The organism is Paenibacillus chitinolyticus NBRC 15660 (assembly GCF_000739915.1).
In the GTDB taxonomy this organism is placed as follows: domain Bacteria; phylum Bacillota; class Bacilli; order Paenibacillales; family NBRC-103111; genus Paenibacillus_F; species Paenibacillus_F chitinolyticus.
In genome coordinates, this window is sequence record NZ_BBJT01000010.1 from 1 (window position 1) to 55,343 (window position 55,343).

Sequence of the window (55,343 nt, forward strand, 5' to 3'; positions counted from 1 at the left end):
CGCCCATGCGGCGCAGGCAGCCGAACGCCGCGGAAGCGCCGCCGAGGCGGACGCCGCACGTGCGTCCGCTGCGGGCGAACAGCGCCCGGCGGCCGATAGCGGCTGGGTGCGCGAACTGCTGCGGGCGGTGGGCGTCGACCACGAGAGCCGGCTCCTGAGGCAGCCGGGCACCCTCGCGCACGCAGGAGGGGCACACCTGGCCGCCGGTGAAGGGCAGGCTGCGGCGCTCAAGGCGGACAGCGCCGAGACGCTCAAGAGCCTGCTGCTTCAGCTGACGGCGGCCGACGATCTTCCGGCTCCGATCCGGGAGTCGGCCAAGCAGGCTTTGCAGCAGATTACCGGGCAGCAGCTGCTGCTTTCGCCGGACCGCAGCGGGGTGTTTACGCATGTGACGCTGTTTGTCCCGCTTCTCGGCGCGGACGGGCAGCCCACGGCAGCCGTTCACATCCAATCCCGCAAGGGCAGACGCGGAGAACTGGATGCGGAGAACTGCCGTCTTTTGTTCGACCTGCAAATGAAATCGATGGGCCACACACTAGTGGACGTCGGTGTGATGAATAGAATGGTCAGTCTGCAAGTGTTTAATGACGAGCCGATAATCGGCGAGCTGCTGAACGGCTCCAAAGAAGAGATTGCAGCCGCCTTGGATAAACTGGGTTATCAGTTTCTCTCTATGAAAACAGCGGAATATCCGAAGGCGTCGGGAAGTTTCACGGGCGGGGAGTCCGGCTCTTCCCTAAGTGCGGTTATGATGGATACCATCGTGCCGGGAGAAGCCTACCGGGGAGTGGATCTGCGCATATGAATTTTTCTGCCAAGCGAGGTCAGACTCCGTCAAACTCAGGTCCCTCTAAGGAAACGGCTGACGGAGAAGGCGCGGGGACCCATGCGATCCGCAAAGCGGTTGCCCTGAAATACGCGCCCGGAGAGCAGAAAGCGCCTACGGTCATTGCGAAAGGGAAAGGCAAAGTCGCCGAGGCGATTGTCGAGAAGGCAAGGGAAAGCGGAGTTCCCGTACAGGAAGACGCTTCACTTGTGGAAGTACTCTCGAAGCTGGAGCTCGATCAAGAAATACCGGGGGAGCTCTATCAGCTTGTCGCCGAGGTGCTCAGTTACATTTACCGGTCGGACAACCGGATGAAGGAAATGAGAGACAGTCAGCGGAAGGGGCTGTAACATGGCGTTTTCGCCTTTATCCAGAAAAGATCTGGGCCGTTACGGCGAGCAGAGGGCGGAAGAGCATATAGCCGCTTTAGGTTATAAGGTTGTCGCCCGGAATTGGCGCTGCCGATCCGGCGAGATCGATCTCATAGCCGAGACGGAAGGTCAGCTTGTTTTTATCGAAGTGCGTACGCGCAGACTTACGGGACGGTTCGGTACGGCGAAAGAATCCGTAGACGCCAGGAAACAGCTGAAAGTGCGTCAGATCGCACAAATGTACCTGTATGCGGCCAAGCAGAGCGACCGCAGGGCGAGGTTTGATGTGATCACGATCGAGCTGACGCCTGAAGGAGAGTTTAACCGTTTGGAGCATCTGACGGGAGCGTTTTGAATGAACGGTTTGAAGTTCATACGTTCTGTTCGAAATTGCAGTCCGGACAGACAGGATGATCGTGAAAAAAGGCGCCCATCGCTTGAACGGGCGCTTTTTCTTGTTCGTACCGCATGGAATCTCTGCGGGCCGGATGAGACGCCGCATGACGATGATCAATCACAAGTTGTTTGGCATGCGGGCAAGGGAATGCAGCGAATTTTTGTCACGTATCGGGAATTCACTTTGGCAGTATTTTTGCGTGATTTTGAAATGACGGCTGTATCGCGGTAGAGTCTCTAAAAAGCCCCTCCCGTTCCGGGACGATCTCTCGCTCTCCCCGCTAGAGGGAATAAGATTTGTCCAGATTTCTATATTGGATCGCTTCGGCAATGTGTCCGTAAGTAATTCCGTCGCTTGTTTCCAGATCCGCGATCGTCCGGGCGATTTTCAAAATCCGGTCATGTGCCCGGGCGCTTAAGCGGAGCCGGTCGAATGTCTGCCGGAGAAGGTCTTCGGCTTCGGGCGGCAGTACACAGTATTTACGGAGCCATTTGCCGCCGAGCTCCGCGTTAAAGCGCATAAAACTGCCTTCATAACGAAGCTGCTGCCTTCGGTGAGCGGCAAGTACTTGCCGGCGCATGTCTTCAGAGGAAAGCGAAGGGCGCTTGTCAGTCATGGCGGTATAATCCAGCCGGGGAACTTCTACATGCAGATCAATCCGATCAAGGAGAGGTCCCGAAATGCGCGCTTTGTACTGTCTGATTTTAAGCGGGGAACAGATGCAGCTTTGTTCGGCGGTCTCGGTTCCGTAAAATCCGCACTGGCAGGGATTCATGGATGCGGCAAGCAGGAAGCCGGACGGAAAGGTGAAGGAGGCGCGTGCCCGCCCTATGGTTACCTTACGGTCTTCCAACGGCTGGCGCAGCACTTCCAGCACGCTCCGCGAAAACTCGGGAAGCTCATCCAGAAAAAGGACACCTTGGTGAGCCAGGCTTACCTCGCCGGGCTTCGGTATGGAGCCGCCGCCAATGAGACCGGCCGCCGAAACGGTGTGATGAGGCGAACGGTAGGGCCTCTGCCGCATGAACCGGGTGATCGTGCCCAATTTTCCCGACACGCTGTAAATTTTCGTCACCTCAAGCGCTTCTTCGTCGGACAGAGGCGGAAGTATACCGGGAATCCGGCGGGCCAGCATCGTTTTGCCCGTGCCGGGGGGACCGATAAATAAAAGATTGTGCATACCGGCCGCAGCAATCATGATGGCTCTCTTGGCGTGATGCTGCCCGATTACATCGGCATAATCATCGGAGGCTGCCAGGGGGCCGTGCACTTCGGCAGGGACATCGGGACGGGCGGAGAGAACTTCGCGGGCGAAGGATTCTGAAGCGGATTCGGTTTCCGAAAGGGATGCGCCGTCTGCTGTCAGGCCGCGCTTGCAGGGAGTCCCCAGCTCGCTCAGACTGCTTATCCCCTGGACTTCAGTCCCTGAAATCAGGCGGGCTTCATCCACATTGGACAAGGGCAGCAGAACGCGCCGGATTCCTCTCCGGCGGGCGGCATCAACCATGGAAAGCACCCCCGGTACGGGGCGGAGGCCGCCGTCAAGCGCCAGTTCTCCGACCAGCAGACAACCGCCCATGCCGGGAAGCTCAATCTGACCGCTTGTCAGCAGGATGCCGGCCGCAATGGCCAGATCGAAGGAGGCGCCTTCTTTTCTCAGATCGGCAGGGGCCAGATTGACCGTAATACGTTCAAGAGGAAACTGAAACCCGCAGTTTTTGATGGCGGAGCGTACACGGTCGATCGATTCTCTGACAGCGGTGTCGGGAAGTCCGACCACGTTGATTTGCGGGAGCCCGTTTGCGATATCGATTTCTACCTCGATGCAGATTCCGTCGATTCCGTGCAGGCATGCCCCGGTTACTTTACCATACATGTAAAAACACCTTCTCCCTTCGCATTGGACAGGTCAAAGGTGCTTCCTTATGATCCGTTTCGTTGTTATTTCATGGTTATTTGGATAGTATACCAAAAATACCCAAGCATGAAAATGATCTTTTAGCTGCGGATAATTGGTCATACTAACTCCGAGGTGATTGATATGCAGGATAAACCGTATTTCTGTCCGAACTGCCGCTCCAACCGGATCAAGTTCAGTCTAATGACCAGCTATTCGCAGCCTTTTGTGAAAGATGCTCTCACGGGAGTCGTCACGGAATCCAGCGAAGCGAACGCGATTACCCAGAGCGAGCCGACGATACAGTGCCAAGTATGCAGCTTTGTCGGTAACGAGATGCGATTTGTCAAGCAGGCGGAGCGCGAGCCCCGCACTGTGACCCAGGTCAGCCCGACTTACGTATAGGCAGGTATGGATTCAAGCGCTTCCGGAACCGGTCGGGGATGGAAGTGCTTTTTTCATGAAGAGGGTGGAAGAAGAGTTAACGATTTCCTGAGCAATTAGAAAAAACGATTTCTTTTTTAAAAAGAGAGGAAACTGTCGACAAAAAGTGATACAATTATCGATGGCAAATGTTTGTCCGGACCCAAAAAGAGCCGGGCAGGATTTCCCCTGTCAAACGGCGAATACCCTACGTTGATTATGCGGATAGATTCGAAGCTTGAATGAGGTTTCGTGCATACAGGGAGAAACAATACGTTTAGGAGGATTTGCAAATGAATATCCATGAGTATCAAGGCAAAGAAGTCCTGAAGCAGTACGGCGTTGTCGTACCTCAGGGCAAAGTGGCGTTTTCCGTGGATGAAGCGGTCGAAGCAGCTAAAGAGCTGGGCACTCAGGTCGTAGTTGTCAAAGCGCAAATTCACGCAGGCGGCCGCGGTAAAGCGGGCGGCGTGAAAGTAGCTAAAAATCTGGACGAAGTCCGGACTTACGCGGAGCAAATCCTGGGCAAGGTGCTGGTCACTCACCAAACCGGTCCTGAAGGCAAGGAAGTTAAACGCCTGCTTATCGAGCAAGGCTGCGATATCAAGAAAGAGTACTACATAGGCGTAGTTGTCGACCGTGGAACGGGCCGCGTTACTATGATGGCTTCCGAAGAAGGCGGTATGGACATCGAGGAAGTTGCGGCTAACACTCCGGAGAAGATTTTCAAAGAAATCGTAGATCCGGCAATCGGCCTGCAAGCTTTCCAAGCTCGCAAACTGGCTTATGCCATTAAAATTCCTCAAGAACTCGTGAATAAAGCGGTTAAGTTCATGCTTGCCCTTTACACCGCGTTCGTTGAAAAAGATTGCTCCATTGCCGAAATCAATCCGCTCGTCGTAACCGGCGACGGCAACGTAATGGCACTTGACGCGAAACTTAACTTCGATTCCAACGCACTGTTCCGTCACAAAGACATTCTGGAGCTGCGCGACCTCGAAGAAGAAGACGAGAAGGAAATCGAAGCTTCCAAATATGACCTCAGCTACATCGCCCTTGACGGCAATATCGGCTGTATGGTTAACGGCGCAGGACTTGCCATGGCTACGATGGATATCATCAAGCACTACGGCGGAGACCCGGCTAACTTCCTTGACGTAGGGGGCGGTGCTACGAAAGAGAAAGTTACCGAAGCGTTCAAAATCATTCTTTCCGACTCGAAAGTAAAAGGTATTTTCGTCAATATTTTCGGTGGAATCATGAGATGCGACATTATTGCCGAAGGCGTTGTCGCTGCAGCCAAGGAATTGGGTCTGGACCGTCCGCTTGTCGTTCGTCTGGAAGGCACCAACGTGGATCTCGGCAAGAAAATCCTGAATGAATCCGGACTGAACATCGTTTCCGCGGATTCGATGGCTGACGGCGCACAGAAAATCGTTGCGCTTGTTAAGTAATTCCGGTCAGTGAGTACAAGCTTTCTTTTCTTCAAAAAATTCAGGGGATGTGAATAATTACCATGTCTATTTTGATTGATAAAAACACAAAAGTCATTACCCAAAACATGACGGGTAAGACCGGTATGTTCCATACACTCGGCGGTCTTGAATATGGTACGCAAATGGTAGCCGGCGCGGTTCCGGGAAAAGGCGGTACGCAAGTCGATTTCACGCTTGAAAACGGCTCTACCGTTACCCTTCCGGTTTATAACACCGTACAAGAAGCGAAGGACGCGACAGGTGCCACGGCATCCGTTATTTACGTTCCTCCGGCTTTCGCGGCCGATTCCATCATGGAAGCCGTTGACGCGGATCTTGATCTTGTCATCTGTATCACCGAAGGTATTCCGGTTCTTGACATGGTGAAAGTTGCCCGTTATATGGAAGGCAAACGCACCCGTCTAATCGGACCGAACTGTCCGGGCGTTATTACACCGGGCGAATGCAAAATCGGCATTATGCCGGGTTACATTCATACTCCGGGCCACGTGGGCGTAGTATCCCGCTCCGGTACCCTGACGTATGAAGCGGTTCACCAGCTTACAACTCGCGGCATCGGCCAGTCTTCCGCAGTAGGTATCGGCGGCGACCCGGTTAAGGGCTCCGAGTTTATCGACATTCTTCGACTGTTCAACGAAGATCCGGACACCTATGCAGTTATCATGATCGGTGAAATCGGCGGTTCCGCTGAAGAAGAAGCGGCCGAGTGGATTAAAGCGAACATGACGAAGCCGGTTGTCGGCTTCATCGGCGGTAAAACAGCGCCTCCGGGAAAACGTATGGGCCACGCGGGCGCCATCATTTCCGGCGGTAAAGGTACGGCGGCTGAGAAAGTGGCGACACTCGAAGCTTGCGGTATCCGCGTAGCGGCGACTCCTTCCGAAATGGGCTCCACTCTCGTGAGCGTCCTGGAAGAAAAAGGCCTGCTGGAAAAATGCATCACTAAAAAATAATAGAGCTGCCGGTTTCGGCGCTTTTATGGATGGTAAGCAACCTTCCAGTTCCCGTTGGGAATTGGAAGGTTTTTTTGTTTAGGTCTGTAAAATTTGTGAATGACAAGGGAGTGTTTTATACTATGGAGAATCGCTCTGTACTTATCGGGCTTCACGGCATAACCGGAGTGGGATGGAAGACCATTGATCTGCTGGTCCGCTCATGTTCCGATTTGAAGGATTTGCTGCTTTGGTCAGCCGGCGACTACGCTAGGCTTGGCATTCCGGCAGCTAGAATCCAGCGGTTAATAGATGAATTGACTCCATTTAAAATTGAAGCTTCATTAGAAAAGTACGAATCGCTCGGCATCGGAATTCTGACCCGCTTCGATCCCGGTTACCCGCGGCTGCTAGAAGAAACCGCTCAGCCTCCGTGGGTCCTCTACTGCAGAGGCCGGCAGGAGGTTCTGCAAAGACCGACCCTCGGGGTCGTCGGCACGCGGACACCGACCGCCTACGGGCGGAAAGCCGCACGGGAACTCAGTATGGCTTTATCGGCCGCGGGTTTTGTTGTCGTAAGCGGTTTAGCGCGGGGCATTGATGCGGAGGCTCACCACGGGGCCAAAGACGGAGCGGGCGGAACGATTGCCGTGCTCGGCGTGCCGCCGGACCGGATTTATCCGCCGGAGCATACGAGGCTGCATGAAGAAATCATCGCCTCCGGAGGTCTTGTCGTGTCCGAGTACCCGCTCGGTACGGTTCCGCACCCGGGATTATTTCCGCTGCGTAACCGCGTGATTGCCGGTCTCAGTCTCGGCGTAATCGTGGTGGAGGCGGCGGAGAGAAGCGGTTCCCTGATTACGGCGGATCTTGCCCTGGAGGAATCAAGGGATGTGTTTGCCGTCCCGGGTCCCATCCATTCCCCCAAGAGCAGAGGAGCGCTATCGCTTATTAAGCAGGGGGCCAAAATGGTGACGGATCCCCGAGACATTTATGAAGAATATATGCATTTATTGTCCACTCTGAGTGGACAAATGGGAGGTTCCGTTCAACCGGGTACACTGCCTTCACCGGAACAACAGTTGACAGAAGACGAGGTTATCCTTTATCGATTGCTGTCGAGCGTGCCTGTCCCCATTGACGTCCTCCTGGAGCAGACTCAATTTACGTTTGGACATTTGCATTCAGTTCTGCTATCCTTGCTATTGAAAAATAACAGCTCATCGTAAATATCTAAAAAGTGTTGGTATATAAGGCTTTGTGGAATTTATTTTTAGAACGACCACTGATATGACCACGCATTCAAAGTTATCCACAGTTTAATGAGCATATAACTGGTTTAATTTGATAGCGACCTCTTCTTGCATGTTAGGTAAAACGTGGGCGTAGGTATTCATTACCGTTTCCACCGTATCCCCTAAACGCTCTGCCACAACTTTAGCATTGTACCCCCAAGAAAGTAAAATCGATGCATGAGTATGTCTCAAGTCGTGTAACCTAATACGTGGCATTCCCACCTTGGCAGAATCCGAAATAAAATATCTCCATACATTGTTCGTGTAAAAATAGCTTCCCTTATTATCGAAAACGATGCTTACACCAGGCAATTGTTTATTTTTATGTTCAATAAGAACTTGTAAAGTTGAGTGTGGTATATGGATCACTCTTTTAGAGTTTTCAGTCTTAGGACGTTTGACATGCAGCCCCTTTTGTTTCGTATGCTTAAGGCTTTTTGTTATGGAAACCGTTGACTTTTTAAAGTCAATATCATCCCAATCTAACGCAAGAATTTCCCCGATTCGCATACCGCTTGTACCGGCTAAAACGTAAAGAGCATGCCTTTCAAATTCTCTACTTTCTTGAAGGAAATGAGTTAGCTGCTCCTCGGTCCATATGGACATTTCTTTGGGCTTATAAGATGGGGAAGAGGATTCTTTCGCCACATTCTTAATTATATAATTCCATATTGAGGCTTGTTTAAAAGTTTTGGAAATAACTTGGGCAATATTTTTGATGTACCCGCGTGAAACGCCGTCCTTTAACAAATCGCTATAGAATATATCGAGATCCACAGCGGTTATTTTATCAATCTTTTTGTGTCCAAGCTTAGGAATAATGTATTTCTGAACAATGATCCATTGGGAGTTGTATGTCCCTTGTTCAACTTTATTAATAACAATGGTTTCAAAAAAAAGTTTAATGAAGTCATCAAACTTCATTGAGTCTGTTCGTTTTCCAGCCTCTAAATCTCGCTCCATTTTAGAACAAGCCTTGCGTGCTTCCTTTTCGCTCGAAAAACCGGATACAGTCTTTTGTTTTCTTTTCCCCGTGTTTTGATCACGCCCCACATCTAATGTAAAGCTCCATTTATCACCTCGCCGTCTAAAATAGGCCATTAAGCACACTTCCTTTATCCATAAAGTAAATTCACTCGCTGATCGCATATACCCTGTAGTATCCGCCTTCTGATTTGCTGAATACGGGCATAGGCCATTTCAATTGGCACACCAAATTCTGATTTTAATGCTTCGGCAGCTTCGCTGTCTTTATCCGGGAGCGGGAGAGATTCATACATGTAATAAGGTATTGAAGCATACATCACAAAATGAGACGCCTGCCATTCCTGTAGTTCTCTGAATTCTTTAGGCATATCGAACTGTTTACCCCAATGTCTGAGCAAGTGGCAAAGCTCATGAAGAAAGTCCAGCCATTGCTGACTTTGTGGAAGGCGTCTATCTAGGAAAATGGACATCATACCATTTCTCTCGAATGATTCGCTACCCGAGTTCCACCAGTAAACCCACACATTTAATCTGGAAGCAACTTCAATTACATTTAGTTGTTGAGGAATTGTTATTTTTTGGCTTCTATATAAATTTTCAATCCATATCTCTAAATAGGTTTTTTGATAAGCGGAATTTTCCATAAGACAACACCCCCGATGTCGAGTAAATAGAATGTATGTTCGCTTTTTGGTGAAAAAAGAAAAGCCTGTAGGTGAAGCTACTCACCTTGTTTGTCTCCAGGCTTTCTATCCTTCTCTTCATTTTTCAGATACCGCCAATATTTCAACATTTCTTTTGTTCTTTCCTTTGGTGCAGAGGCAAAATCTTTAAAAAATACATTCACTTCAGGATCGTTTAATATTTCTAAAAAATCTTTATCATCTTCTATCGAGGATGATTCACGACCGGTTAAATAATCTACTTTAACTTTAAAAAATTCGCTGAACCTATTTAAAAGTTCTAGTGATGGTTCTCTTTCTCCTCTTTCATACATGCCAACAGAACTTTCACTAATGTTAAATTTTCCTGCTAAATCAGCTTGTGTTAGTCCTGCTTTTTTTCGCAGCTCTCTTAGTCTTAAACCAAATTTGGACATTTCATCACCCAATAATCATAATAACACGTTACGTGTGAAATTAATCGCACGATTCGTGTTGACTTCACACGTTTTGTGGTATATATTGTTATCAAGGAACACGATACGTGGTTATTTGGAGGTGAGAACTTGACTAAAGAAACGATTGCGGAAAAGTTGCTCAAGTTGAGGTCTAAGAAACCTCGTTACGAAGTAGCAAAAGAGGTAGGAATAAGTTTATCGGCCCTGCAAATGTACGAAAATGGACAACGAATTCCCCGAGACGATATCAAGGTAAGAATAGCAAACTATTATAAGGTTTCAGTTGAAGCCATTTTTTTTGACACTAAACCGCACGAATCGTGTGGTTCTAATGAAGAAAGGAGAAAAACATCATGAACAATTATTTCCAAGCTTATCCTTTGTATTTAAAAGCCTCAGACATTATGGATGCTTTGCAGGTTTCGAAGACAAAAGCCTATGAAATTCTTCAAAGACCTGATTGCCCGACAGTTACTCTCGGGAAATCGAAGCGGGTTCATCGGGATAAGTTTTTTGAGTACATCGTTTCGCTGGAAGGCAAAACCTTACCGGCCTGATTTAAAATAATAGCCCGCTAAAAAGCGCGGGCTTGTAAGGGAACGGTTAGCATCAGTTATGTACAACTTCATTGTATCCTAATCCCTTGTCACAAATCGCCGTTTAAATGTGCTGATTTGTTCCGAGCGGAAAGGCAATTGTGTCTTTCAGCAGCACGACGAGGGAGGAGGTGAAAGATTTGAGTATTGGAGACGCCTTTCGTAGTTACCGCAAAGAAAACGATATGACACAGCAGGAATTTAGCGAAATCGTTCCACTCGATAGAACTGGTTTATCAAAAATCGAAGCCGACAAAAAGAAAGCCCCCAAAGACATTATGCGAATCGCGGCGATAGCCCTAGATGATCCTAGAATTGCTTTGGCGGCCCAGGCTGAAGTCACAGGCGGCGCATGTCCGCCTTGGCTCTCCAAAGCAGATTTGCACAAAACGACTGTACATCTAAAAGCGCTGGAGGAAATAGAAGAAGCATTCGAGGCGATGAAGTCCACGCCCATAACCAAGCGAAAAGATCAGCTCGAAATGAAAGACATACATAGGATTAAGAACACCATCATGGAATGTGTCGAGGCAATCACGGCCCTAACTCATTATGTAGCAATTCTTTGCAAGGAATACACGATTAGCTGGATTGGGGTCTGGAAAGAACATCGGCAGGAGCTAAAGGAGAAAAAATATCTGAATTAGGAGGGCTTCTCTTTATGAGCAATGTGAATTTAAAGCTGGCTCGGAAGCGGGTTGGAGAATTAACGCTTCTTTACCGCAAAATTCTATGGATTCGGGAGCCGGACGGAATTTGGGACTGGTTCTTGAAGCGGGAAATTGAGGAATTGGAAAAGGATATTTCAGCGGCAAAAGAAAACATGACCGCCCGGCCAGGCGATCATGTCAATTTGAAAAATATTGTTGTAGTTAGTATACCGACATTTTTAACGCCTGACAAGGGAGCAGCCGGTTATGGGGGCTGAAGATTTCGAAATACTTCTCGGGCGGATATGTGATGGAGATATAGTCGTTCGGTCAGCGCCTACAAGGTATTTGAGAGAAGCGCTGACCGTTGGGGACATGTGGTTAATTTTTCAAGATCATGTCGAGCTGCATTATTTAAAAACGATTTAACGTAGGAACGAAGCCAGCTTGGCTTCGTCGTTGGGACCGCGAGCTTGGCCTACTCCTTGGGCCTTCGGGGGTTCGCGGTCCGAACGATGCGATCAAGCATCAGTAAACATGTGGAGGGGTGAAGCGTGAACACGATCATTTATGAGGGCGTAGTCTTTAATGTCGTCCAAAAAACGGATTATTTTACATTCGCGTACCGGGAATTAGGCTCAGAAAAGATCGAGGTCTATTGGAAGATGGGGGACGAAATCCAACTTCAAATCTGGTTCGTATCGCTTCTTACTTTGTTGCTGGCTATCAGAGAATACTATCAGGCTTTATGCAAGGAGCAAAAGGGGGAGGAACGTGGCAAACCCTCAAGTCGAGAACGGATTTGTATCTGTAGCTAATGAACTTTGGGACGAAATCATACGGCGTAATTTTACGAAAAGACAAAAGGATATTCTGTATTTCGTCCTTCGTTTATCTTATGGCTGCCGAAACAAATCGGCCTTTGTCCCGAAGTTAAAGGACTTTGAATTATGTGGTGTAGGCAAGACACACATCACAAATGAACTGAAATACCTTGTGGAGTGTAGGGTAATCGCTTGGGACAAAGCTGAGTGTGCTTTCGCCATAAACAAGGATTATGAAAAATGGCAGGTCAGTCCGGTAGCAGGGTGGAACCGTGAAGAATTCAACAATTTGATCCACCAAAATCTAGCTAAAAAGTTACCGAAACAGGAACATGAAATACCTGAAAAAGTTACTGAAATAGTAACTAGTGAAAATAACGGTTACCGAAACAGTAACCAACAAGTTACTGAAACAGTAACCGAAGAGTTACCGAAACAGGAACCTTTAAGTGGTTTAAACCCTTGCGGCTCTAAGGCGGAAGGCGTGTCTAAAGACAGTATTAAAGACAGTATTAAAAACAATATTACTACTACTGATATAGAGCCGGCCGAATCCGATCCACTTATCCAAATTCAGGACGCGTATTGTGATTTACATGAAAAGCTACCGTTTAACCTGTCCCAGAAGGATTTGTCTCTTATGAGGGAAGTGGTCGAACTAGAGATTCCAGCACAATTCGTAATTAAAACGATGCAGGACACTTTTGCTCTAAAGAAAAGAAGGGCGACAGAAAACGTTGTCCCTTTTAAAAAACCAAGCAGTTTCACCTATTACGAAAACCCTATTTTGGACGCTTGGCGTAATCATCAAGACAAGATAAAGCCATTCCCGAAGGGAGGACAAAGCAATGTTCAGGTCAATGCGGGAGACGCTTCGACCCGAAGAACTGATAGCCAAAATCCAGCACCTGAAAGCAATAAAACCGGATGGATACGGACAAGCCGAAACGCCGATTTACAAGTGCGCTAAGTGCAAGGACGAGCTTGGGTATTTTGTACAAAGGCCCATCGTGATGTCCCAAAAAGGTGAAGCTAAAGAGTTCATGATCGATTACTGGAAAGATTGTGATTGCATAGTTGATCGGAAGGTCGATAAGGCTTTCGAATCGAGTAAGATTTCTTTCGAATTCCAAAAGAAATCATTCGATAACTTTGATCTTGAAGTCTTGGGTCCGGTTCGAGATGCGTACCAATGTACCCGAACTTATACAGAGCAATACCGCAAAGTAAAGTTAGAGAAGCACAACAGCATAGCTCTACTTGGGGCATCTGGTTGCGGAAAAACTCACCTTCTAATGGCTGCGGCAAACACACTCATTTCGCAAGGCGTAAAGGTTCAGTATTTTCCTTGGGTCGAAGGATTTAACGAATTAAAGGACGATATGGCTTTGGTTAAGGAACGTGTATTTCAACTTCAAAAAGCTGAATTACTGTTCATTGATGACATGTTTAAGCCGCGGAAAGGACCAACTGATTTTGAATTGACACAAGCTTTTGCCATTATCAATTATCGATATCTCGAAAAGCTGCCTATCATGATTTCGTCCGAACGAGACATAAAAACCATGTGCGGCTACGATACGGCACTAGGTAGTCGAATCTACGACATGTGCAAAGATTATCTTGTAAACATCGTGGGCGACTCTTACAAGCTAAACTATCGGTTGAGGGAGGACTGAACTACGATGAATGATTTCGACATAACTCCCGAACAGCTTGCCGAAATGATCCGGCAAGACATGGAATGGGAAATTGAACAAATGCGTAGCGAGGATTCGGAAATATGACAGCCGCGGCCCAAAGTCCATATGCCCGTATGGGAAACACGAACAAGCGAGGGAAGGCCGTTATTGGCGGCAAGAAGCATGATAGGCGGCGGATCGAAAACAAGGTGCCGGTCCAATTGGGTGAGTTTGTCGAATTGATCCAGGAACAGGTTATCGATTTGGATTATACAATTCGGATGCTGTTTGTTGAGTTAATAGCTCAGGGTTTTGCGGATCACGAAGTGATTATGCATAGTCAGGCGATTTTATTAAAGGCAATCCAGAAAGCGTCAAGCGCGGAGGTGATGTTGAATGTTCAAAAAAAAGCGTAAAGAAGTGGCTCCTTGGCGGCAAGGCATAACCGCCCACCACAATCGGCGGCCGTCCAAGGCAGACCGAGCGGAGTTTCCGACGACAGTCATCAAGGAGTTGATTCAGGAAGCCGATGGGCGGTGCCAGTGTTGCGGCCTGCTGCCGGATACCACGACGCACCATGTAATGCCGCGGGGACGGGGTGGCCGTGGCGTCAAGACGAACGGCATGCGGTTGAACGGCGTCTGCCATGACCGGATTCAAACAAACGAAGAAGAATTGCAGTACTGGATATCTGAATGGACACGCCGGTACGGCCCTTATTTTTGGTATGACGCGCAAGACTTCGAGGAGTTGGAGAAACGAAAGGCCAAGGAATTTCAGATGCACGAGCAGGCCGAGCGTCTTCAGCCGGTCATGGAACTGCTGTCCAATGCTACCGGCCGCAAGCTAAAGCCGAGTGAGCGCCGCCTAGTTCACGAGATTGGGGCGAAGCCGGACCGATTGATGGTATTTCAGCAGCTACTGCAAGATACCGTCGGACCCGGGATAACCAACATGGACAAGCAATTCGGATATGGCCGATTTGATGATTAAGGCCGGGACGTTTTGGGTCTGGACGGAGCAGGCGGAAACCGCACGGCCCGAATGGTTTGCAGGTCATCCCGTATGGTCGGATTACTTACACGCGGCACCGGCGGAATGGGTGCAGCAGGGATTTGTCCGGGAAGCGACGACAGAAGGCCAGATCGAAATAAGCGAATTTTTGGACCTGGATGGTCTGAAAAACAAAAATGCCCCGGCCTATTTGGGATAGGAGCCGGGGGCATCGTCAAAACACCTTACGGCAACTATACCACGTTTTAGGGAGTTTATCTACGATCAGCATACCAAAAATAGCTGCCGGTTTGATCGGGGTTATTTGACTTCTGGATGAATAGGAGGGCAATATATGGAACTTGTGATTGCAGACTGTGATCGTTGCGGGAAACAGAAGGAATGCGTTCAATTCGTCGTGCAAGAGTTCGCGGAAAGTCCCGAGGCATACCCGGATTATGAAAATTCGAACATTTGCGCCAGATGCATCGGAAACATGCTGGCGCATGAGGAAACATTTTGATAGGAGCGTGTATTGGAAATGACCAAAAAAATGCTGAAATGCCCATACTGCGGAGCGCATTGGGTGGAACTCGATAAAGACGAGTGCGGAGAAACTTACACGCTGGAATGCGAAGATGGCTGCGGTAAGCAATTCGAAATGTACTTTGACGCAAGTTGAGTAACACAGAAATACATGGGAGGAAATTAGAAATGAGCAGAACGTCATTTAACTCAAGCCGAGAAGCATATGCATACATCCTTGAAGAACATGAAAAAGCAAAGGAATTACTAGAAAGAACAAAGTTTGATATATCGTACTTGTGGATGAACATAACAAAAGGAAATTTTGAAGATGATTCAAAACAAGAACACGCTCTAAAGGAATTGGGGTATCTAGCGAAGTCCTCTTATAGTTTGGCAGATTCTGCAGCTAGACTTTCAAATCTAGCAAAGGCTTTATCTGCTTACTTCGCGGATGAAATCAACGGAAGTGTAGATTGATTATTTGTAACACAGAAATACATGGGAAGGGGAGTTCGGTTTGATAGCTGAAATTCAATATGACGGCCTAGGCCGGATGAAGTATCATCCCGATTTTCCTCCGAAACACGGTCAGCCGTTTTCGGAGGAAGAGCTTTGCTACCTTGCAAAATACTATAAAATTGATGGCCGCTTGTCTGTTTCTCTGGCGCTTGACCGTCCAGAAGGGTCAATTCAAAAGAAATACTTGTCTCTAAAAAGCAATGGAATGTTGGAGCGATACAGCGAACTCGAATACTACAGTTGAGGTGATGACATGCTGCTGCTTGTTAGCGGAGCTACCCAAACCGTAAAGAGAGTATCGGGAGATTCGGACAATATCGGCGGGCTACTCACTCCCCGAGCAGGCAACCTATCATACTATACAACGAGTGGCATTCCGTGGGCGGCGGACAATGATTGCTTCAATGGATTCGATGAGAATCGGTTCATGAGCATGCTAGATCGCATGCGAGGATCGAATCCAACATTTGTTACTGCCCCCGATATTGTTGGTGATGCAATGGGCACGTTGGATATGTTTTTACACTGGGAGCCAGTGATTCATTCATACGGTCTTCCTATAGCCTTCGTCCTCCAGGACGGTCAGGAAAAACTATGTATGCCCTGGGGGAAGCTTGATGCTGTATTCATCGGTGGATCAACGGATTACAAGCTTGGACCGGAAATCAGGTGGTTAGTGCGGGAGGCGAAGTGGCGAGGGAAATGGGTTCACATGGGCAGGGTCAATAGCCTGCAGCGGTTGTCATATGCGAGGGATATTGGCTGCGATAGCGTGGACGGGACGGGTTACAGTCGTTTCCCTGATGCTAACATCCCGGAAGCTCTCAATTTTCTGAAACACGAGCAAATCACGTTGAATATTGACGAGGCCTTATGAACTCGGCTGAACACAGAAATACATGGGATAGTCTAAACATCAACTAAGGGAGGGTTATATGAAAGCTATTCAAGGGTTCCAGATTGAGGATATCGACGGCTGCGAGTTTGTGCAAAGCACGAATATAGGCAAGTTGATGATTTCCCATCACCAAGATTTTGACGGCTATTATACTGGCATGATCCACGTCATTTATCCAGACGCATCACATGAAGCGATCACACGGGAAGAATCACAGAGCATGCTGGACAGCGGGGAATGGCTTGTAGTTCGGTAAACATCAACTAAGGGAGGGTTTATACCGCGTGAAAAAAGAAGAGATATCGGAATTAATGTATAGGTTGTACATCGCCTGCGATCAAGCGCCCTACGATACAGATGTCAAAGAATTAATACAATCCGCGCCCATTAAAATGCAGAAAGAATTCATTTCACGTATGATACAGGAAAAATTATGGGACATACACCCGGACGAAGAAGACCTTGAAGCAGCCCGGAAACTTACGGGTTATGACGGTTAGTTTGAACACAGAAATACATGGGAGGGTTTATAGATGGGAAGAGGAGCCGGAGCAGGGCATGAAAATTACGGGAATAATCGGATGTATTGGATTGCTTCCACCAATGTAAACGGAACGATATACTGCGCCAAGGTAATATGTGTATCTGCTCGATCTGCACTAGTTCAGGGATCGGGCGAACTCGAAAAAATGTTAAAAGAAGACAAAATTAAACTGCCTGATGACTGGACAGTAAGAGTTGTGTCGGAAAAATCAGAACATGCATTTTCCAAACTGGATTCTATCTAGGTAACACAGAAATACATGGGAGGTATATCAGCTATGAAAAAAGCAACGAAACGCTTTAGGAAGAAATATTTGTCCCGTGCTGCCAAGTCCATAACTACGGGGAAAATAAGCAGGTTTCATATTCTGCGGGCAAAGAATGAAATAAATCTAATGTTTGACCGGGGATACTTGAACGTCTTCCGGCCATGGTGGTATGACCAGAGCGACCGTTGGAACGAATTGGACTTCAGGGTTGAATATAAGAAACATGCCCTAGCTACTGCTGCGGAGATCGAGAACAAGACGAGAATAAACCTTAAAAAGCTGCAAGAGGATTATGATCGGTTGCCAAAACATCCACCTCGCATACGAAAGTACCGAGAGCCGAAGCCCCAACCGATCCGCAAGCTGAAGAACCCAGAAGAGTTCAAAATAATAGTTCTTGAAAATGGCGTTAAAAAGGTTCTTTCGGTAATCGGGGAAAAGGTTTTCGTTGTTCGAGGCTATGATTTCTTTATCCGACATGACGGAACTTTTTGGGTCGTGTCAGACGTTAAGACGGGCGCGGCCGTCTCTAAGTCAGTGGGCTACAAGGATGCGGTGGCCGTGGCAAAGAAGCGAATCGAAGAAAATTTCGATCAATATCTAAAGATTTTAGAGAAGTTTGCAGGCTAAACATCAACTAAGGGAGGGTTAAACGATGGGTCCAGGAAGGCCGGCCAAAGAATGTGAAAACGAAGAATTGGTATTTGAGTTTGAGAACGCATGTCGCGGTGGGGATTACGAGTTTGCGCCGGAATACCGCGAAGAACTTTTGCAACGACTCACAGCGACTCCGCGCCCGATAGATGAATGGCATGAAGATGACGGCACTGTGCTGTGGTGGTCATTTCCGATTGAAGAACCGCCATATTGCGGGTCTCCGCTTGACGCAGATTGGCCCGGCTATCACACGCATTGGACTTCGCTTATTGTTCCGGATAATCCGAAAGGGCAAACCTAACACAGAAATACATGGGAGGACGGTGTGCATGGGATGTACCAAGATAAGTGCCCTAAATGCGGAAATGATAATCTGAAAATCTATGAACAAATAGCGATCGGACGGATCGTTTCCGCCAGAACAGGCAAGGTGCTAGAAAACAAAGGCATTATGGAAGTAACCTGCTGGAACTACCTTTGCAAATGTGGCTGGGCAGGGGAGATCCACGCTCAGTAATCTAACACAGAAATACATGGGAGGTTTATACCTATGGCACGGCTGAAATTTGAAATGTGGAAAGACGGGGACGGAAATATCATGTCCAGGTTTACGGACGGAAAGGGCCGCAGCACAGACTCTTACTGGTGCGGCCCACCCGAGTCAATTGACCATGTGGGGCCGGAATATCTACCGCAACGCCATAGGCATCCAAATGTAAGAGGCGGCCGTCATATCGAGTTTATCAAGAGACAGTACAAGATTGAGGTCGCAAAAGTGCGGGTTTAACACAGAAATACATGGGAGGGTTTATAGATGGAAATTGGAACAAAAGTAATCATGGTGAACTGCTACGAAGCAAGAAAGTACCCGGATAAGGTTTGGGTGACGCGGAGTAACCCGTGGGAACTAGGGCATGGAGCGAAGGTCGTGCTGCTTGAAGGAAAGAGCGGGGGATTTTCGGTTGACTGCTTGAAGATCGTTGAAGAATGAATCCAAACATCAACTAAGGGAGGGTTTAAAGAATGGCTGTAAGCGCAATTGCGTTTAAGGCAAGAAATAAGGAAGGCCGTTATCTGTGCGATGGAGTCGAATGCGGCGATTGGGAGGACGAGTATCTTGATACATTGATCCTATCAGACGCCACGTTGATCATCCGGAACGACCTATCCAAACCAGACAATGACGATATCGAAGATTTCTACAAGTTCATAGCAAGCCTCCCGTTAAGTAACGATGTCACTTTTATCAAAGAGCATTACGATCCGGTAGAAGTTACGTTGTCTGAAGAAGATTTGAAAATAGTTCGGGAACGAAACGACTGGTAAGCCAGGAACATCAAATAGGGGAGTGGTTATATATGCGAAAAATCATTTTTAACTGGTATCTCGCACTGGGAAACACGGAGCGAGAAGTAGTGGAATTTAAGGATGATACAACTGAGGAGGAAATCGAAAAAGCTTTTGACGACTGGGTGTGGGACAGAATTGGTTCTGACTTCTGGAGAGAAGAAGAAAAGTAACATCAACTAAGGGAGGGTTATACAGTGAGCATGCAGGACGGTACGGACGACCAAAGCAAAGTCGGAGAAATTGTCCAGCAGATGATAGATTCATCGGATCATGGCGTTCACACTAAAGTTTATGTCCATCGAGACGAAGAAGGTTACTGGTATATAACGCTTGATCATAAATGACCAAACATCAACTAGGGGAGGAAATCCCTCCCCATATAGGAGGAACAGATATGAGCAGACCGATTAAGTATAAATTCCCTCACTTACTGGAGCAAAAGGGAAATATCCAATGCCTAGCGGATTAAGGATGTTAAAGCAAAATGGCGATCATCTTGCAAAGCTACGTTTTAATGCAAAAGTGGGACATGTCATTAGGGTAGGAGGTGTTTTATATGTGATAGATTCCGTGGCAGTAAAGGAAAGGGTTTGTTATGCGAAGCCGGTCATGAAGATAGAGAAATAACAAAAGCCCTCGATATCGTTGGGGAGCGGGTTCCGAGGGCGGCGCTATACTCTCAATTCCAATATATCATATGGAGGGTTGAGAGGGAATGTCAGTTATGTACATGATGGAAGAGCTTTTTCCAAAGGCAACAAAGGCCGATATAGCTCGGGCTAAAGAAGACCTGCGAAAGTATAGAGAAGACAAGCAGAAGGTCCTTCTCTTCGAAAGCGAACCTCCTGAAACGGAGATACAAATTAGAAGGCAAGCGGCTTTGATTAAATCAACTCGTCGTATAGAAAGGGCAATAAGCCAGATTACCTTTGCGGACGTTCGCAGCGTGATGGAGTATCGGTTTCTAAAAGGTAATTCCCGAGCAGCAACAATCCTGTACTTTAGCGGCTGGCACTGCTGCGAAAAAACAATAGACCGTAAAATTACGGAGGGTATTCTTTCAGTAGCAGATACCCTGCTTTACTTAGACTGAAAAATGTCCATTTTCTGTCCAATTGTTGTCCAAACGCTGTCCACAAAATGTCCGTTACCTGGGGTTACAGTAGATTCACGGAGCCGAAACAAGGCTCGGGTGATGTCTACTGTAACCCTTATCAACGTAGGCACTCGGCTAAGCTGTGGGACTTAGGTCCTTAGACGTAAATCGTCAAGGGTTTGGTGTGAGGTAGGGTTTAATGCCCTTTTACAAAAGTCGGGAATAAACGAAAAATCATGACGATCATGCTTTGTCGTTTGCTTCTGTGATTGCGAGGACTCGTTATATGTAACGGGTCTTTTTTCTATTCCAAACAAAGGGGGCGCGTACATGGACGGAATACGGGTAAAAGACCCTCCGCAGCAGCCACTTGTCTGCAAGGGCTGCATATGGGGCCGCTGGGAAGCAGCCAGCCAGTTTTGCAGCAAGCAAGTTTGTATCCGAGGCGGTGCGGTGTATGAAGTCAGTTCAACCAATCCGTGATAAAGCAATTATCGAGGCGATAAAAAGGGATCTTCGTCTACAAAGTGAGCGAAATTACATTTTCTTCTGTCTCGGCATTTATAGCGGCCTGCGCGTGTCGGATTTACTCAATCTTCGGGTGGGTGATGTTCGAAGCAAAAGTCATATTGTCTTGATTGAACAGAAGACCCGGAATACAAAAAAGCTAAGAAAAGAGCGGAAGTTTATTATTCATCCAGATTTAAAGCCTGCGCTAGAATCATACATTGCAGGCAAACGGGATGAAGAGTACTTATTCCCGAGCAGGCAGCGGAAGAAGAAGACCGGCATATCTCAGCAGCCTTTCCATCGGACGATGGCTTACAAGGTTCTGAAGAATGCGGCACAGAAATACGGACTTAAGGAGATCGGCTGTCACACAATGCGAAAAACGTGGGGCTATCACCTGTATGTTCAGAATCCTCGGAACCTAGCGTTACTAATGAACATGTTCAATCACAGCGAACAGAGCATCACTTTGCGCTATTTGGGCCTGACACAAGACGCCATGGATGAAGCAATTTCGGATTTGAGTTATTCATAAAAACACCATTGTTGCACTCATTTTCTGAAAATGGAAATCAGCTAAGAATGACAAGGATTTCGTCGTTTTAACGAGTGCAACAGAATATAGGTTGTGATGCACTCAAATACCAGAAAATAGTGGAATACGGCCCTTCGCGGCCTCGGTTTGAAGAGAGTGAAAAAGCAGCTCAAAACACCTTAATCGAAGAAATTACGAATAAACGTGAATTCCAACTCAATTCGTCATGGAGGTGGGTGTAATGTAATGTCGAGAGAACGAAGTCCGGCGCGGCAAAGCGCCTTGAAAATGTGGCTGGACAGCGGCCGAGAGTTAAAGCCGAAAGAAATCGCGGCGAAGCTCGGGGTCAGCGACGCCATGGTTCGAAAGTGGAAGAGCATCGACAAATGGGAAGAGCAGCCGGACCCGAAACCGCGGCGTCGCGGTGCGCCGGGCGGGAACAAGAACGCGGTCGGTAATCGCGGCGGCCCGGGTGGTCCCCCGGGCAATTCCAAAGCGGTGACACATGGACTGTTTCGAAAGATACTCCCGGATGATCCTTCGTACCTGGAGATATTCGACGCAACCGAAGACATGACCCCGCTGGACATGCTATGGCATCAAATACGTATCGCCTGGACAAACATCATGGATGCCCAGCGCAAAATGTTCGTAAAGAGCAAGGACGAAATGATTAAAGAACTGAAGAAACAGAAGTTCGAAGTTCACAGCACCGGTCGCGGGAAGAATAAAGAGCTTCACCAGATCGTCACCGAGGAAGAATTCGAATTTCAGTTTGCTTGGGACCGGCAGGCGACGGCGCTCAATGCCCAGACTGCCGCGATGGCTCGGCTTGCATCCATGATCCGGCAGTACGAGGACATGCTGAGAAGCCTGCCGCCCGAAGACGTACTGGAAGAGCAGCGCTTGCGGGTAACCAAGCTGAAAGCAGAAGTGGATATGCTGAACAAACCGGGCGAAGGCGCGGAAATGTGGACTTCAGCCATAGAGGAAGTTGCTGCGCGGCGCAAGGGGATGAGAAAAGTTCATGAGTAGCAAGCCTTTTAACGTTGCGGTGGACCTAATCGACCTATATTGGGATGATCCTCCGGCCTTTGCTGAAGACATGCTCGACTTTCACCCTGACCCGTGGCAACGGGCGGTTATGATGGACCTCGCCCAAAATTCACATGTGAGTGTCCGATCCGGGCAAGGTGTAGGAAAGACTGGCTTGGAAGCAGCGATAACGCTTTGGTATCTGAGTTGCCGCCCATATCCAAAGGTAGTTTGTACCGCGCCTACAAAGCAGCAATTACATGATGTCCTTTGGGCTGAGATAGCCAAGTGGCTAAACACGTCCAAGATGAATAACTTCCTGAAATGGACCGCAACCAAGATATACATGGTCGGGCAGAAGGAACGTTGGTTCGCAACGGCGCGTACAGCAACCCGGCCGGAGAACATGCAGGGATTCCACGAAGATTACATGCTGTTCCTTGTGGACGAAGCTTCCGGGGTGGCCGACCCGATATTGGAAGCGATTCTCGGTACACTGTCTGGACTGGAAAACAAGCTCTTGATGTGCGGCAACCCAACGCGAACAAGCGGGATCTTTTACGACTCGCACAACCGGGACCGGGCAGATTACAAAACGCATAAGGTGTCGTGTCTGGACAGCCCGCGGACAAGCAAAGAAAACATTGCCAAGCTGAAGCGTAAATACGGGGAAGGCAGCGACGTGTACCGGGTCCGGGTAGAAGGCGAATTCCCCCGGGGTGAATCGGATTCGTTCATTGCCCTGGAATCGGCCGAGCATGCCAAGAGCGTCCGGTGTCAGCCTTCCGGAACAAAATTGTATGTGGGTGTTGACGTGGCCCGGTTCGGAGACGATGAAACATGCATCTACGGCCGTATTGGCGGGAAGGTGCTGAAGTTCCACCATCACCACAAACAGGACACCATGGTAACAACCGGATGGGTTATCCGGCTCATTAACGAGCTGCGGGCAGAACATCCGGTCATCAGCGAAGTAGAAATACGGATTGATGACAGCGGGGTCGGCGGGGCCGTTACGGACCGGCTGAACGAGATCAACAGCGAGAAGCAGCTCGGATACACAATCATCCCGGTAAATAACGGATCGTCTTCCGATGATGAGTCCTACGCCAATAAAGGGGCGGAGACGTGGGGAACCGTGAAGGATCTGCTAGAACAGAACATGACCAATTTCGTATTGGGCCTGCCGGGTGTACTGGAAGTGCCGGACGACGAAAAGCTAATCGCCCAGCTCACAACAAGGAAGTGGCGTATGAATAGCTCCGGGAAGATCCTGCTGGAGCGTAAAGAGGAAATGAAGAAGCGTGGGCTGCCGTCACCGGACAGAGCCGACGCTTTTGTTCTGGCCTTTGCAGACATCCAAGTTAAATCGGGATTTGCATTTGGTTAAAGGAGGTGAGAATTTTGGGTGTCTGGTCATGGGTGACCAACTTTTTACAGGGTGGCCGGGTAAAGAACGAGCCGGAACGCCAAACCGATAGCTTCCCCTTTCCATTCGGCTTTCTGGGCGGACGGGGAACAAAGCAATCAACGCCGAAGCGTACACCGGCCAACCTACGCCTTTTAAGTGAATCACCAATACCAAGGCGAGCAATCAACATTATTAAGGACGGTATCACAAAGCTGAATTGGTCAGTGACAGCCGTTAACGAGGAAGACCAGGAGAAATATCAGCCCCTTTGTACGCTCATTGAAAACGTACTGAAGAAACCGAACTCTTCCGACTCATTCCGCCTTTGGTTGGAGCAGATCGTGGAGGATATGCTTGTAGCAAGTGCTGGGGTTTCGGAAAAGGCAAAAGCTGGTGATGTTAAACATCCTCTACGCTTATATCCAGTGGATGCGTTCTCCATTGAATTGTATTCAAATTGGGATGGGAAGCCGAACTCATATCGTTATGCTCAAAGATCCGACGGGAAACAAGTAGATTTGAAGGATTCGGAGTTAATGTATATCAGAATGAATCCGCGGTCCAGCACACCATTTGGATTGAGTCCACTTGAAACGGTATGGGAATCAGTCACAAATTTTATAACGGTTCACCGAACTTCAAGTACAAAGGCAAACACAAACGAGCAGATCATTAATTTAGGGAAAGGCGCAACTCCTGATGATGTGAAGGCGTTTAGAGCCTTTTGGGAATATGAAGTCAAGGGGCGTGGTCAAACTCCAATTATCAGCGGAGAAAGTCCGTCTGTCTTGAATCTTGGTACAGCGGACGACAAAGCACTTCATATCGAATGGCAACGATTTTTAATTGAAATCGTCGCGACAGCCTTCGGGGTTTCTCCTAAAAAGCTCGGGCAGACGAAAGATGTCAACCGGAACACGGCAGACAGCGAAAACGACGACACAAACGATACCATCTTCTCAATTGCTGAAAATATCTCAGAACACATCAATAACGAGATCATCGACGGCTTTTTCAAGATGGGCGATGTACTCGAATTCAAGTTCCTTTATGCCACATCGCTGAAGGAACTGAAGCAGAAAGCGGAAATCGATGCAATGTATCTGGATCGTGGCGTAGATACGCCGGATGAAGTCCGAAACGACCGCGGCAAGAAGGCGTTGCCGAACAAACACGGCGAGATTGTTATCCGAAGAGGATACAACGTCCACGGCATCAACAAACCATTGGATGATCCAAGGCCAGGGCCGGAAGTGCCGGAGGATACGGGCAAAGAAGATAAGGGTGTTCCCGATTGATTTCGGTTCGTGTTATGATCGAGGTAGGAGGGGTTTATATGCGAAGATTTAGGGTAACCGTGGTTCCTGATGTCGTAAAGAAGTTAGGCAGACAACAAGCCGAAAACGATGCTGAAGTATACCTCAAAGAAAATATACGAGAAGCAGGCGAAGACGAAAATAAGTATGCAATTAAGTGCCATATTGATGTGCGCACACAACAATTGATTTGTAATGCCACCAAGGTAAATTAAGTCGCTCAAAAGGGCGACTTTTTTATTTACAGATGAAAGGACACTTGAATTAACCGAGTGTTCTTTTTTTTGTGCTCGGAAAGGGGGTGAAAACACTGTTACTGAAAATGAGCAGCGCGATTAAGCCCCAAGGTTTTTACCTGGAGGCATCGGACAAGCTGGAGCATCCCAACAAACTGCCGTTTAAATGTGCGCTCTTTGCCGTGGACAAGCCATCGGATGGACCGCCGGGTGGAGCCGGTGGGAAGCGAATCCGAATATCATCGACGGTCTGTGAAAAGCACATCCACACCTTTGTAGGCATGGCGCTCAATATCGACTATGAGAACGGCATGCAGGACCACAATTCCCGGTTCAAGGTTGCCGTCATCGAAAAAGCGTACCTATCCATGGACGGCTTCGCCATGGTCGAGGGTTACATTTATGCAAAGGATTTCCCGGATGTCGTGGGAACGATCCGGTACTATAACGCGCTGGCAGCCGAAACCGGCTACACCGAGTATCAATTCGGAGCCTCGCTGGAAATGGAAGCTTCCGTCGTGCCGGCCGCCGACGACCCTGAAGGGTTGCTGGATGTCGTGGATTACTGCGGGACCGGCGCGGCTATTTTGTTTGCAGAAAGCGCGGCTTACAAAACGACGCGGTTTGCCGCAAAACATAAACCCAAGGAGGAACAAAAAGTGAACGAAGAAGAACTGAAAGCTATGAAGGAAATGCTGAAGAATGTTGCCGCTGGCATCAGTACGCTGACAGCGAGCGTGCAGAGTGTGGCGTCTGAAGTGGGGACCATCAAAACGGAAGTCGATCAGATTAAAGCGGCCAACGCGGAAGAGAAGACGAAAACGGGCCTCCAGCTTGCACAGGAACGGGCGGAAGCAGCGGAACGCGAGTTGGCCGATTTGAAGGCTGCGGCCAAAGATAAACCAGAAGACGGAGCGCGTAAAACGTTGTCTGCTTCTCAGCTCCTTTCTAAATATGGAGGGAAATACGACCAAGATGAAATGGATGCAAGTACTTTCTGTGCTGCGGTTGATAAGCTTGGACTTCCGACCCATGAATCGCTGAAATTAAAACTCCAAGCAAGAAGAGATCTTTCCGAGAAGGAGACAAACTAATATGAATCGTGTTGGTATCGCAAGAGCAGTAGATATTTCAGCAGCTATGCAGTTCCAAGGACCGGGAACCCTGATTACGGATGATTTTCAGCGAGAAATCACGGATGCTTTGCGTCGAAACTCTATACTTGATGGGCGTCTTAATTACACACCTGCAACGGGAGACATTTCGACCTACTACGAACAAAATACGATCAACGGAGGACAAGCTGTCGATCCAAGAAACCCAACATCTACAGCAACGAGCAACCCGCGTACGCCTCATGGTCTCAAGGTAAAGGCAATTACCAATGAGGTTAATTTCGGACACTATGACTTGAAGCTCGGGCAGCAGCAGAATAATTTCGCAGAACTGAAAGCAAAAGACCTCAACGACATGTTGAACGGAATTGGACTGACGCACGCTCGTATGTTGTGGCGTGGGACGGACACAAATTTGGTATTGCCTAACACATTGGAGTATGTAGGTCTTGCAAAACAAATTACGAACACGTTTACCGTTTCTGTAACAGATTCGATAATCACGGCGATTCGCGCAAAAGTCGCCGCAATGATTGCGAGCGAGAAGTACGAGCTGATGCCAACTGCCATATACATGAACCCAATCGCCCACCACTATTTGGAAGTTGAAGTGGAACAATCGGGAAATAGTCAAACTCAAATTAGTCAACTATCTAAAACGACGGTTGCTGGAATCGAAGTAATTGCCATTATGACCGCAGCAGGTATACTGCCTATTATTCCCGAACCGTTCATGCCCGCCGAGGTTAACGCCACCGACAATAAATTGACGGATTACGGCATTGCCATCGTCACGGAACCCATGATCGAATATCATTATGTCGGCGAAAAAAACATGTACCTATTCCAAATGGGAACGACAACAAATCTACGTGAGGATTATGTGGGAATCAAGTACGGCGCACCAGTCGCAAAAGGGCCTTCCTACGCGCATGCGTACGGTAAAGTGACGCGTCCGACAATTGCGGCAGTAGGCTAACCATAAACACATCACCAGACGGCCAAAATGGGCCGTCTGAGTCATTTATAAGCGAAGGGAGAATGTGAACATGACCAAGGCTAAAAATGCGAAGGAACAAGAAGAGGGGATTGAACCAAAGCAGGATGACGGAGTAGCTCTCCAAGGCGTGGATTCCTCACAAAATCTCGATCAAGAGAAGGCTGGCCCAGATCCAGCAGCAAACGAGCCGGATAATAAGCAGCCATCGAACGAAACGGTCCAGCTTATCGGCACAGACAGCGAGAGAACAGGCTCCCACACCCTGTTCTATGAGGGCGCGGCCCTGAACTTTATCAATGGGGAAATTGAAGTGAAGGCCGAGCTTGCGGCCAAGCTGCGGGAAGCGGGTTTTGTAGAATGAGCGCCTATCTAACGCTGGCGGATACCGATTATGTCAGCCCGAGCGTTACCCTGAACCAATCCTTGATCGTGCAGGCATCCTCCATCATTGACGGCCTGTGCCGCCGTAGCTTGGAGGTTACCAGTTACACGGAGCGGATACCACTTGTCGATTCCCTGCCGGGCGGTTCGGGCTATCAGCGGGGGCATTTGACCTATTTCCCCGTGGTGGCCATCATATCGGCAAAGGGGCGGCCGCAATACAACGCCCTGAGCGGCAATTTCTTTGGTCCTCCTGGTTTTGAAGATATCGCGGACCTGAGCGTTATCGATGTGGACAAGCAAACCGGGAGTGTGGCGTGCGGGTTCAACCCGTTCGGCTCCCCGTACAGCGAATTGGAAGTGACGTATACGAGCGGATGGGAAGTGATTCCCGATGCCATCAAAGCGGCGTGCGGCCTGTTCATCAACCAACTGGCGGCCAACCCGAACGCAAACGTGAAATCTAAAAAGGATTTCGATTTCTCGATTGAGTACTTCGGAAACAGCTATGTAACGCCGGACATCGCGGACCTGCTGCGTCCGTTCATCCTTCACTCGTTCAGGTAGGTGAGGCTATGTTCTACGACTTCTCACACCGACATGCCTCTTGCCTGCTGGATGGGCAGCCATCCAAGGTGATTCTATCTCGTGAAAATAGGGGTGGTTCACTGGCATCCAAAGAGCTTGCCTATAACGGCGTATTCGCGCCGGATTCCCCGGTGAAGACCGGTTCACATATAAGCGCCGATGAAGCCTATTTTGTTCTGAGCGTGCGGCCGACAGCCGAGGCGGACAAGTACTGTTCGTTGCTCAAAATCAATACCAAGGTGGAGGTGCAGCGGTGGGCGGCCCTATTTGATGCGGAAGAGCGTCACATGGGGTCGGACTTCCTTCCGGTTGTGGCAGACGTCCCGGCCGTCGCGCAATTTGTGACGGCGCGGCTACGGCAAGATGATGCCGGATTACTCCCCACAACCGCCTATGTTTTGTATGTTCAAAATTCGGTCGATGTAAGGCGACCGCAGGACAAGGACCTCACATCACCAGACCGGGTCCTGCTGAACGGCCGGGGTTATCAGGTGGACGCGGTGGACGACATCAAGGTTCCCGGCCTGCTGCATGTCCAGTTATCGGAGGACGTGCGATGACAGACGGGTACAAGGGATTCAACGCAGAAAAGGCCAGCCGAGACATGGAAACCGCGTTATCAGTGCAAATCGCCGGACTGTGCGGGCTTGTCCTTCAAACGGCGAAATCGAATGTCCGGTATTATCCCGAGGTGCGGAATCACCTGGAGCGGCAAATATTCGTCCTGGCCCATGAAATGATAGCCGGGGAAGTGACGGTGGATTACTGGCAGGCATGGTTGGAGCAGTTCGGGAAGGGGTCCAAAATGGCCGGGTCATCCGAGAACCCGGGATTAACGAGCTACATGAACTCGGACCTATGGAACCGGCTCCGGCCGAGCGGAAGCCGGGTAGTGGTCGGCCGGAAGAAGGGGAATTACCGAAGCATTGACGGAACTGTTCGGTTATCCGGCGGTTCATACGCCGGGGTTGACCTGGAGGAGTTGGCGGCGCGGGGCGACATCGATTCATCTTACGGGCCGACACCGCCGAGTTACTTCCTCCGCGCCGCCTTGCAAGCAAACCGAAACCGGATTCTGCAAGGGCTGCAAGAAGTCATTGAAGGCTTCCCCTATCACAAGTATTTCGAAATGGGGTGAGTCTATGAGCGTTGAACTGACGGATGCCATAACCGGCACGCTGAAGAGCGACGACGAATTGAAGGGCCTTCTCGGGGTCATGCCAAACGCAACACCGGCGCAATGGCTACCCAAATTGACCGTTGGGATGGAGCCGGAAATTACGATCAGCAAAGATACCGTGCCGCATTTGTGCGTGTTCGATAAGCCGGGCCGGTTCTCAATGAATCCCCTGGTGTATGAAGGGAAATTTTGCGTGGACATCTATGCAAAGACGGCCGCACAGGCCAGACAGATCGGGTCCCGATTGTTTCATCTGCTGCATGATCGGCAGATCATGAAATCGGGATTTCGGTCTTTTCTTTGTGTCCTTGCATACGAGATCGACTTTGCGACCGGCATTACAGGCGTTAAGGGATATCAAGTCATTTATGACGTCGATTACATCCGAATGAACTGAAAGGAGGGGGCCTATGGCACGAGCCGGGCAAAAAGAAACCGAATGGGACATTCTAGTCGCGGAGAAACAGCGGCTTTGGAACGAAGTGAAGGCCCTGCCGGATTTTGTGCAATCCGAGCAGTACCGGCGAATTGAAGAAATCGACGCCGACCTATGGCGGATCAAAAATAGCACGAAAAATTAAGGAGGAAAATCGATGCAACCATTAGTTTTTGACGGCGTAGGGACGATTCAAACCTATGGCCTGGACGGAAAGCTGAAATACGTCGAAGGTAAAATCAGCAAGGTGACCATGCAATTTCAAACCGATTGGGACCGGGTGATGGGCGGCGACTCCGGTTATGCGTTTCACTACACCGCGAAGGATTTGCAGGACAAGGTGAGCTTCGAAGTCCCACGCTATTCGACCATCCTGGCGGAAATCTCCCAAGGCGCGGATACGATCACCGGCGAAGTGAAGTTCGACGAGAATGAAGAAGGCATTCTCGATTCGACCAACGGGTATACAGTCAAGGCCCCAACCAAGTTCGGCGGCACCTTCGTTCCGGGGAGCGATGCCGTGTATCTTAAAGACGCAAACGGGAAGCTCACAGAATTAACCCGGGCGGCGTCGGCCCCGACCGCGTTGCAATATGCAATCGATGCTACCGGTAAGATTACATCCGACGCGGCAAACGACAATAAAAATATCATGGTGACCTATAAGTGGTCCAAAACCGATGGTACGCGCAGCGGCTTCAGTGGAAAGCGCCGTCCGGTACCAATCAAGTTCGTGCATCGGTTCGAATTGACGGATGACAAGACCGGCAAGTCCGTACCGTGCCAACTCACGATCTATAAGGCGCTTGGGGGCGGCACACTCGATGCCTCCCAAGAGCGGAAGAAGCCGACGACAAATACCGTAACGCTTGAAATTATGGACCCGGATATTACGCCGGACAATCCGGAAGGTTACGCTGCTGAACTGATTTTCGGTATCTAAAAATAAAACGCGAAGCCTCCTGTATAACAGGGGGCTTTTATAAAAGGAGAATGGTTATGCCTGAACTGAACATGAACGAATCCATGAACATCGGTCCTGAAATCAAGCTTTATGAGGGATGCACGAAGCACTTGAAAATCGGAACGATTAAACTCATTCGGCAAGTTCGCTCGATGACCAAGGAAATTCGCTATCAATTTATGTACTGCATCGGCCGGGGCGTGGTGGAGAAAGACGGCGTAAAGACCGATTTCGACGCAGAGGAAGCCCGGTACAAGGAAATTTTTCAACTGTTGGTCGTTGAAGGTCTCACCGACGACGAGTACGAGCAAATCGACGAAAACGGCCTTGCTGAACTGGACGGGCTGCTGAGTCGATTTCTTTAAAGAGTCATTTCCCCCTGACCCAAACGGAGAGGACGAACCCGAGGATGAAGCAGAGACAGCCGGACAAACGGACTGGCTGGAGCTTTGGGCGCTTTGTGTCAGCATCGGGATATCGGATGCAGAGTGGCCGAATATGACTATCCCGAAAATACGAGCGCTAATGAAGGTTCGTGACAAACAACATGAGTTTGAAGTCGTTCTCCATGGTGGGGAGATTAAGAAGAAAAAGGCCAAGAAAGCCAAATTCCTCTCGGATCTTGGGATATTCAGATAAACAAGCAAGGGGGTGAATATTTGAAATGGCAATGAACGAGAAGGATGTCGTCGGCGCAAGGCTGAAACTGGACACCTCGAAGCTACTGCCAGCCTTTCAGGTCATCGACGGAGGCGCCAAGAAAAACGCCGAATCTTTCCGGCTGCTGAATAACGAAATCGCCCAGACGGAGCGGGTGTATGGCGATCTGGCGAAAGCCATGGATAAGTCAGCTTTGTCGGCTGAAGAGCGGCGGAAAAAGATTCTGGATGAATCCAGAGCGCTCGTTGAACAGCGGACCGCGCAAGCGGAGCTTTTGCGGGCCAAAAAGGAATCACTGGAAGCGACAAATCAAGTCGTTGAGGCCAAGCTCGCCACACAAGAAGCAATCGTCAAAAAACGGAATCAAGCGATTGAGCAGCAGGAGCGGGAACACCTTCAGCGGATGCAGACGCTTCAGAGCAAGTCCCAATCCGCGAGCAGCCAGGAGGCACTTGCCCAGGCCAAGCTTGACCAGAAATTACAGCAAATCCAACAAAGCAACGCTCGGGAAGAGCGCGAAGCGGAGCGGCATGCCCAGCGGATGAACCAAATTTCCCAGCAGACCGGCCAGATGGTGGCAGGTCCTTCGATTGCCTCCAATCTGGGTGAACGGTTGCAGCAGGCGGCGCTTCATGCGACCGTCTACCAGGGTATTTACGCCGCGATCCATGCGACGCAACAGGCGATCCATGACGGCCTCGTTAAGATCGAGTCGAACATGGCCGGTTACGTGCAGACCAACGAACATTATTTTGTCTCCTTCAACAAATCGACCGGCGAAATGGTGATGAACACCCAGCGGTTAAACGAAGAAACCACCAAGTTCATCCAGACGGCGCATGACCTGGGGGCCGACATTAACGACGTAACGGAATCGGCGCGGCTATGGGGCCGAATGTACAAAGACGTAAACGTTGTGCAGGAAATGGTCCGGCAGTCCACCAAGCTCTCCACGGTAGATATGGTGGCTCTTTCCGACTCCACGAAGATGATGGAGGCCGTCATGGCGCAGTATGCCGTCCATATCGGCAACGCCAATGACGCGATGGTGATCGGAAACCGGGTGCTGGATAGTTGGTCCAAGGTGGCGCACGATACCATGGCCCCGGCGCGGGATCTTGGAGCGGCCTTCGAGCGGACCGGTAAGATTGCATCCGAAACAGGTGTCTCTTTCGACTTTATGAACGGCCTGATTTCAGCCGGTATTCGTAATACGGCCCTGTCTGGGGAAAACTTGGGGAATATGTGGAAAACCGTACTCGGGACCATTCGGACGGACAAGGCCGTCAAGGAGCTTGAAGAATTGGATGTCAGAACAAAGGAGGTCGTTAATGGTGTCGAACAATGGCGAAAAGCGGAAGATATCTTGCTGGATCTGTCCGTGAAAGTCATCGACAAAAACTATGACCTCACGAAGTCTTACGCGGATATTTCCCGAGGCGTCTATCAATTCGCGAAACTTGCCGCATCCCTTAACGTGGGGGATATCTTGCTTGGGCAGTCGGCTTCGATCAACTCGACCGGCAGTACCATGGAGTATTTAAAGGTCCAAATGGATACCATCGAGCGGAAGGCCAAGCAGACAAAAACGTCCCTGCTGGCGATCTTTAATCAAGCGGGGGAAGACGGACTCCGCACGACCATTAAAAATGCGCTCGATGTCCTGGACCAACTCTTGATCGGACTGACGAAAGTTCCGAAGGAGGTCTACCAAGGCACCGCGGCGCTGGCCGGGCTTGTCGTGGCGTATAAAGCCATTTATCAACCGATCATGTCTTGGGTGGCCGCCGAGAGGGCTTTGTCCGCGGCAAAGTCGATTAGCATCATGGCAACCAATGCCGAAACCACTGCGATTTATGCACAAACTGCGGCAATGGCGCAGGCCGCCAGGATGACGGCGCTTGCCACCGGAGGCTTGACGCTGCTTGTAGGTGTTATCTCCCTATACGTCTTTAATCTGGGCGCGGCGGAGAAGGCAGAGCGAAACCAACGCGAGGAAATGGAAAAGAAAATCGCGGTTCAAGAGCAGATGATAAACCAAACCGAACGGCAATCCGAATTCCTGACCAAAGCGATTGACGTCAGAAACCAACTCACGCAAGCGCTCAAAAATCAAAGCCTCACGGAAGAGCAAAAGAACAACATCACAAATCAACTTAGTAAAACGGAGCAGGCCATTACCGCCGTCATCGGGGAAGAAGGTCTTCAACGCTTAAAGACAGCGGGCTACACCAAGGAAGCGATCCAAGCGGAAAAAGAGGCCATCGAATCGAAGCGTCAGGTGATGATAGCCGCGTCCAATGAGATGATCCGTAAGGATCAGCAGGAAACGCAAACACGGATTGCCGAAGCGAAAAAACGTATGGCTGCTATGGGCGAAGAAATGAAGGTCCTACAGGCGCGGGCGAATATGCAAAATTCCTCCGGTGTGTCCAGTATCAAAAAAAGTGTGTTTGGCTTCTTTGGTCTAAGCGTGCCGGAAACCTACACGGAACGCCTGCTTGGTGAAAAACAGAATGAATACAACAAGTTGCAGGACACAATCAACGAAGGAAATGCACGATTAAACGAGTTAAGCGGCAAGCTTGTTGATAATGCGAGCAAGTCACTTGATCCATTATCCGGCATGAGTGGGAAGGGCGAGCGTAACGATTCCACGGAGGACCAAAAGAAATCTTTCCAAGCCGAAATGAATAAATATCGGCATTTGGTCAACATGAAGAAGGAAGGCTACGTCAGCGCGGCCGACCAGGCGAAGCAGCTCAAAGCGATCCGGGACAAGTATAAAGGCTCTCTTAGCGAAGAAGACCTATACGGCATTGATGAAGACATTTTCCGCGCCGGTGAAGGGGTATCAACGAAGGCGAAGGGTTTCTCCGCGGGGAAACAGCCGAAGGCACCGAAGGCACCGAAACAGCGGGAACCGTATAAATTCCCACTCGACGCCATTGATAAGGACATCAAAGAGGCAAAAATGGTTGTTGATTCCGCGGATTCCGTGATTGATTTCTACAACGCGAAACGCGGCGCGATGTCTGGTGTGATCGATGATTATGCCCAGCGGATCGAACTGTTCGATAACCGACAAAAGCAGCTCCACGTTTCCAACGAGAGCTTGCGGGCCTCGCTTGGAGAACTGCAAGGGAAGCAGGCGGAACTGAACCGGCTGTACAAGAATGGAACCATCACGCTCGACGAGTATAACCGGTTTTCAGAAGATGTGACGACGCGCATTGCGTCCCTCACAAAAGAAATTGATGCGAACTCCATTGCGTGGTGGAACGATGCCAAGGCCATCAAAGAGGTAAAAGAGCAGCAGATCCAAGACTCCTTCGAATTCTCGGAAAAGTGGATTTCCCACCAAAAAGCTATCGGGGAGCTGGCGGCCGAAGGGGAGCTTGCCGCCTGGAAGCGGGTGCAAGCCCGGTATCTGGAAGGAACCGAACAGCGCAAGCGGGCGGACGAGCAGGTTTATGCGGCGAAGAAGGCACTCATGCAGGAAGAAGAATCCCGTCTGAAGGACAAGGCAACCAAAGAAGAAAAGAGCGTCGAAGAATCCTTCAAGACGCAGAAAAAGCTTCTGAATGACCTGAAGAAAGCCGAACTTGATGCAATCAAAACGGCTCGGGATCAGTACGTTGACGCGCAGGACGCAAAAATCAAGGCGCTTGAAAAGCTCATCCAGCTTGAAGATGAGTCCAACGAAGATGATGACTATGAAGCGGAGCTTGCGAAGAAGAAGGCTCGGGCCAAGCTGCTTGAAGATGCGGTCGGGCCGGAAGGCAAGAAGGAACGCCGTGATTTGCTCGTTGAAATCGAGAAGATGGAGGAAGAACACCGGCGCAAGCTCCGCAAGCGTGGCCTGGAATCTCTCAAAGAACAGTACCAGGAAGAGAAGACGGCGAAGGAAAAGGAATTCGACGAGAAAAAACAGGCCGTCGAAACCCATTATGATTCCCTGCTGAACGTCTTCGACCAATTCAAGAACGACGTTGAAGGTCGCGCCGAAGCGCTGAAGCAACTCCAAATTCTGAAGGAAAGCGAGAAGAACGCGGAGATTTTAAAGCAGCTCGACGCATTTATCGATTCGTATAAATCCAAGATGACGACCATCGCCGGGTATGCACCGGCTGACGGCGGGGAAACCGAGCGGGAAAGGGATCTTCGCACCTACAACAGCAATATCGACAAGTGGTATGCCGGGGATGATGCGGAGAAAGCGCGGGTACATGACGAGAATCAGCATTTGCGCTGGAAGTACGGCATCGAAGAAGACACGGGCAAGCTCCAGCACTTCAGCGAAGGCGGAATCGTGCGGGGGAAACCTGGGGACGCCGTGCGAGTCGTAGCGCATGCCGACGAACTGATTTTGAACCCTGCCCAGCAGGGGAATTTGTTCCGGCTGCTGAATATGGGGATGCCCAAGATTCAATATGACACCTCCACCTACTCCAAGCCTGCGGAGATCATTCAGAAAATCACATACAACTATGAAATCAACTCGGGGGATGTTAATTTGTCCGATGAGGCAGATATCAAATCCTACTGGCGGGAGCGGGACGTTATGGTGCGGCGCTTTCAATCGCGGGGAGGGGTGAAAACCGTATGATCGATGCAACCGTGAACGGAGTTAAATTTTCCGACATAGGACTCGGACTCATCCGGCATAACATCCCCGTTCTGCCACCGACCAATGACTACACGCTTGAAATCGCTGGCCGGGACGGGGAAATCAATTTCGGCAGCTCATACCAAGCGCGCACCTTTGAACTGGAATGCGTCGTTATGGCAAACGATCCGACATTAGACTACCACGCCAAGATTGCCAACATCGCCGGGTTGTTTAACGCCAAGCGGGGAGAATTGGAGATTACCTTCAGCGACCTCCCGGGGCGAAGATACATGGCCCGGTATGCCGGATCGATGGAAATCGAGAAGCTGCTGTTCGACGGAAACGTCACCATTCCCTTGAAGATGGACGATCCGTACGTGCAGAGCTTGTACGATACCAAAGCGAAGGAATACGGACAAGGGCTGGAGTACGGCCAGCTTTACGAGTATAGCGACTATTCGGTGCAGATATCTTCCAGCAGCCAGTCTTTTACGATCCGAAATACCGGCAATGTCGATGCTGCCCCGACAATACGTATATCGGGGGCCTTCACTAATTTATCGCTTTCCGACGGCCACAATGTACTGACCATCACCGACACTTGTACGGCCAGCGATGTATACGAGATCGACGGCCACCACTACACGGTAAAAAAGAATGGGATTAACGCCTACGCCAAGAGCAACGGCGTTTTTTTTACGATTCCACCCGGGGCGACGACGTTTATTTCGACGGCAACGAACCCGGACTTTAAGGTGGAGGTCATATTCAGGCACAAATATTTGTATTAGAAAGGAGCGTAGTAATGGCCTTTATTCCACGAATTATTGAGAAATTCCTGGATTTCGCCAACCTGAAGCGGCATAACGACAACTTCCAGGACATCGCCAACGAATTCACGGCCCTTGACGGCCGAATTCAAAGCAATACGGCGGCCATCGATAACCGGTACACGAAGGCCGAGGCCGACGCCAAGGATGCCGCGGTGTCTTCGGCGGCGCTAACCGCGCTGAACACACATAAAGCAAGTGGCGACCACGACGCCCGGTATTATACCAAGGTCAACATGCAGACTTCCGGTGGGTCATTGATTCATTGGGAGAACATTACGGACAAACCGAATTTCGCGGATGCCCGGTGGAAATCCCCGGTAAAGGACAAGGCGACGCTTGACGCGCTGCTTGTGGGGAATACAGATGGAGATATACGCCTTGTACTGGCTGATGAAACCGTGTACGAGTGGGATGCAGATACGGCCGGAGCTAATAAATGGCGGCCTATCGGGGCGATGGGAAACGGCCTTACGTCTCATAGTTCCCTGACCAATCTATCGAACGACGACCATAAGCAGTACCATAACGATGCCCGCGGTGATGCCCGGTATTATCGCAAGGATGAAATCGACGTTCAAATGGCCGGGAAGATCCAGCAGAACGGTAAATTGACCGGCGACCTGGATTTCTCCAGCCGGGAGGCGAAGAATCTGGTCGTACACCGGGCTGCTGTAGAACCGGCACAACCGGTTGAAGGACAGCTTTGGTATCATACGGGCAAAAAGGCGATGTACATCTATAAAGGGGCGACACTGGGATGGGTTGATATCTCCGGGAAAGGGGCCGTCATCCGAGATCAGGAATTCACCGCCCTCCCCGGACAAACCGTCTTTGACATCACCGTCGGCCGGTATGAAACGAATACTAACGCCATCACGGTCTATAAAAAATATGTCACTACTGGGACCTATGAGCTTGTGCCGGAAGCGGATTACACTGAATCCAGCGAAACGAGCTTCACACTAATAAAGGCGGCAGCAGGTGGCGAAGCGTACTATGTGAAGTTTTTCGAAAACTCACCAGAAGTCATCAACGAATCAGTTAAGCGGGACGGCACGCTACAAGTGAACTTGAATGCAGAAATGTTGAACGGTCGTCGAAGCACGGACTTTGCCTCTTCTATTCATGGAGCCAATCATGTGACTGGGGGAAGTGACGTCATCCCGAATGCCGTTTCGGGTGGGTCCTCGGGATTGATGAGCGGCGCGGATAAGCTGGCCCTAGATAACATCCAGAAGGATCTTGCTACTTCGACAAGCAAATCCATTACCTTGAATAAGCCGGTCCAAGTTGTAACAGCAGACCGGACTTCCAGACTTAAACTGGACAGATTTAAAGGCCGGACTCTTGTCAATCTTGTAGGACGTGATGGGAACTGCGAGGATGCGAGCCGATGGATCGATTACCAGACGTCACATGCGCTGGATACGACAAATTACGTATCAGGAAAATCGTCCCTTAAAGTCATCTTATCCAGCGGCTTCACCACTGGGTCCGCAATCACGGCGAACCCAGTCAGCTTTGTGGCATCGAAATATTATCTACTTGCTGGGTGGCTTAAAAACGGTAACGCCAATTACATGAACTTGTCGGTTTCCGGCCAGGGCGCAGCGACGGCAACCAATACGGCCACATCGACTTCCGCCTTTACGTTTGCATATAAGGCATTTACAGGAGTATCGACAACAAGTACAGGTATCAACGTGTCGGTAAACGGAGCAGCTGGGCAGTATGGATACGCCGACGAGGTAAGGGTGTATGAGCTTTCCAAAGCCGAATATGACGCAATTAGCGGCATGACAACAGAAGATATTGACGCGAAGTATCCCTACGTCGATGCTGTTCAGCATACCACAAACCCATACGTGATTCGGCTGGGGGAAAATTTAGTTCCTGCCTCGGACTCGTGGATCGTACCTGTGCCAACTCGATCCAGCATAACAGGACCTTATAGCACAACGATGCAGTACAATGCTTCTGAAAATGTGTATGTAGAGTTTTTTGTACCTGTCGTTCCAGGGCAACAGTACACGGCAACGGTCACAGCGGAACCCGCGAATGCAAGTCCCTATTATTACTACACGGATGCAAATAAAATTCGGCTCACTGCTATGCTTAGAGGTACAAGCGTTGCACCTGCAAAAGCTGCATTAATCGAATTCGTGATGAAGCCCGTCGATGTGAATTTAGATCCAGTCAGTGGGAACGTGATCTACTCGAATCCTGTCATTGCCCTGGGTGATGTATCGAAACCATTCAAACCTCGTGAAGACGATTATCTCTTCTTCCCAGATTTGAAATTGGCGGCAAATATGGATGGAAGCGTATCGGATGAGATAACGCAACGAGACGGAAAGTATTGGAAGAGATCATGCTTTACCGAAAAGGCAATCGACCCCAAAGATTTCGGCACCGTTAATGTCTTTAATTTAAGTGGATTCAAGGAAGTAGATATCGGGGGCTTCAAAGATACGGGGATTCGACCGCTGAATGCTTTTGGTGTCCGGTATGACGGTACACTTTTAAAGTACAGCCCGGGGGCAAGTACAGGGGCCAATTATTTCGATTTTAATGAAACGGCAACCCTATATATTACAATCCCAAATGCGGACAGCGGCTGGGGGGATAGTTATACGCCGACGGCCGACGAGGTAAAGGCGTATTTCTTAGGCTATAAAATGTACCTAGCCGGAGGACCTGGTAATGTTGACTATAATGGAACAGGAACTAAGGCATGGGCTTATCGAACATCGGCTGGATATCAGGAAGCAGGCATTACGTTACCGACAACGCAAGCACCGAATTATACACCTTACCGTATCGCTTTCCAACTCGCACAACCGGCTGAGACTGAGATCATCCCAGAGGGTAGCATCACCCTGCACGAAGGGCTGAATCATATTGAAACGGGCGTCGGATTATTCGTTCGAGAACATATGACTTCAGCGTCCAGCGGTAATTACTATACGAGCAATGATTTGGGAAATAGCTCCACTCTTTTTAAAAATCGGGTGCGCAAAGTGTGGTCTATTTACCGAAATAGACGCCAAGATAAGCAATGGAGTTTTAATAATCTGTCATCTTATGGACTCGAAAAACCTGTTATTGAGGCACAAAAATTCGACCCGACAGCCGTCTATGAAGTGACGTATCTAGCACTGGACCCGATATCCGCACCTTTATCCAGCATTACGGCCAGCACTGATACCAACCTTAAAAAGGTTGTAGACACGTTGGCACAGACGCAAGCGGATGTAGAAACACGGTTGAGCATGTTGGAGCGATCATCACCTAATAAAGCACAAGCCCAATGGATAACGGCAACTTTGCTAAATGGATGGGTGGTAAACGTGGTTTCTCCTGCATATATGCGGGATGGTTTCGGTTTTGTGCATCTAAAGGGTAGTACGAAAAGTGGCGCGGTTGCTGCCGGAACTGTGCTGTTTGTACTGCCGCCAGAATATCGAGCAAAGAGCTACGGACAGTATACGTTGAAATCTGATAACGGCACGAACGCGGTTTACGGGACGTTGGCTATTTCTGAGGACGGTAAAGTTACCATCTATCACAACATCGGTAACGCAGGTTTGTTCCTGGACGGAATATCCTTCCCGACATTTTAAGGAGGCAACCTATGAAAGAAGCAATCATAACGGACGCCCTGGGGGTGTTCCAAGAAACGACGCTTGTCGCTGATGACGTGACAGGCGTCTTTCCTATTTACGGATCGCCGGAGGAAGACAACGAGGAAGAAGTGCCGGAATCGGTCATTACCGGCTATCAAATCGCGGTATCGATACCGCCCGGATTGTTTACGCCGAAGTGGGATTTCGAGGCCGAGGCATGGACGGAGGCATTAAGTGCGGAAGAGATCGAAAAACTCAAAAACCCACCGCAGCCGGTAACCCTGCAAGATCGGGTTAGCCAACTTGAAACAGAAAACGCCAGCCTGAAAGCTTCCGCTGCTCGGGCGAATGCCGACCTTCAAGAGTATATGGAATTTTCCATGAAAGTACAGGAGGAGCAGAAAACGCAGCAGGCCAGAATGAACGCGGACTTCCAAGAACTAATCGAATTGTTAACACAGGAGGGATAACATGGCAGTACTCAGTTTTTTGCGTAACACCTATTGCCGGAGCATCTTTGTGTACGGAACAGACCGGTTTACCCCGAGAGACGGCTGCAAGGGCATCCGAGAGGAATACCGGGAGCCGGTTAAAGAATACTTTGCCGAAACCTACGAACTGTCTCATTTGCAAGCTGCTCTTGAAAGCGGTTGGATTAATCAGCAGGAATACGAGGAGACCGCAGCCCTCTTTCCGGAAGGAAATGAAGAGGCGACGCCGGACCAGACCAGTCCTCCAGAATTGAAGGAGTGATTATCCATGCTGAAGGTATTTGACCAAAATTTAACCCCGGTCGGCGTATTGCCAGACGCGAGCGATGTGGAACGGAAAAGGCGGCTCAATTCAGATTATGAGCTGTCTTTTTTGCTTCCCATGACCTCCCCGAATTATCGAGAAAAAGTCCGGCATAAAGGCCATGTGCAAGACGAACGGGGCCAGTACTATGTCATCAATGACCGGAAACGGGTCCGGGACGGCCGGAAGCTGACCGCCTTGATTGAGTGCAGCCATATTATGTTCAAGCTATCCGATTTCAAGATGCCGTATACCGGCTACATCGAAGAGGCTTTCGGGACGAATATCTTGACGCTGACCAATGCGATTACGGCGGCCACCGGCGGGAAGTTTCTCTTCTCGATAGACGACCAATTCGACAAGAAGGATATCAAGGATTTTGGGCGGGGAAATGCACTGCAAGCTCTTAATCAAGTCGTCAAGACCTTTGAGGCGGAAGTGGAGCCGAACAACTTTACGATTCACCTGAAAAAGAAGATCGGCACGGATACCGGCATGCAGTACCGGTTTAAAAAGAACATCGTCAGCAATACCTTTAAGGACAGCACAAGGGCGCTTGTAACGCGGCTGTATGCCCAGATGAAAGACGGATTGTCCTTCATCGGCCTTTCGGCCTCGGAGCTTACGACGGAAGAGTACAATCTGCTGAACACTATTCCGGGGGCTATTGTAGACGGGAAGATTCGAGTCAATTACCTGATATCCCCGTATGCCGGTTACTGGTCGAATACGACCAATACGTATTATGACGGCGAACTCATTAACCAGGACATTGAGGACCCGAAGGAACTGCTGGAGGCCACGCGAAAAGCGCTGAAGGAGCAAGAGGTCCCGTCCGTGGAAGTCTCCATTGAGGCGGCCGACTTGTTCAAGCTGGACAATTCGGAGCCGCGGCCGAATATGGGCGATCCAGTTTATTTGATCGATCCAGAAATGGAACTGAACAATATAACGGCCCGTGTCGTGGAAATTACCGAATATCCCTATGCTCGGGACAAGCATACCCAGGTCACGCTTGCTAATTACCTATTAAGGGATTACGCGGATATCATAGCCGATTTAGATCGTGCGAAGCAGATCGTGAACGACATTACGAGCGGGGCGAAGCTGCGGACGACCGTATTCGAGGCGTTTGCCAAGCAGGCGATTTATGACATCAATAGTTCAAAAACTGAAGTTAAATACGATCAGCGAGGAATCATCCTGGAGGATAAGAGCAACGCTAAGAATCAAGTCGTCATGTCCTCCAATGGGGTCTATTTAACCACGGACGGCGGGGTGACGCCACGGGCGGCCATTACGGCGAACGGGGTCGTGGCCGAAGTAATCGTCGGCGTGCTGGGACAATTCGTGCAGCTCAAAGCGAACCAAATCGTCGTGGGGTCACAGGGTGAAAAGATCGAAGACGGGCTGATTAAAAGCGCGGGCGAATGGAACAACAAGGTCGGGCAGAACACCCCGTACAACGGGGTTATTATCAATACGACAGACGGCGTATCCGTCATTCGGAGTGACAATAAGACCCGAGTCATCATGAATGCAACGGAAGGGTTCAAAATTCAAGGGAACGACGGCGGCGGATGGAAAGACAAGCTCTTTGCCGACCTGAACGGCAAACTAACCGCCGAGGACCTTGTGGCGAACCGGTTCATTATGAAAAACGGTGGCGACGTCCTTATCGACGGCAATACACGGACCATCGATTTCAGTAAATTTACGACAAAGCTTGGTACTATCTCCACGGCCAATATCGAAACGTTGATCGTCGGACAAAACGTAATTATGGGACCTAATGCGTACATTTCGTGGAATCAGGTTGCTGGCCGGCCGAACACGACTTACATTGATGCGAATGGGATCTATACGGGGAAGGTCACGGCCAATCAGATCGATACGAATGGCTTATCGGCACAGAGGATTTTCCAGGCAGGTAGCCCACAAAACTACGCACAAATCGGCGGTTCATATGGTGATTTTGTTATGTATTATAACAATTCGGAGCTTTTCAGATTTTACAACGGATTGGGCAACATACAATTTCAATTTTTAGGCTCTTCACTTTTGTCATTTGGCAGAGATGCTTATGGTCGTGATAGTGCAAACCCACTAAAAATCTGGGATTTCAGTTTAGCCACAGTGAGAGGAATATCGGTTAACGCAGTTGAGGGCCTCGAAGCTAGGTTAAGGTTTCTTGAAGATCGAGCGTTTATTGGAACCCGTAGGGAAGGTGGAAACTTGGTGTTTAGTAGTAAAAATTACTCGAATGTAGATTACGGTAACGTGGTTGGGTAACCAATATATTCCTATCCAGAAGAGAATGTAATATAATTAGGCTCAAATCATATACGAGGTGAGCCGTCATGATGAAAAAGTACTTGTATCTCTTATTTGGAATTTTTATTGGCTTGGGTCTTTCCTTAGGTATTGGTGCGCATGCTGAAGTAACTAGTATGATTGGTAAGGTTGTCGAGGGTTCATTTCCTGTTTTGATTAACGGGGAAAAATCAGAAAAAGACGCGCTTGTTGTTGATGGTACAAGCTATCTTCCTGTTAGATCCGCCGGGCAGTTATTTGGTTATGACGTTTCTTTTATAGACTCCCAAGTTATCTTAAAAGCGAGAGAAGGTGTAGTAAATTTGGAAAAACTCAGGAGTCTGCAACAAGAACAAACTCAAATTAATGATGAAGAGGCTGCTGCAAAACTAAAAAAATGGGAGCAAGAAAAGAAAGAATGGGATAAATGGCAAGAAGATCTAGAAAAAGAACGAGAAGAACATAAGAAGGATTTAGAGGAGTGGTTGGGACTTAGCGATAAAAAAGTTGAATAGTAGCAAGGAAAAGAATGGGAGTTGGAAATACAGTGGGAAATAGCTTCTTATCAAGGAAGACAAATAAGATGATTATTTTATTTTTATCTTTCTTTACATTGATTGGGTGTCTAGATAAAACTGTTACAACTAACCAGGAGCTTGTTCCTGAGAACGTTTCAAAGACACCCGACCCAGATATCGATACTGAAATATTTCATTTGAATGATAAAGAGATTCAGGAAGCAATAGAATTAGGAAAATCTCTTAATAGAGATTCCTATAAATCCTTTATAGAAAAAAACTACGCCTTAGAATCGACTAGTGACAATCTTGGAAGTTTATCTAAAAATAAACCAGTAGCAATGATCAGTACTCCATATGAAGAAATAGTTAGCGATTCCTATAACAAGTCACAAAAATTCGAGAAATACGATGTTGAAGATGCTAAGTATAGACTCTTACTTGGAGGATCGATATTTTTTTATTTTAAAACATATGGTGACGAGATCAGAGATTTCGATAATCTTCATGCTGTTCTGAAACAAGATGAAAGTATAGTACAACCGTATAAAGGAAAACTTACTAGTAATTCCACTGTTCCAGAGTTGACGAAGGAAAAGTCGCCTTATCCAGCATACACAAAAGTTATGATAGCACAATTTACCGACATCAAGAAAAATTTAGATCTCTCTAAACCAGTGGAATTAATCTTTATGTTAAATGGCAAAGAGCAAAGCGTCACTTACTCTATAGAAATCAGTAAGTACAAATAGTTAATAAATTTTGAAGCATTCTCTATTCAGAGAGTGCTTCTTATTTTAAGGAGGCAAACATGGCTATGGCTATAGTAAAAACCAAGTTGGAAATTCTTGTTGATCTGAGCGACCCGGTAGAAGAAATAAAGAGTTGCATTGTGGCTATCGTAAATCAGCACCCAGCAAAACAGAAGGAGATAATGCTTCAGGTAGACACTTGGGTCGGGGAGGCTTTGGCTCAGATGTCTTTACATGAGTCGGGTGAAGAAAAGGAGGGATAGGTTTTCATGGGGGCAGGTGGAGAACATCAAATGGAAGACATGAAAAAAATGCATGACACAATGGTGGACGTAAGATTGGAATTAAGAACTATTTCTGCAAAAGTTGACATCCTTACAGACGCATCTCGCAAGATCGAGGAAATTGAGGATGTAGCAAAAGGAGCAATGGATAGTACAAAGACGGCACATAAAAGGCTGGACAAGATCGATAAATTTATCACTTGGTTTACCACAACCGTCATTGGAGCGATAATCCTGGCAATTATGGGGTTCTTGATCCGAGGCGGTTTTAATTTGCCTAAATAAAAGGAGGAATTTTCAAATGAACTGGGAGACTGTAATTAATCTCATTGATTCAAGTTTTATTGTCGTGGTTGCTGCTTGTTGGGTTGTTGGGTATGTGCTGAAAAGCACCCCGCGTTTTCCTGATTGGTTGATTCCTTATGCTGTCGGCGTATTTGCAATTACATTTACAGTTTGGACAGAGGGGTTCAGCCCGGCAAACGTTTTGCAAGGCGTACTTTGTGCGGCAGCAGCAGTATACGGCGATCAACTCACGAAACAAGTAAAGAAGGGTGTGGGCAAGAATGCTGACTCTTGATTATGTGCTGAAAAAATCGGAATTCCGTTTGGCCGGTCTTCACCCCAATGTTGCCGCAGCTTCAAAGAGACTTATCGTGAATTGCTACAAACGAGGGGTCACTATTGTCATCACACAGGGCCTTCGAACATTTGAGGAACAAGACGCCTTATACTGCCAGGGCCGGAGCAAACCCGGCCCAAAGGTAACAAACGCGAAGGCGGGAGAGAGCTTTCATAACTTCGGCGTGGCGATTGATTTTGCTTTGCTAATGCCGGATGGGAAAAATGTTTCGTGGGACATGACCATGGATAGCGATGGAGATAAAATTTCCGATTGGATGGAAGTGGTTACTGAAGCGAAGCAACTCGGATTCTCTTGGGGCGGCGACTGGACGGGTTTTAAAGACTACCCCCATTTCGAAATGACATTCGGCCTGACAATCAAGCAATACCAAGCCGGGAAAAGACCGGCTGTAACCCTTATTCAAGAGGAGGATATGGAAGTGGAAGTATTGGTTTTTGAACATGATTGGATGTGGAAGCAGCTTGGGGATTCCTTAGATGGGTTGTACAGAAAGGGAGTCATATCGGACTACACTTGGGCCGAAAAAGCATACACCCGTAAATTGACCAAATCGGAGCTAACTTGGATTAATATTGTTATTTCAGCCCGTAACGCAGGCGTTAACGTATAAAGCCCCCATATGGGGGCTTTTTTTATTATTCGAGGGAGCCTTCTGTGCCGCTCAACGCAATGAATAAGAAAGCGAGTATGTAAACATAGAACAAAAGAAATATGACCAAGTTTCCGCATTCGCCGTCATCAGGCTCGCGTTTTCTCTTTTTCATACCGTTCCACCTTCATATAAATTACATATATTGTAACTTATGTGGACCTATAGGTACAATGCTCTCCGTAGGAGTGAGCGAAAATCTGCTCACTACCGCTTACCTTCTTCGATGTCAATCCATTCGTACAAGTCATCCATATAACAATTGAGAATTATTGCGGCTTCCCTAGACTTAATCAGGGATAAACGTTTTTCGCCTCGGACCACTTTAGAAACAAATGAATCTGAAAGGTTTAATCGTTGGGCCAGTTGTGCTTGTGTCATACCTTTACTGTCTAGGAGTACGGGTAAGCGGCTCCTCCCAATACGGAGCGCCAAAAATGTTTACCTCCCCACTGCTTATGTCTGACTCAAATTATAGGCGTGCAGCGGGGGAGGTGTAAAGTTACCGGTCACTCAGATACTTGATGGATCGCTATGATTTCACAAAGTTTTTTATTAATTACTTTAAGCGACCCTACATGACCCCATAAATCCAAGTCACTCGTTTGCATCCATCCACGTTTACCTTTTTCATCTTTAAAAAGTACATGCCACTTTTTCATAGCAGCCCACACCACCCACTGAAAAATAGTCAATGTTTATTTCCTCCGAAGCACTTTAACCAAGACCGCGACCGAAAGTGCTAAAGCCGCCAGAACAGCAATCCAGGTAATGACATTCATTTTCGATCCCTCCAGTTTACTTATATTTACTTCGTCTGCACGGAATGTTAAGATTGGGTGGAAAGGCCGGGGTGCATCCCGACCTTCCATAAGGAACTTTGACGTTTAGCGGCGAGCTCTACGTTTTTTGGTTCCTTTTTTCTTTGGCTTTTCGCGACGTAGAAGGATGATGGCTGTAATGCCCTGGATGATCGCCGTGATAAGCTGTACCCAATCTTTCATGTTAGAATCACCTCCATTCCATAAGGTGATACGTTTAACGTATCCCCTATAAATAATATAACATGATACGCAAAACGTGTCAAATGTAAATTGATACTTTTAACGTATCGTGTTAACATGAAAATGGAGGTGGTACCTTTGCCCTTGAAAGTCCACATAAAGCTTGATGAATTGATAAAAGAACGGGGTATTTCTCAACGGGAGTTGTCTCGATTAACTGGCATACGTCAACCCTCAATAAATGAAATGTGTAATAATACAACGCAGCGGCTTCCACTGGATAACCTCGGTATAATTTGTGAGGTTTTAAAAATCGATATAGCCGATATACTTGTATTGGTCAACGAAAGCAAATAATCTCATCCTTAATGGGTGGGATTTTTTTGTTGTTGAATAACGAACATATGATCCTATATAATAAGAACGCATGTTCCTTATTAGGGGGGGGGGTAATTGATGTGCTGAGTGATACCGAACGGAAGGTACTGCGCATCCTGTACAATTTTTCGAATATCCACCACTGTATGCCCGATCTTTCCGAGTTGGAGACTAAATCTGGGTACAACCAGGAAAATATCAAGCAGGCTCTGAGTACCTTGCGAGAACAGGGCTATATCATGGGCAAAAAGCTCTCGGAAGTTAAGATTATTGAAGGATGGCCTAGAGAGAAAAAGGAAGAAAAGAAAACGTACATAAACCCTTGGATGGACTGAGGAGGATGGCATCATGGGAAAGAAGTTAGAAGGTAATGGCCTGTACGAATCCAGCCGCATGATCCTGCCAGAGCATAAAGAGGCGATCCAGCGGCAGTTGAGGGACTTGAACAGGCGTACTAAGCCAATACTAGATGAACAGGCATGGGAAATGATGCTCCTGGAGATTGTCGATGCAAGGTCAGCGGGGAAAGAGATTACACTAGTAATTTTTGAACCCTTTGCGGATAAGGAGTTGCGCGGAAAGGTCACCAAGTTTGATATGCATCTGCGACGTGTCAGAATCGATTACGAGGATGATTGGGATTGGATTAAATGGGATGACATAGTGAGTGTACATATATAAACAAAAGGCCAGGGATGTTTTCCCTTGGCCTTTTTGTTTGCCGATGCTTTCGGTCGAATAAATCATACCATAAATTAACAAAATTGTACATTGAAAACTTGATGAAAAATTTCATGTCGAATCCTTCATTATAATATGTCGAAAATTCATATATCGTGTTTATGGTATGAAATCCTCAAACAACCGTTTATAATAACCATTGACCACCGATTTGACCACGTACTATTCAGTGCATTATGATATGTAACAAACAGAGCGAACATAAAACACTTATTAATGGAAGGAAAGGACATAAAAAACCTGTATTACCGTTGCTATTGAAAAAGGTGATAGCGGAGCTTCCGGGCTCTTCTTATGTTTCCATATGAAATTTCTATTAAAAACGATGATGTTATACATGCAGCAGCAGATGACACTGAGGGGAGGAGCATTCGACCGATGGCAGACTCATTAGTGATTGTGGAATCACCGGCTAAGGCCAAAACGATCGGTAAATATTTGGGAAGCAAATATATTGTAAAAGCGTCGATGGGTCATATTCGGGACCTACCGAAAAGCCAGATCGGTGTAGAGGTTGAACGCGACTTCGAACCGAAATACATTACGATCCGCGGTAAAGGCTCCGTTTTGAAAGAATTGAAGGATGCCAGCAAAAAAGTGAAAAAAGTTTATCTCGCAGCTGACCCGGATCGCGAAGGGGAGGCTATCGCCTGGCATTTGGCGCACTATCTGGAGTTAAACGATACCGATAGCTGCCGCGTCGTATTCAATGAGATTACGAAGCAGGCGGTCAAAGACGCATTCAAAACACCGCGGCCGATTAACATCGATCTGGTGAACGCGCAGCAAGCCCGGCGTATTCTCGACAGGCTTGTGGGATACAAGATCAGTCCTCTTCTATGGAAGAAAGTCAAAAAGGGCTTATCCGCCGGACGCGTCCAATCCGTAGCCGTCAAACTCATTATGGACCGGGAAAACGAAATCAAGGCTTTCGTTCCCGAAGAGTACTGGACCATTACCGCGATGCTCGAGGCAGGCAAAGCCCACTTCGAAGCGAAATTTCACGGCATGGACGGCGCCAAGAAAGAACTCGGTTCCGAGGAAGAAGTTCAAGCGGTTCTGAAAGCGATTGAAGGAGCCCCTTTTGTCGTAAAGGAAGTGAAGGAAAAAGAACGGCTTCGCAATCCATCGCCGCCATTCATTACAAGTTCGCTTCAACAGGAGGCTGCCCGGAAACTCAATTTCCGTGCGGCCAAAACCATGTCCGTAGCGCAGCAGTTATATGAAGGGATCGACTTGGGCAAGGAAGGTACGGTCGGTTTAATTACTTATATGCGTACCGATTCCACCCGGATTTCTCCGGTAGCCCAGGAAGAAGCCAAGGAATACATCTTGGGGAAATACGGGGAGAGCTTTTACCCGGAAACCCCGCGTGTCTATACGAAGAAGGGTTCCAACACTCAGGATGCGCACGAAGGGATTCGTCCTTCTTCCGTAACGAGGGATCCGGATTCCGTTAAGGAATTTTTGTCTAGGGATCAGTTCCGCTTATACAAGCTGGTGTGGGAACGTTTCGTTGCGAGCCAGATGTCGTCCGCCGTGCTGGACACGATGACCATCGACCTGAACGTCGGAAACGCGGTTTTCCGGGCGGTCGGCTCCAAACTCAAGTTTCCGGGTTTCATGAAAGTATACGTGGAAGGCAACGACGACGGTACGACGGAAGAAGACAAATTGCTTCCTCCGCTTAAATCCGGAGATCAGGTCGTTTCCAACGAAATTCAACCGAAACAGCACTTCACTCAACCGCCTCCGCGATATACGGAAGCCCGTCTCGTACGCGCTCTCGAGGAACTGGGCATCGGCAGGCCGAGTACATACGCTCCGACGCTTGAAACGATCCAGAAGCGGGGATATGTGGCCATCGAGGAGAAGAAGTTCGTGCCCACCGAGCTGGGAGAACTGGTTATTCAACTGATGAGCGAGTTTTTCCCCGAAATTCTGGATGTGGAATTTACCGCGCAGATGGAAGAAGAGCTTGATCACGTAGGCGAAGGCAAAGAAAACTGGGTGAAGGTTCTCGACGAGTTTTACAGTTCATTCGAAAAACGGCTGGAGTTCGCCGAGGAAGAAATGAAGGAAATCGAAATCCAGGACGAAGTTTCGGATGAAATTTGTGAGAAGTGCGGTAAACATCTTGTTTATAAAATGGGACGTTTCGGCAAGTTTCTTGCCTGCTCCGGTTTTCCGGACTGCCGCAACACCAAACCGATCGTCAAGGATATCGGCGTCACATGTCCGAAATGCAAGGAAGGTAAAGTCGTGGAACGCCGGAGCAAGAAGGGCCGTATTTTTTACGGCTGCGACCATTATCCCGAGTGTGACTTCGTGTCGTGGGACAAACCGGTTGCCCAGCCTTGCCCGAACTGCGGCTCCATGATGATCGAGAAGCGGACGAAAACATCCGTCAATCACCAGTGTGTAGAGTGCGGATTTAAAGAAGAAGTAAAAGATGAAGCAAACGACGAAGGCTGATCGGATTGCTAACGATTGAAACTAGAGGTGTGAACATTGACAGCAGGACAAAAAGAAAAAGTAACCGTAATCGGTGCCGGACTGGCAGGAAGTGAAGCGGCTTTTCAAATCGCCAGCCAGGGCGTGCCCGTTGTATTGTACGAAATGCGTCCGGTACGGAAGACACCGGCACACATTACCGATAAATTCGCGGAGCTTGTGTGCAGCAACTCGCTGCGTGCGAACGGTCTGACGAACGCGGTAGGCGTTCTGAAGCAGGAGATGAGGGAGATGAACTCACTCATCCTCTCCAGTGCCGACAAGCATGCAGTGCCCGCTGGAGGCGCTCTGGCGGTGGATCGCGACGGCTTCTCCGGGGAGATCACGGATACCCTCCGCAATCATCCTCTCATTGAAGTGCGCACCGAGGAACTTAAGGAAATTCCGGACGGGATTACCGTTGTAGCTTCCGGTCCTCTTACATCCCCGGACTTGTCTGCAAGCCTGCAGGCGCTAATGGGGGAAGAATATTTATATTTCTATGATGCGGCCGCGCCGATTGTCGAGAAAGACTCCATTGATATGAGCAAAGTGTATCTGGCTTCCCGGTACGACAAAGGAGAAGCCGCTTATCTGAACTGCCCGATGACGGAGGCGGAATTCGATGCTTTCTACGAAGCACTGATCACGGCCGAAACGGCGCCTGTAAAGGAGTTCGAGAAAGAGATCTATTTTGAAGGCTGCATGCCGATCGAAGTGATGGCCAAACGCGGCAAACAAACCGCTCTGTACGGCCCGATGAAGCCGGTAGGTCTTATCAACCCGCATACGGGCGAGCTTCCTTACGCGGTCGTTCAACTTCGTCAGGACAACGCGGCGGGAACGCTGTACAATCTTGTCGGATTTCAAACGCATCTGAAATGGGGCGAACAGAAGCGGGTTCTGCAAATGATCCCGGGTCTGGAAAACGCCGAGTTCGTTCGCTACGGGGTTATGCACCGCAATACCTTTATCAACTCCCCCCGTCTGTTGAAACCGACTTATCAGTTCAAAAACCGGGATAAGTTGTTCTTTGCCGGACAGATGACCGGAGTGGAAGGATATGTCGAATCGGCCGCATCCGGCCTGATCGCCGGTATCAACGCGGGAAGATTGGCACAGGGGCTGGACTGCCTGGAGTTTCCGCTGGAAACCGCACTTGGCAGCATGGCGCAGTATATTACCACTGCGGACACTAAACACTTTCAGCCGATGAATGCCAACTTCGGTCTTTTCCCGCCGCTGGGCGAAAAAATCCGCAATAAAAAAATGAAGTACGAAAAGCTTGCGGAACGGGCAATTGAGACTATTCAGAATTTTTCGCAAAATACAGTCCAGTCAACTTGTAAGTGAAAGTGCGGCTGTGTTACGATTAAGTTGTTTTGAACGACGCTGTACACAACCACTTTAAATCAAACTCCGGAAGCAGCATCAAAACAACCTTTTGCTGCTGCTTCTTATTTTCCGTTCTCTCGCAGCAGGCAGCTTCGGAAAAGAATCGAGAGGTGAACTATGGATCCGACAAATGCGACTTTTCATGCCACCACGATATTCGCCATCCGTAAAGACGGCCGCGGGGCGATAGCCGGAGACGGCCAAGTGACTTTCGGCAACAGCATGATTATGAAGAACACAGCGAAGAAAGTGCGTCGCCTGTACCGGGGAAAAGTGATTTCCGGGTTTGCGGGGTCTGTCGCGGATGCGATTACCTTGTTTGAGAAGTTCGAAGGCAAGCTGGAGGAGCATCATGGAAATCTTCAGCGGGCGGCCGTAGAACTGGCGAAGGAATGGAGATCCGACCGCGTACTGCGCAAACTGGAGGCCATGATGATCGTGATGGACGAACACGGACTTCTGCTCATTTCGGGCAACGGGGAAATTATCGAGCCGGATGACGGCATCGTTGCAATCGGTTCGGGAGGCAGTTTTGCCCTGGCGGCAGGCCGCGCCCTCTCTCGTTACGCAACCGACATGAGCGCAGCCGACATTGCGAAAGCATCGCTTGAGATGGCCGCGGATATTTGCGTGTTTACGAATCACAATATTATCGTGGAAGAAATATAACGCCGACCGACGAGCAATAGGCAGGTAAGGCTTGCAACCAAGTCTTACCCGGCACTATATGAAGGAGGGGTTCCTTTTGAGCACAAGCTCCCTTACACCCAGACAAATCGTGCAAGAGCTGGACCGGTATATTGTCGGTCAGAAGCAGGCCAAGAAGTCCGTAGCCGTCGCCCTGCGCAACCGTTTTCGCCGCAGCAGACTGGAAGAATCCATGCGTGACGAGATTGTGCCCAAAAATATCCTGATGATCGGACCCACTGGTGTGGGCAAGACGGAGATAGCAAGACGACTCGCTAAACTGGTCGGAGCCCCCTTTGTGAAGCTGGAAGCTACAAAATTTACCGAGGTCGGCTATGTGGGCAGGGATGTGGAGTCCATGGTCCGGGATCTCGTTGAAACGTCGATACGCATGGTTAAGAGCGAACGTACCGAAAGTGTGAAGGAACGGGCGGAAGAGCTTGCCAACGAGCGTCTGGTGTCTATTCTGGCGCCAAGCGCAAGCCGTCCCAAATTTCAGCGCAACCCGCTGGAGATGATTTTCGGCAATCAGCAGGGCAGCCAGGAACCGGAAGAGGATGATAAGGATCCTCAACTGGCAACGAAGCGCGCGCAGATTAAAGAACAGCTTAAGCGCGGTGAACTCGAAAATTACATCGTTGAAGTCGATGTGGAAGATAATTCTCCCTCCATGCTGGATATGCTGGCTGGCCAGGGACAGGATCAAGCCGGCATGAACATGCAGGAAATGTTCGGCAGTCTCCTGCCGAAACGCACGAAGAAGCGGAAGCTTCCCGTTAAAGAAGCCAGAAAAGTGCTTACCCAGGACGAAGCGCAGAAGCTGATCGATATGGATGAGGTTATTCAGGAATCCATCCGGCGTGCCGAACAAAGCGGAATCATCTTTCTGGATGAAATCGATAAAATCGCGGGTAACGGGCGTGGAAGCGGCGGACCGGATGTTTCCCGCGAAGGCGTCCAGCGCGATATTCTCCCGATCGTGGAAGGCTCTACGGTCGTAACGAAGTATGGGCCTGTCAAGACGGATTACATTCTGTTTATTGCGGCCGGGGCTTTTCATGTTTCCAAGCCTTCCGATCTGATACCGGAGCTTCAGGGTCGTTTTCCGATCCGGGTAGAGCTCAGCAATTTAACGCTTGAAGATTTTGTTTCCATTCTCAAGGAACCTAAAAACGCGTTAACCAAGCAGTATACGGCTTTGCTTGAAACCGAAGGAATCCGAATCGAGTTCAGTCAGTCCGCTATCGAAGAGATTGCGCGCATTGCGGTCGAAGTCAATCAGAGTACGGAAAACATCGGTGCGCGGCGGCTGCATACCATTTTGGAGAAGCTGCTGGAAGATTTATCGTTCGAAGCTCCGGATTTAAATCTGGAGGAAATGGTAATCACGCCTGAATACGTCCGCGAGAAGTTGGGTGATATCGTTCAGAACCGGGATTTGAGCCAATATATTTTGTAAACCGGAAGGCCTACCTGCCTTCGGTTTTCTATTCTTGGGTATAAGATTGTGGGAGGCAAGCCAATGACCTTGTTGAACAAAACGAGAAGGCTTAACCGTCTGCTCCAGAAGGAGGCGGTGAGTGCTGTCAGTTTTATGGATATGGCCGAGGTTTTGCGGGACACCATTCACTCCAATGTGTATGTGGTCAGCAGACGAGGCAAACTGTTAGGATACGCGACGACGAATGAACTGCCGACTTCGGCGATCAATCGAATCGTGGCGGAGGAGAAGAGATTCTCGCCGGAATTCAATCATTTTCTTCTAAAGGTGGATGAAACCACTTCGAATTCGGATGCACTTGAAATGTTTCCGACTTTTGTGGAAGAAATGAAGAACTTAAGAGAATATACCTACTTCACCATTGTGCCGATTTTAGGTGGTGGCGACAGACTTGGGACTT

General features: G+C 48.8%; 71 protein-coding genes and 1 pseudogene (1 of these 72 running past the window's edge). 66 read left to right on the plus strand and 6 right to left on the minus strand.

Features of this window, described 5'->3' with window-relative positions; translation table 11 throughout:
- The 4 genes and pseudogenes from PCH01S_RS30945 to PCH01S_RS21315 form a co-directional block, all read left to right on the plus strand.
- Positions 1-805, plus strand: a pseudogene (locus PCH01S_RS30945) (hypothetical protein); the annotation flags it as partial.
- Positions 802-1,176, plus strand: coding sequence for an EscU/YscU/HrcU family type III secretion system export apparatus switch protein (locus tag PCH01S_RS21305; protein ID WP_042232861.1), 375 nt, complete (start codon positions 802-804; stop codon positions 1,174-1,176). The pseudogene PCH01S_RS30945 and the gene PCH01S_RS21305, both read left to right, overlap by 4 nt.
- A gap of 1 nt (position 1,177) precedes the next feature.
- Entirely contained in the window at positions 1,178-1,552 is a 375-nt protein-coding gene (locus PCH01S_RS21310) for a YraN family protein (RefSeq protein WP_042232863.1), read from the plus strand.
- On the plus strand, positions 1,553-1,825 hold the full coding sequence (locus PCH01S_RS21315) for a hypothetical protein (RefSeq protein ID WP_042232865.1): 273 nt from the start codon (positions 1,553-1,555) through the stop codon (positions 1,823-1,825).
- A gap of 49 nt (positions 1,826-1,874) precedes the next feature.
- Here the strand turns inward: PCH01S_RS21315 and PCH01S_RS21320 are convergent, their stop codons facing one another.
- A complete protein-coding gene (locus PCH01S_RS21320; RefSeq protein ID WP_042232867.1) occupies positions 1,875-3,470 on the minus strand; it encodes a YifB family Mg chelatase-like AAA ATPase in 1,596 nt (531 codons plus the stop codon).
- Positions 3,471-3,635: 165 nt separating this feature from the next.
- Here PCH01S_RS21320 and PCH01S_RS21325 point away from each other — a divergent pair, with 165 nt between their 5' ends.
- The 4 genes from PCH01S_RS21325 to dprA all read left to right on the plus strand — a co-directional run bounded on the left by PCH01S_RS21325 (position 3,636) and on the right by dprA (position 7,571).
- Positions 3,636-3,896 carry a hypothetical protein gene (locus tag PCH01S_RS21325; protein WP_042232870.1) on the plus strand — a complete coding sequence of 87 codons (261 nt, stop codon included), beginning with the start codon at positions 3,636-3,638 and terminating at the stop codon, positions 3,894-3,896.
- Positions 3,897-4,207: 311 nt separating this feature from the next.
- On the plus strand, positions 4,208-5,368 hold the full coding sequence (gene sucC / locus PCH01S_RS21330) for an ADP-forming succinate--CoA ligase subunit beta (RefSeq protein WP_042232873.1): 1,161 nt from the start codon (positions 4,208-4,210) through the stop codon (positions 5,366-5,368).
- A gap of 62 nt (positions 5,369-5,430) precedes the next feature.
- Positions 5,431-6,363 (plus strand): succinate--CoA ligase subunit alpha, encoded by a 933-nt coding sequence (sucD, locus tag PCH01S_RS21335; protein ID WP_009674484.1) that lies wholly within the window; start codon positions 5,431-5,433, stop codon positions 6,361-6,363.
- A 122-nt stretch (positions 6,364-6,485) separates the two neighbouring features.
- On the plus strand, positions 6,486-7,571 hold the full coding sequence (gene dprA, locus PCH01S_RS21340) for a DNA-processing protein DprA (protein ID WP_042232875.1): 1,086 nt from the start codon (positions 6,486-6,488) through the stop codon (positions 7,569-7,571).
- 90 nt (positions 7,572-7,661) lie between these two features.
- On the opposite strand, the gene PCH01S_RS21345 is transcribed toward dprA, so the two are convergent.
- The 3 genes from PCH01S_RS21345 to PCH01S_RS21355 all read right to left on the minus strand — a co-directional run bounded on the left by PCH01S_RS21345 (position 7,662) and on the right by PCH01S_RS21355 (position 9,723).
- A complete protein-coding gene (locus PCH01S_RS21345) occupies positions 7,662-8,738 on the minus strand; it encodes a tyrosine-type recombinase/integrase (RefSeq protein WP_042232877.1) in 1,077 nt (358 codons plus the stop codon).
- A gap of 14 nt (positions 8,739-8,752) precedes the next feature.
- Positions 8,753-9,268, minus strand: coding sequence for an ImmA/IrrE family metallo-endopeptidase (locus PCH01S_RS21350; RefSeq protein ID WP_042232880.1), 516 nt, complete (start codon positions 9,266-9,268; stop codon positions 8,753-8,755).
- A 77-nt stretch (positions 9,269-9,345) separates the two neighbouring features.
- Positions 9,346-9,723, minus strand: coding sequence for a helix-turn-helix domain-containing protein (locus PCH01S_RS21355; protein WP_042232882.1), 378 nt, complete (start codon positions 9,721-9,723; stop codon positions 9,346-9,348).
- Between the two features lie 129 nt (positions 9,724-9,852).
- Between PCH01S_RS21355 and PCH01S_RS21360 the strand changes: the two genes are divergently transcribed.
- From PCH01S_RS21360 to PCH01S_RS21595, 50 genes are all read left to right on the plus strand, one after another.
- The gene (locus PCH01S_RS21360) at positions 9,853-10,101 is read left to right on the plus strand and encodes a helix-turn-helix transcriptional regulator (protein WP_042232884.1); all 249 of its coding nucleotides are present in this window, start codon (positions 9,853-9,855) and stop codon (positions 10,099-10,101) included.
- Complete coding sequence (locus PCH01S_RS21365) at positions 10,098-10,301, plus strand: hypothetical protein (protein WP_042232887.1); 204 nt, start codon at positions 10,098-10,100, stop codon at positions 10,299-10,301. The genes PCH01S_RS21360 and PCH01S_RS21365 overlap by 4 nt, the downstream gene beginning before the upstream one ends.
- A gap of 179 nt (positions 10,302-10,480) precedes the next feature.
- Positions 10,481-10,987 (plus strand): helix-turn-helix domain-containing protein, encoded by a 507-nt coding sequence (locus PCH01S_RS21370; protein WP_053228762.1) that lies wholly within the window; start codon positions 10,481-10,483, stop codon positions 10,985-10,987.
- A 14-nt stretch (positions 10,988-11,001) separates the two neighbouring features.
- Positions 11,002-11,268, plus strand: coding sequence for a hypothetical protein (locus PCH01S_RS21375; RefSeq protein WP_042232889.1), 267 nt, complete (start codon positions 11,002-11,004; stop codon positions 11,266-11,268).
- A 496-nt stretch (positions 11,269-11,764) separates the two neighbouring features.
- Positions 11,765-12,784 (plus strand): replication protein, encoded by a 1,020-nt coding sequence (locus PCH01S_RS29380; protein WP_053228763.1) that lies wholly within the window; start codon positions 11,765-11,767, stop codon positions 12,782-12,784.
- Complete coding sequence (locus tag PCH01S_RS21385; RefSeq protein WP_042232891.1) at positions 12,675-13,493, plus strand: ATP-binding protein; 819 nt, start codon at positions 12,675-12,677, stop codon at positions 13,491-13,493. The genes PCH01S_RS29380 and PCH01S_RS21385 overlap by 110 nt, the downstream gene beginning before the upstream one ends.
- Before the next feature lie 104 nt (positions 13,494-13,597).
- Positions 13,598-13,912, plus strand: coding sequence for a hypothetical protein (locus PCH01S_RS21390; protein WP_042232893.1), 315 nt, complete (start codon positions 13,598-13,600; stop codon positions 13,910-13,912).
- A complete protein-coding gene (locus PCH01S_RS21395) occupies positions 13,893-14,489 on the plus strand; it encodes an HNH endonuclease (protein ID WP_042232895.1) in 597 nt (198 codons plus the stop codon). The genes PCH01S_RS21390 and PCH01S_RS21395 overlap by 20 nt, the downstream gene beginning before the upstream one ends.
- Positions 14,479-14,709, plus strand: a complete 231-nt coding sequence (locus tag PCH01S_RS21400; protein ID WP_129112522.1) for a hypothetical protein — start codon at positions 14,479-14,481, stop codon at positions 14,707-14,709. Before PCH01S_RS21395 ends, PCH01S_RS21400 begins: the two co-directional genes overlap by 11 nt.
- A gap of 494 nt (positions 14,710-15,203) precedes the next feature.
- Positions 15,204-15,494 carry a hypothetical protein gene (locus PCH01S_RS21405; RefSeq protein WP_042232899.1) on the plus strand — a complete coding sequence of 97 codons (291 nt, stop codon included), beginning with the start codon at positions 15,204-15,206 and terminating at the stop codon, positions 15,492-15,494.
- Between the two features lie 40 nt (positions 15,495-15,534).
- Entirely contained in the window at positions 15,535-15,780 is a 246-nt protein-coding gene (locus PCH01S_RS21410) for a DNA-entry nuclease (protein WP_129112521.1), read from the plus strand.
- 183 nt (positions 15,781-15,963) lie between these two features.
- Complete coding sequence (locus PCH01S_RS21415) at positions 15,964-16,413, plus strand: hypothetical protein (RefSeq protein ID WP_129112520.1); 450 nt, start codon at positions 15,964-15,966, stop codon at positions 16,411-16,413.
- Between the two features lie 58 nt (positions 16,414-16,471).
- Positions 16,472-16,690, plus strand: coding sequence for a hypothetical protein (locus PCH01S_RS21420; protein ID WP_042232901.1), 219 nt, complete (start codon positions 16,472-16,474; stop codon positions 16,688-16,690).
- A 28-nt stretch (positions 16,691-16,718) separates the two neighbouring features.
- On the plus strand, positions 16,719-16,934 hold the full coding sequence (locus PCH01S_RS21425) for a hypothetical protein (RefSeq protein ID WP_042232903.1): 216 nt from the start codon (positions 16,719-16,721) through the stop codon (positions 16,932-16,934).
- A 33-nt stretch (positions 16,935-16,967) separates the two neighbouring features.
- Complete coding sequence (locus PCH01S_RS21430; RefSeq protein WP_042232905.1) at positions 16,968-17,222, plus strand: hypothetical protein; 255 nt, start codon at positions 16,968-16,970, stop codon at positions 17,220-17,222.
- 33 nt (positions 17,223-17,255) lie between these two features.
- The gene (locus PCH01S_RS21435) at positions 17,256-17,876 is read left to right on the plus strand and encodes a hypothetical protein (protein WP_042232907.1); all 621 of its coding nucleotides are present in this window, start codon (positions 17,256-17,258) and stop codon (positions 17,874-17,876) included.
- Between the two features lie 25 nt (positions 17,877-17,901).
- On the plus strand, positions 17,902-18,204 hold the full coding sequence (locus PCH01S_RS21440) for a hypothetical protein (RefSeq protein WP_053228765.1): 303 nt from the start codon (positions 17,902-17,904) through the stop codon (positions 18,202-18,204).
- 249 nt (positions 18,205-18,453) lie between these two features.
- Positions 18,454-18,690, plus strand: a complete 237-nt coding sequence (locus PCH01S_RS21450; protein WP_042232912.1) for a hypothetical protein — start codon at positions 18,454-18,456, stop codon at positions 18,688-18,690.
- 27 nt (positions 18,691-18,717) lie between these two features.
- Positions 18,718-18,894: a hypothetical protein gene (locus PCH01S_RS30950; protein WP_164977149.1), complete on the plus strand. Its 177-nt coding sequence runs from the start codon at positions 18,718-18,720 to the stop codon at positions 18,892-18,894.
- Positions 18,895-18,926: 32 nt separating this feature from the next.
- Positions 18,927-19,229 (plus strand): hypothetical protein, encoded by a 303-nt coding sequence (locus tag PCH01S_RS21455; protein ID WP_042232914.1) that lies wholly within the window; start codon positions 18,927-18,929, stop codon positions 19,227-19,229.
- 32 nt (positions 19,230-19,261) lie between these two features.
- Positions 19,262-19,423, plus strand: a complete 162-nt coding sequence (locus PCH01S_RS30625) for a hypothetical protein (protein WP_156972855.1) — start codon at positions 19,262-19,264, stop codon at positions 19,421-19,423.
- A gap of 545 nt (positions 19,424-19,968) precedes the next feature.
- Entirely contained in the window at positions 19,969-20,346 is a 378-nt protein-coding gene (locus PCH01S_RS21460; protein WP_042232916.1) for a hypothetical protein, read from the plus strand.
- 333 nt (positions 20,347-20,679) lie between these two features.
- A complete protein-coding gene (locus PCH01S_RS30955) occupies positions 20,680-20,832 on the plus strand; it encodes a hypothetical protein (protein WP_164977148.1) in 153 nt (50 codons plus the stop codon).
- A complete protein-coding gene (locus PCH01S_RS21465; RefSeq protein ID WP_042232918.1) occupies positions 20,807-21,394 on the plus strand; it encodes a tyrosine-type recombinase/integrase in 588 nt (195 codons plus the stop codon). Before PCH01S_RS30955 ends, PCH01S_RS21465 begins: the two co-directional genes overlap by 26 nt.
- A 246-nt stretch (positions 21,395-21,640) precedes the next feature.
- Complete coding sequence (terS, locus tag PCH01S_RS21470) at positions 21,641-22,429, plus strand: phage terminase small subunit (protein ID WP_042232920.1); 789 nt, start codon at positions 21,641-21,643, stop codon at positions 22,427-22,429.
- Positions 22,422-23,819 (plus strand): phage terminase large subunit, encoded by a 1,398-nt coding sequence (locus PCH01S_RS21475; RefSeq protein WP_042232922.1) that lies wholly within the window; start codon positions 22,422-22,424, stop codon positions 23,817-23,819. The genes terS and PCH01S_RS21475 overlap by 8 nt, the downstream gene beginning before the upstream one ends.
- Before the next feature lie 14 nt (positions 23,820-23,833).
- Positions 23,834-25,138, plus strand: a complete 1,305-nt coding sequence (locus PCH01S_RS21480) for a phage portal protein (RefSeq protein ID WP_053228766.1) — start codon at positions 23,834-23,836, stop codon at positions 25,136-25,138.
- Between the two features lie 38 nt (positions 25,139-25,176).
- Complete coding sequence (locus tag PCH01S_RS21485) at positions 25,177-25,371, plus strand: hypothetical protein (RefSeq protein WP_042232925.1); 195 nt, start codon at positions 25,177-25,179, stop codon at positions 25,369-25,371.
- An 86-nt stretch (positions 25,372-25,457) separates the two neighbouring features.
- Positions 25,458-26,486 (plus strand): 3-oxoacyl-ACP reductase, encoded by a 1,029-nt coding sequence (locus PCH01S_RS21490; RefSeq protein ID WP_241688715.1) that lies wholly within the window; start codon positions 25,458-25,460, stop codon positions 26,484-26,486.
- A gap of 1 nt (position 26,487) precedes the next feature.
- Entirely contained in the window at positions 26,488-27,486 is a 999-nt protein-coding gene (locus PCH01S_RS21495) for a hypothetical protein (protein ID WP_042232930.1), read from the plus strand.
- 70 nt (positions 27,487-27,556) lie between these two features.
- Positions 27,557-27,868: a hypothetical protein gene (locus PCH01S_RS21500; RefSeq protein ID WP_042232933.1), complete on the plus strand. Its 312-nt coding sequence runs from the start codon at positions 27,557-27,559 to the stop codon at positions 27,866-27,868.
- Positions 27,865-28,455: a hypothetical protein gene (locus PCH01S_RS21505; protein WP_042232935.1), complete on the plus strand. Its 591-nt coding sequence runs from the start codon at positions 27,865-27,867 to the stop codon at positions 28,453-28,455. Before PCH01S_RS21500 ends, PCH01S_RS21505 begins: the two co-directional genes overlap by 4 nt.
- An 8-nt stretch (positions 28,456-28,463) precedes the next feature.
- A complete protein-coding gene (locus PCH01S_RS21510) occupies positions 28,464-29,036 on the plus strand; it encodes a hypothetical protein (protein ID WP_042232938.1) in 573 nt (190 codons plus the stop codon).
- Positions 29,033-29,614: a hypothetical protein gene (locus PCH01S_RS21515; protein ID WP_042232942.1), complete on the plus strand. Its 582-nt coding sequence runs from the start codon at positions 29,033-29,035 to the stop codon at positions 29,612-29,614. The genes PCH01S_RS21510 and PCH01S_RS21515 overlap by 4 nt, the downstream gene beginning before the upstream one ends.
- A 4-nt stretch (positions 29,615-29,618) precedes the next feature.
- Complete coding sequence (locus PCH01S_RS21520) at positions 29,619-30,053, plus strand: hypothetical protein (RefSeq protein WP_042232944.1); 435 nt, start codon at positions 29,619-29,621, stop codon at positions 30,051-30,053.
- Positions 30,054-30,066: 13 nt separating this feature from the next.
- Positions 30,067-30,237, plus strand: coding sequence for a hypothetical protein (locus PCH01S_RS30630; protein ID WP_156972856.1), 171 nt, complete (start codon positions 30,067-30,069; stop codon positions 30,235-30,237).
- A gap of 12 nt (positions 30,238-30,249) precedes the next feature.
- Entirely contained in the window at positions 30,250-31,035 is a 786-nt protein-coding gene (locus PCH01S_RS21525) for a hypothetical protein (protein ID WP_042232946.1), read from the plus strand.
- Positions 31,036-31,091: 56 nt separating this feature from the next.
- Entirely contained in the window at positions 31,092-31,421 is a 330-nt protein-coding gene (locus PCH01S_RS21530) for a hypothetical protein (protein WP_042232948.1), read from the plus strand.
- 299 nt (positions 31,422-31,720) lie between these two features.
- Positions 31,721-36,325 (plus strand): phage tail tape measure protein, encoded by a 4,605-nt coding sequence (locus PCH01S_RS21535; protein WP_053228767.1) that lies wholly within the window; start codon positions 31,721-31,723, stop codon positions 36,323-36,325.
- Positions 36,322-37,119, plus strand: a complete 798-nt coding sequence (locus PCH01S_RS21540) for a distal tail protein Dit (protein ID WP_053228768.1) — start codon at positions 36,322-36,324, stop codon at positions 37,117-37,119. The genes PCH01S_RS21535 and PCH01S_RS21540 overlap by 4 nt, the downstream gene beginning before the upstream one ends.
- 14 nt (positions 37,120-37,133) lie before the next feature.
- Positions 37,134-40,784, plus strand: coding sequence for a hypothetical protein (locus PCH01S_RS21550; RefSeq protein WP_042232952.1), 3,651 nt, complete (start codon positions 37,134-37,136; stop codon positions 40,782-40,784).
- A gap of 11 nt (positions 40,785-40,795) precedes the next feature.
- A complete protein-coding gene (locus PCH01S_RS29385; RefSeq protein WP_053228769.1) occupies positions 40,796-41,257 on the plus strand; it encodes a coiled-coil domain-containing protein in 462 nt (153 codons plus the stop codon).
- 1 nt (position 41,258) lies between these two features.
- On the plus strand, positions 41,259-41,540 hold the full coding sequence (locus PCH01S_RS21560) for a hypothetical protein (RefSeq protein WP_174446839.1): 282 nt from the start codon (positions 41,259-41,261) through the stop codon (positions 41,538-41,540).
- A 6-nt stretch (positions 41,541-41,546) separates the two neighbouring features.
- Positions 41,547-43,874 carry a phage tail protein gene (locus PCH01S_RS31120; protein WP_053228770.1) on the plus strand — a complete coding sequence of 776 codons (2,328 nt, stop codon included), beginning with the start codon at positions 41,547-41,549 and terminating at the stop codon, positions 43,872-43,874.
- Between the two features lie 68 nt (positions 43,875-43,942).
- On the plus strand, positions 43,943-44,410 hold the full coding sequence (locus PCH01S_RS21570; protein ID WP_042232954.1) for a hypothetical protein: 468 nt from the start codon (positions 43,943-43,945) through the stop codon (positions 44,408-44,410).
- 68 nt (positions 44,411-44,478) lie between these two features.
- Positions 44,479-45,165 (plus strand): hypothetical protein, encoded by a 687-nt coding sequence (locus tag PCH01S_RS21575; RefSeq protein ID WP_042232956.1) that lies wholly within the window; start codon positions 44,479-44,481, stop codon positions 45,163-45,165.
- A gap of 59 nt (positions 45,166-45,224) precedes the next feature.
- Positions 45,225-45,428: a hypothetical protein gene (locus PCH01S_RS21580; protein ID WP_042232958.1), complete on the plus strand. Its 204-nt coding sequence runs from the start codon at positions 45,225-45,227 to the stop codon at positions 45,426-45,428.
- Positions 45,429-45,434: 6 nt separating this feature from the next.
- Positions 45,435-45,734, plus strand: a complete 300-nt coding sequence (locus PCH01S_RS21585) for a hemolysin XhlA family protein (RefSeq protein ID WP_241688714.1) — start codon at positions 45,435-45,437, stop codon at positions 45,732-45,734.
- Between the two features lie 16 nt (positions 45,735-45,750).
- Positions 45,751-46,029 carry a phage holin family protein gene (locus PCH01S_RS21590; RefSeq protein WP_042233284.1) on the plus strand — a complete coding sequence of 93 codons (279 nt, stop codon included), beginning with the start codon at positions 45,751-45,753 and terminating at the stop codon, positions 46,027-46,029.
- On the plus strand, positions 46,016-46,705 hold the full coding sequence (locus PCH01S_RS21595) for a M15 family metallopeptidase (protein WP_042232959.1): 690 nt from the start codon (positions 46,016-46,018) through the stop codon (positions 46,703-46,705). The genes PCH01S_RS21590 and PCH01S_RS21595 overlap by 14 nt, the downstream gene beginning before the upstream one ends.
- Positions 46,706-46,951: 246 nt before the next feature.
- Here the strand turns inward: PCH01S_RS21595 and PCH01S_RS21600 are convergent, their stop codons facing one another.
- Together PCH01S_RS21600 and PCH01S_RS21605 are read right to left on the minus strand one after the other, a co-directional pair.
- The gene (locus PCH01S_RS21600) at positions 46,952-47,179 is read right to left on the minus strand and encodes a helix-turn-helix transcriptional regulator (protein ID WP_042232961.1); all 228 of its coding nucleotides are present in this window, start codon (positions 47,177-47,179) and stop codon (positions 46,952-46,954) included.
- Positions 47,180-47,253: 74 nt separating this feature from the next.
- The gene (locus PCH01S_RS21605) at positions 47,254-47,439 is read right to left on the minus strand and encodes a hypothetical protein (RefSeq protein WP_042232963.1); all 186 of its coding nucleotides are present in this window, start codon (positions 47,437-47,439) and stop codon (positions 47,254-47,256) included.
- Between the two features lie 432 nt (positions 47,440-47,871).
- On the opposite strand from PCH01S_RS21605, the gene PCH01S_RS21610 reads away from it, so the two are divergent.
- From PCH01S_RS21610 to codY, 8 genes are all read left to right on the plus strand, one after another.
- The gene (locus tag PCH01S_RS21610; RefSeq protein ID WP_042233286.1) at positions 47,872-48,105 is read left to right on the plus strand and encodes a helix-turn-helix domain-containing protein; all 234 of its coding nucleotides are present in this window, start codon (positions 47,872-47,874) and stop codon (positions 48,103-48,105) included.
- A 101-nt stretch (positions 48,106-48,206) separates the two neighbouring features.
- A complete protein-coding gene (locus tag PCH01S_RS21615) occupies positions 48,207-48,461 on the plus strand; it encodes a helix-turn-helix domain-containing protein (protein ID WP_042233289.1) in 255 nt (84 codons plus the stop codon).
- Positions 48,462-48,474: 13 nt separating this feature from the next.
- On the plus strand, positions 48,475-48,807 hold the full coding sequence (locus tag PCH01S_RS21620; protein WP_042232964.1) for a YolD-like family protein: 333 nt from the start codon (positions 48,475-48,477) through the stop codon (positions 48,805-48,807).
- 438 nt (positions 48,808-49,245) lie between these two features.
- Positions 49,246-51,342, plus strand: a complete 2,097-nt coding sequence (topA, locus tag PCH01S_RS21625) for a type I DNA topoisomerase (RefSeq protein WP_042232965.1) — start codon at positions 49,246-49,248, stop codon at positions 51,340-51,342.
- A 36-nt stretch (positions 51,343-51,378) separates the two neighbouring features.
- The gene (gene trmFO, locus PCH01S_RS21630) at positions 51,379-52,713 is read left to right on the plus strand and encodes an FADH(2)-oxidizing methylenetetrahydrofolate--tRNA-(uracil(54)-C(5))-methyltransferase TrmFO (RefSeq protein ID WP_042232967.1); all 1,335 of its coding nucleotides are present in this window, start codon (positions 51,379-51,381) and stop codon (positions 52,711-52,713) included.
- Positions 52,714-52,872: 159 nt separating this feature from the next.
- Positions 52,873-53,424: an ATP-dependent protease subunit HslV gene (gene hslV / locus PCH01S_RS21635; RefSeq protein ID WP_009674471.1), complete on the plus strand. Its 552-nt coding sequence runs from the start codon at positions 52,873-52,875 to the stop codon at positions 53,422-53,424.
- Between the two features lie 76 nt (positions 53,425-53,500).
- A complete protein-coding gene (gene hslU / locus PCH01S_RS21640; protein WP_042232969.1) occupies positions 53,501-54,901 on the plus strand; it encodes an ATP-dependent protease ATPase subunit HslU in 1,401 nt (466 codons plus the stop codon).
- Positions 54,902-54,964: 63 nt separating this feature from the next.
- On the plus strand, positions 54,965-55,343 hold the 5' portion of the coding sequence (gene codY / locus PCH01S_RS21645; protein ID WP_042232971.1) for a GTP-sensing pleiotropic transcriptional regulator CodY. Its footprint extends 407 nt past the window's final position; only the first 379 of its 786 coding nucleotides appear in the window; it begins with the start codon at positions 54,965-54,967; the stop codon falls past the right edge of the window.

Bases quoted from the DNA above. Each gene is read 5' to 3' on its own strand.
- PCH01S_RS31120 (WP_053228770.1), top strand. From the start codon at position 41,547: ATGCTGAAGGTATTTGACCAAAATTTAACCCCGGTCGGCGTATTGCCA.
- PCH01S_RS21485 (WP_042232925.1), top strand. From the start codon at position 25,177: ATGCGAAGATTTAGGGTAACCGTGGTTCCTGATGTCGTAAAGAAGTTA.
- PCH01S_RS21505 (WP_042232935.1), top strand. From the start codon at position 27,865: ATGAGCGCCTATCTAACGCTGGCGGATACCGATTATGTCAGCCCGAGC.
- PCH01S_RS21540 (WP_053228768.1), top strand. From the start codon at position 36,322: ATGATCGATGCAACCGTGAACGGAGTTAAATTTTCCGACATAGGACTC.
- PCH01S_RS21415 (WP_129112520.1), top strand. From the start codon at position 15,964: ATGAGCATGCTAGATCGCATGCGAGGATCGAATCCAACATTTGTTACT.
- sucC (WP_042232873.1), top strand. From the start codon at position 4,208: ATGAATATCCATGAGTATCAAGGCAAAGAAGTCCTGAAGCAGTACGGC.
- PCH01S_RS21390 (WP_042232893.1), top strand. From the start codon at position 13,598: ATGACAGCCGCGGCCCAAAGTCCATATGCCCGTATGGGAAACACGAAC.
- PCH01S_RS21305 (WP_042232861.1), top strand. From the start codon at position 802: ATGAATTTTTCTGCCAAGCGAGGTCAGACTCCGTCAAACTCAGGTCCC.
- PCH01S_RS21450 (WP_042232912.1), top strand. From the start codon at position 18,454: ATGGCACGGCTGAAATTTGAAATGTGGAAAGACGGGGACGGAAATATC.
- PCH01S_RS21620 (WP_042232964.1), top strand. From the start codon at position 48,475: ATGGGAAAGAAGTTAGAAGGTAATGGCCTGTACGAATCCAGCCGCATG.
- PCH01S_RS21525 (WP_042232946.1), top strand. From the start codon at position 30,250: ATGCAACCATTAGTTTTTGACGGCGTAGGGACGATTCAAACCTATGGC.
- PCH01S_RS30630 (WP_156972856.1), top strand. From the start codon at position 30,067: ATGGCACGAGCCGGGCAAAAAGAAACCGAATGGGACATTCTAGTCGCG.
- PCH01S_RS21440 (WP_053228765.1), top strand. From the start codon at position 17,902: ATGGGTCCAGGAAGGCCGGCCAAAGAATGTGAAAACGAAGAATTGGTA.
- PCH01S_RS21355 (WP_042232882.1), bottom strand. From the start codon at position 9,723: ATGTCCAAATTTGGTTTAAGACTAAGAGAGCTGCGAAAAAAAGCAGGA.
- PCH01S_RS21455 (WP_042232914.1), top strand. From the start codon at position 18,927: ATGGCTGTAAGCGCAATTGCGTTTAAGGCAAGAAATAAGGAAGGCCGT.
- PCH01S_RS21325 (WP_042232870.1), top strand. From the start codon at position 3,636: ATGCAGGATAAACCGTATTTCTGTCCGAACTGCCGCTCCAACCGGATC.
- PCH01S_RS21310 (WP_042232863.1), top strand. From the start codon at position 1,178: ATGGCGTTTTCGCCTTTATCCAGAAAAGATCTGGGCCGTTACGGCGAG.
- PCH01S_RS21520 (WP_042232944.1), top strand. From the start codon at position 29,619: ATGAGCGTTGAACTGACGGATGCCATAACCGGCACGCTGAAGAGCGAC.
- PCH01S_RS21500 (WP_042232933.1), top strand. From the start codon at position 27,557: ATGACCAAGGCTAAAAATGCGAAGGAACAAGAAGAGGGGATTGAACCA.
- PCH01S_RS21575 (WP_042232956.1), top strand. From the start codon at position 44,479: ATGATTATTTTATTTTTATCTTTCTTTACATTGATTGGGTGTCTAGAT.
- PCH01S_RS21510 (WP_042232938.1), top strand. From the start codon at position 28,464: ATGTTCTACGACTTCTCACACCGACATGCCTCTTGCCTGCTGGATGGG.
- PCH01S_RS21315 (WP_042232865.1), top strand. From the start codon at position 1,553: ATGAACGGTTTGAAGTTCATACGTTCTGTTCGAAATTGCAGTCCGGAC.
- PCH01S_RS30625 (WP_156972855.1), top strand. From the start codon at position 19,262: ATGCGAAAAATCATTTTTAACTGGTATCTCGCACTGGGAAACACGGAG.
- PCH01S_RS21435 (WP_042232907.1), top strand. From the start codon at position 17,256: ATGAAAAAAGCAACGAAACGCTTTAGGAAGAAATATTTGTCCCGTGCT.
- hslV (WP_009674471.1), top strand. From the start codon at position 52,873: ATGGATCCGACAAATGCGACTTTTCATGCCACCACGATATTCGCCATC.
- PCH01S_RS21365 (WP_042232887.1), top strand. From the start codon at position 10,098: ATGAACAATTATTTCCAAGCTTATCCTTTGTATTTAAAAGCCTCAGAC.
- PCH01S_RS21460 (WP_042232916.1), top strand. From the start codon at position 19,969: ATGTCAGTTATGTACATGATGGAAGAGCTTTTTCCAAAGGCAACAAAG.
- dprA (WP_042232875.1), top strand. From the start codon at position 6,486: ATGGAGAATCGCTCTGTACTTATCGGGCTTCACGGCATAACCGGAGTG.
- PCH01S_RS21375 (WP_042232889.1), top strand. From the start codon at position 11,002: ATGAGCAATGTGAATTTAAAGCTGGCTCGGAAGCGGGTTGGAGAATTA.
- PCH01S_RS21420 (WP_042232901.1), top strand. From the start codon at position 16,472: ATGAAAGCTATTCAAGGGTTCCAGATTGAGGATATCGACGGCTGCGAG.
- PCH01S_RS21495 (WP_042232930.1), top strand. From the start codon at position 26,488: ATGAATCGTGTTGGTATCGCAAGAGCAGTAGATATTTCAGCAGCTATG.
- PCH01S_RS21320 (WP_042232867.1), bottom strand. From the start codon at position 3,470: ATGTATGGTAAAGTAACCGGGGCATGCCTGCACGGAATCGACGGAATC.
- PCH01S_RS21610 (WP_042233286.1), top strand. From the start codon at position 47,872: ATGGAGGTGGTACCTTTGCCCTTGAAAGTCCACATAAAGCTTGATGAA.
- PCH01S_RS21560 (WP_174446839.1), top strand. From the start codon at position 41,259: ATGGCAGTACTCAGTTTTTTGCGTAACACCTATTGCCGGAGCATCTTT.
- PCH01S_RS21475 (WP_042232922.1), top strand. From the start codon at position 22,422: ATGAGTAGCAAGCCTTTTAACGTTGCGGTGGACCTAATCGACCTATAT.
- PCH01S_RS21590 (WP_042233284.1), top strand. From the start codon at position 45,751: ATGAACTGGGAGACTGTAATTAATCTCATTGATTCAAGTTTTATTGTC.
- PCH01S_RS21405 (WP_042232899.1), top strand. From the start codon at position 15,204: ATGAGCAGAACGTCATTTAACTCAAGCCGAGAAGCATATGCATACATC.
- PCH01S_RS21350 (WP_042232880.1), bottom strand. From the start codon at position 9,268: ATGGAAAATTCCGCTTATCAAAAAACCTATTTAGAGATATGGATTGAA.
- PCH01S_RS29385 (WP_053228769.1), top strand. From the start codon at position 40,796: ATGAAAGAAGCAATCATAACGGACGCCCTGGGGGTGTTCCAAGAAACG.
- PCH01S_RS21430 (WP_042232905.1), top strand. From the start codon at position 16,968: ATGGGAAGAGGAGCCGGAGCAGGGCATGAAAATTACGGGAATAATCGG.
- PCH01S_RS21550 (WP_042232952.1), top strand. From the start codon at position 37,134: ATGGCCTTTATTCCACGAATTATTGAGAAATTCCTGGATTTCGCCAAC.
- PCH01S_RS21385 (WP_042232891.1), top strand. From the start codon at position 12,675: ATGCGGGAGACGCTTCGACCCGAAGAACTGATAGCCAAAATCCAGCAC.
- PCH01S_RS21535 (WP_053228767.1), top strand. From the start codon at position 31,721: ATGGCAATGAACGAGAAGGATGTCGTCGGCGCAAGGCTGAAACTGGAC.
- topA (WP_042232965.1), top strand. From the start codon at position 49,246: ATGGCAGACTCATTAGTGATTGTGGAATCACCGGCTAAGGCCAAAACG.
- PCH01S_RS21530 (WP_042232948.1), top strand. From the start codon at position 31,092: ATGCCTGAACTGAACATGAACGAATCCATGAACATCGGTCCTGAAATC.
- PCH01S_RS21395 (WP_042232895.1), top strand. From the start codon at position 13,893: ATGTTCAAAAAAAAGCGTAAAGAAGTGGCTCCTTGGCGGCAAGGCATA.
- PCH01S_RS21595 (WP_042232959.1), top strand. From the start codon at position 46,016: ATGCTGACTCTTGATTATGTGCTGAAAAAATCGGAATTCCGTTTGGCC.
- sucD (WP_009674484.1), top strand. From the start codon at position 5,431: ATGTCTATTTTGATTGATAAAAACACAAAAGTCATTACCCAAAACATG.
- terS (WP_042232920.1), top strand. From the start codon at position 21,641: ATGTCGAGAGAACGAAGTCCGGCGCGGCAAAGCGCCTTGAAAATGTGG.
- PCH01S_RS30955 (WP_164977148.1), top strand. From the start codon at position 20,680: ATGGACGGAATACGGGTAAAAGACCCTCCGCAGCAGCCACTTGTCTGC.
- PCH01S_RS21345 (WP_042232877.1), bottom strand. From the start codon at position 8,738: ATGGCCTATTTTAGACGGCGAGGTGATAAATGGAGCTTTACATTAGAT.
- PCH01S_RS21580 (WP_042232958.1), top strand. From the start codon at position 45,225: ATGGCTATGGCTATAGTAAAAACCAAGTTGGAAATTCTTGTTGATCTG.
- PCH01S_RS21515 (WP_042232942.1), top strand. From the start codon at position 29,033: ATGACAGACGGGTACAAGGGATTCAACGCAGAAAAGGCCAGCCGAGAC.
- PCH01S_RS30950 (WP_164977149.1), top strand. From the start codon at position 18,718: ATGGAAATTGGAACAAAAGTAATCATGGTGAACTGCTACGAAGCAAGA.
- PCH01S_RS21570 (WP_042232954.1), top strand. From the start codon at position 43,943: ATGATGAAAAAGTACTTGTATCTCTTATTTGGAATTTTTATTGGCTTG.
- PCH01S_RS21465 (WP_042232918.1), top strand. From the start codon at position 20,807: ATGAAGTCAGTTCAACCAATCCGTGATAAAGCAATTATCGAGGCGATA.
- PCH01S_RS21585 (WP_241688714.1), top strand. From the start codon at position 45,435: ATGGGGGCAGGTGGAGAACATCAAATGGAAGACATGAAAAAAATGCAT.